Annotated in this window: 53 protein-coding genes (2 of these 53 only partly in view); 35 read left to right on the top strand and 18 right to left on the bottom strand. The window is 54.9% G+C overall.

Annotated elements, in window-relative coordinates; all coding sequences use genetic code 11:
* Window positions 1-1,005, top strand: partial view of an oxygen-sensing cyclic-di-GMP phosphodiesterase DosP gene (dosP, locus tag KE671_RS15240; protein ID WP_206163627.1) — the end only. The gene continues 1,401 nt to the left of window position 1, outside the view; the window shows 1,005 of its 2,406 coding nt (coding positions 1,402-2,406); the start codon falls outside the window, past its left edge; the stop codon is at window positions 1,003-1,005.
* A gap of 56 nt (window positions 1,006-1,061) precedes the next feature.
* Here dosP and KE671_RS15235 read toward each other — a convergent pair whose 3' ends face one another.
* Both KE671_RS15235 and hdeB read right to left on the bottom strand, forming a co-directional pair.
* Window positions 1,062-2,993: a methyl-accepting chemotaxis protein gene (locus KE671_RS15235; RefSeq protein ID WP_206163626.1), complete on the bottom strand. Its 1,932-nt coding sequence runs from the start codon at window positions 2,991-2,993 to the stop codon at window positions 1,062-1,064.
* 157 nt (window positions 2,994-3,150) lie between these two features.
* Entirely contained in the window at window positions 3,151-3,480 is a 330-nt protein-coding gene (gene hdeB / locus KE671_RS15230; RefSeq protein ID WP_206163625.1) for an acid-activated periplasmic chaperone HdeB, read from the bottom strand.
* 402 nt (window positions 3,481-3,882) lie between these two features.
* On the opposite strand from hdeB, the gene KE671_RS15225 reads away from it, so the two are divergent.
* The 7 genes from KE671_RS15225 to KE671_RS15195 are packed head-to-tail and all read left to right on the top strand — an operon-like array spanning window position 3,883 to window position 10,770.
* A complete protein-coding gene (locus KE671_RS15225; RefSeq protein ID WP_206163624.1) occupies window positions 3,883-4,749 on the top strand; it encodes a MurR/RpiR family transcriptional regulator in 867 nt (288 codons plus the stop codon).
* A gap of 14 nt (window positions 4,750-4,763) precedes the next feature.
* The gene (gene ddpX / locus KE671_RS15220; protein ID WP_206163623.1) at window positions 4,764-5,351 is read left to right on the top strand and encodes a D-alanyl-D-alanine dipeptidase; all 588 of its coding nucleotides are present in this window, start codon (window positions 4,764-4,766) and stop codon (window positions 5,349-5,351) included.
* A gap of 15 nt (window positions 5,352-5,366) precedes the next feature.
* Window positions 5,367-6,917: an ABC transporter substrate-binding protein gene (locus tag KE671_RS15215; protein WP_206163622.1), complete on the top strand. Its 1,551-nt coding sequence runs from the start codon at window positions 5,367-5,369 to the stop codon at window positions 6,915-6,917.
* 44 nt (window positions 6,918-6,961) lie between these two features.
* Entirely contained in the window at window positions 6,962-7,984 is a 1,023-nt protein-coding gene (locus KE671_RS15210) for an ABC transporter permease (protein WP_206163621.1), read from the top strand.
* The gene (gene ddpC / locus KE671_RS15205; RefSeq protein WP_206163620.1) at window positions 7,981-8,868 is read left to right on the top strand and encodes a D,D-dipeptide ABC transporter permease; all 888 of its coding nucleotides are present in this window, start codon (window positions 7,981-7,983) and stop codon (window positions 8,866-8,868) included. Before KE671_RS15210 ends, ddpC begins: the two co-directional genes overlap by 4 nt.
* Entirely contained in the window at window positions 8,868-9,854 is a 987-nt protein-coding gene (locus KE671_RS15200) for an ABC transporter ATP-binding protein (RefSeq protein ID WP_206163715.1), read from the top strand. The genes ddpC and KE671_RS15200 overlap by 1 nt, the downstream gene beginning before the upstream one ends.
* Window positions 9,847-10,770, top strand: coding sequence for an oligopeptide/dipeptide ABC transporter ATP-binding protein (locus KE671_RS15195; RefSeq protein ID WP_206163619.1), 924 nt, complete (start codon window positions 9,847-9,849; stop codon window positions 10,768-10,770). Before KE671_RS15200 ends, KE671_RS15195 begins: the two co-directional genes overlap by 8 nt.
* 55 nt (window positions 10,771-10,825) lie before the next feature.
* On the opposite strand, the gene KE671_RS15190 is transcribed toward KE671_RS15195, so the two are convergent.
* Window positions 10,826-11,716, bottom strand: a complete 891-nt coding sequence (locus KE671_RS15190; protein WP_206163618.1) for a LysR family transcriptional regulator — start codon at window positions 11,714-11,716, stop codon at window positions 10,826-10,828.
* A 141-nt stretch (window positions 11,717-11,857) separates the two neighbouring features.
* Between KE671_RS15190 and KE671_RS15185 the strand changes: the two genes are divergently transcribed.
* From KE671_RS15185 to KE671_RS15160, 6 genes are read left to right on the top strand one after another with little or no spacing between them, the layout of a single operon-like run.
* Complete coding sequence (locus KE671_RS15185; protein ID WP_206163617.1) at window positions 11,858-12,565, top strand: CoA transferase subunit A; 708 nt, start codon at window positions 11,858-11,860, stop codon at window positions 12,563-12,565.
* A 2-nt stretch (window positions 12,566-12,567) separates the two neighbouring features.
* Window positions 12,568-13,224 (top strand): CoA transferase subunit B, encoded by a 657-nt coding sequence (locus tag KE671_RS15180; RefSeq protein ID WP_206163616.1) that lies wholly within the window; start codon window positions 12,568-12,570, stop codon window positions 13,222-13,224.
* 10 nt (window positions 13,225-13,234) lie between these two features.
* Window positions 13,235-14,440: an acetyl-CoA C-acetyltransferase gene (locus tag KE671_RS15175; RefSeq protein ID WP_206163615.1), complete on the top strand. Its 1,206-nt coding sequence runs from the start codon at window positions 13,235-13,237 to the stop codon at window positions 14,438-14,440.
* Complete coding sequence (locus tag KE671_RS15170; RefSeq protein ID WP_206163614.1) at window positions 14,430-15,353, top strand: 3-hydroxyacyl-CoA dehydrogenase family protein; 924 nt, start codon at window positions 14,430-14,432, stop codon at window positions 15,351-15,353. Before KE671_RS15175 ends, KE671_RS15170 begins: the two co-directional genes overlap by 11 nt.
* Before the next feature lie 44 nt (window positions 15,354-15,397).
* Window positions 15,398-16,792: a GntP family permease gene (locus KE671_RS15165; RefSeq protein ID WP_206163613.1), complete on the top strand. Its 1,395-nt coding sequence runs from the start codon at window positions 15,398-15,400 to the stop codon at window positions 16,790-16,792.
* An 11-nt stretch (window positions 16,793-16,803) separates the two neighbouring features.
* Complete coding sequence (locus KE671_RS15160; protein ID WP_206163612.1) at window positions 16,804-17,574, top strand: 3-hydroxybutyrate dehydrogenase; 771 nt, start codon at window positions 16,804-16,806, stop codon at window positions 17,572-17,574.
* A gap of 45 nt (window positions 17,575-17,619) precedes the next feature.
* Here the strand turns inward: KE671_RS15160 and osmC are convergent, their stop codons facing one another.
* Window positions 17,620-18,051 carry an OsmC family protein gene (gene osmC / locus KE671_RS15155; protein WP_206163611.1) on the bottom strand — a complete coding sequence of 144 codons (432 nt, stop codon included), beginning with the start codon at window positions 18,049-18,051 and terminating at the stop codon, window positions 17,620-17,622.
* A gap of 331 nt (window positions 18,052-18,382) precedes the next feature.
* Between osmC and bdm the strand changes: the two genes are divergently transcribed.
* The 6 genes from bdm to KE671_RS15125 all read left to right on the top strand — a co-directional run bounded on the left by bdm (window position 18,383) and on the right by KE671_RS15125 (window position 23,468).
* The gene (bdm, locus tag KE671_RS15150) at window positions 18,383-18,598 is read left to right on the top strand and encodes a biofilm-dependent modulation protein (RefSeq protein WP_206163610.1); all 216 of its coding nucleotides are present in this window, start codon (window positions 18,383-18,385) and stop codon (window positions 18,596-18,598) included.
* Between the two features lie 90 nt (window positions 18,599-18,688).
* Window positions 18,689-18,832 carry a stationary-phase-induced ribosome-associated protein gene (gene sra, locus KE671_RS15145; protein WP_061077521.1) on the top strand — a complete coding sequence of 48 codons (144 nt, stop codon included), beginning with the start codon at window positions 18,689-18,691 and terminating at the stop codon, window positions 18,830-18,832.
* A 170-nt stretch (window positions 18,833-19,002) separates the two neighbouring features.
* Window positions 19,003-20,700, top strand: coding sequence for an NAD-dependent malic enzyme (maeA, locus tag KE671_RS15140; RefSeq protein ID WP_206163609.1), 1,698 nt, complete (start codon window positions 19,003-19,005; stop codon window positions 20,698-20,700).
* A gap of 310 nt (window positions 20,701-21,010) precedes the next feature.
* Window positions 21,011-22,726: an ABC-F family ATP-binding cassette domain-containing protein gene (locus tag KE671_RS15135; protein ID WP_206163608.1), complete on the top strand. Its 1,716-nt coding sequence runs from the start codon at window positions 21,011-21,013 to the stop codon at window positions 22,724-22,726.
* A gap of 179 nt (window positions 22,727-22,905) precedes the next feature.
* On the top strand, window positions 22,906-23,184 hold the full coding sequence (locus KE671_RS15130; protein WP_206163714.1) for a type II toxin-antitoxin system RelE/ParE family toxin: 279 nt from the start codon (window positions 22,906-22,908) through the stop codon (window positions 23,182-23,184).
* Entirely contained in the window at window positions 23,184-23,468 is a 285-nt protein-coding gene (locus KE671_RS15125; protein WP_206163607.1) for a HigA family addiction module antitoxin, read from the top strand. The genes KE671_RS15130 and KE671_RS15125 overlap by 1 nt, the downstream gene beginning before the upstream one ends.
* A 44-nt stretch (window positions 23,469-23,512) precedes the next feature.
* On the opposite strand, the gene KE671_RS15120 is transcribed toward KE671_RS15125, so the two are convergent.
* The 4 genes from KE671_RS15120 to fdnG all read right to left on the bottom strand — a co-directional run bounded on the left by KE671_RS15120 (window position 23,513) and on the right by fdnG (window position 28,834).
* Complete coding sequence (locus tag KE671_RS15120) at window positions 23,513-24,115, bottom strand: inorganic diphosphatase (RefSeq protein WP_206163606.1); 603 nt, start codon at window positions 24,113-24,115, stop codon at window positions 23,513-23,515.
* 125 nt (window positions 24,116-24,240) lie between these two features.
* Window positions 24,241-24,897 carry a formate dehydrogenase-N subunit gamma gene (gene fdnI, locus KE671_RS15115; RefSeq protein WP_206163605.1) on the bottom strand — a complete coding sequence of 219 codons (657 nt, stop codon included), beginning with the start codon at window positions 24,895-24,897 and terminating at the stop codon, window positions 24,241-24,243.
* Entirely contained in the window at window positions 24,890-25,774 is an 885-nt protein-coding gene (gene fdxH / locus KE671_RS15110) for a formate dehydrogenase subunit beta (protein ID WP_206163604.1), read from the bottom strand. The genes fdnI and fdxH overlap by 8 nt, the downstream gene beginning before the upstream one ends.
* 12 nt (window positions 25,775-25,786) lie before the next feature.
* Entirely contained in the window at window positions 25,787-28,834 is a 3,048-nt protein-coding gene (gene fdnG / locus KE671_RS15105; protein ID WP_206163603.1) for a formate dehydrogenase-N subunit alpha, read from the bottom strand.
* 235 nt (window positions 28,835-29,069) lie between these two features.
* On the opposite strand from fdnG, the gene yddG reads away from it, so the two are divergent.
* The 3 genes from yddG to KE671_RS15090 all read left to right on the top strand — a co-directional run bounded on the left by yddG (window position 29,070) and on the right by KE671_RS15090 (window position 32,099).
* Complete coding sequence (yddG, locus tag KE671_RS15100; protein WP_206163602.1) at window positions 29,070-29,951, top strand: aromatic amino acid DMT transporter YddG; 882 nt, start codon at window positions 29,070-29,072, stop codon at window positions 29,949-29,951.
* A 545-nt stretch (window positions 29,952-30,496) separates the two neighbouring features.
* Window positions 30,497-31,573, top strand: coding sequence for a porin OmpC (gene ompC, locus KE671_RS15095; RefSeq protein WP_044257932.1), 1,077 nt, complete (start codon window positions 30,497-30,499; stop codon window positions 31,571-31,573).
* Window positions 31,574-31,727: 154 nt separating this feature from the next.
* On the top strand, window positions 31,728-32,099 hold the full coding sequence (locus KE671_RS15090) for a GFA family protein (RefSeq protein WP_283093115.1): 372 nt from the start codon (window positions 31,728-31,730) through the stop codon (window positions 32,097-32,099).
* A 1-nt stretch (window position 32,100) separates the two neighbouring features.
* On the opposite strand, the gene KE671_RS15085 is transcribed toward KE671_RS15090, so the two are convergent.
* From KE671_RS15085 to KE671_RS15050, 8 genes are all read right to left on the bottom strand, one after another.
* A complete protein-coding gene (locus tag KE671_RS15085; RefSeq protein WP_206163600.1) occupies window positions 32,101-33,588 on the bottom strand; it encodes an MFS transporter in 1,488 nt (495 codons plus the stop codon).
* A 210-nt stretch (window positions 33,589-33,798) separates the two neighbouring features.
* A complete protein-coding gene (benD, locus tag KE671_RS15080; protein WP_206163599.1) occupies window positions 33,799-34,572 on the bottom strand; it encodes a benzoate diol dehydrogenase BenD in 774 nt (257 codons plus the stop codon).
* Between the two features lie 9 nt (window positions 34,573-34,581).
* The gene (gene benC / locus KE671_RS15075; RefSeq protein ID WP_206163598.1) at window positions 34,582-35,598 is read right to left on the bottom strand and encodes a benzoate 1,2-dioxygenase electron transfer component BenC; all 1,017 of its coding nucleotides are present in this window, start codon (window positions 35,596-35,598) and stop codon (window positions 34,582-34,584) included.
* A 9-nt stretch (window positions 35,599-35,607) separates the two neighbouring features.
* Window positions 35,608-36,093 carry a benzoate 1,2-dioxygenase small subunit gene (gene benB / locus KE671_RS15070; protein WP_206163597.1) on the bottom strand — a complete coding sequence of 162 codons (486 nt, stop codon included), beginning with the start codon at window positions 36,091-36,093 and terminating at the stop codon, window positions 35,608-35,610.
* A complete protein-coding gene (locus KE671_RS15065; protein ID WP_206163596.1) occupies window positions 36,087-37,475 on the bottom strand; it encodes a Rieske 2Fe-2S domain-containing protein in 1,389 nt (462 codons plus the stop codon). Before KE671_RS15065 ends, benB begins: the two co-directional genes overlap by 7 nt.
* A 51-nt stretch (window positions 37,476-37,526) precedes the next feature.
* On the bottom strand, window positions 37,527-38,453 hold the full coding sequence (gene catA, locus KE671_RS15060; RefSeq protein ID WP_206163595.1) for a catechol 1,2-dioxygenase: 927 nt from the start codon (window positions 38,451-38,453) through the stop codon (window positions 37,527-37,529).
* A 64-nt stretch (window positions 38,454-38,517) separates the two neighbouring features.
* Entirely contained in the window at window positions 38,518-38,808 is a 291-nt protein-coding gene (catC, locus tag KE671_RS15055; protein WP_206163594.1) for a muconolactone Delta-isomerase, read from the bottom strand.
* A gap of 12 nt (window positions 38,809-38,820) precedes the next feature.
* Entirely contained in the window at window positions 38,821-39,945 is a 1,125-nt protein-coding gene (locus KE671_RS15050) for a muconate cycloisomerase family protein (RefSeq protein ID WP_241029876.1), read from the bottom strand.
* A gap of 230 nt (window positions 39,946-40,175) precedes the next feature.
* Here KE671_RS15050 and KE671_RS15045 point away from each other — a divergent pair, with 230 nt between their 5' ends.
* The 9 genes from KE671_RS15045 to KE671_RS15005 all read left to right on the top strand — a co-directional run bounded on the left by KE671_RS15045 (window position 40,176) and on the right by KE671_RS15005 (window position 54,431).
* Window positions 40,176-41,003 (top strand): IclR family transcriptional regulator domain-containing protein, encoded by an 828-nt coding sequence (locus tag KE671_RS15045; protein WP_241029906.1) that lies wholly within the window; start codon window positions 40,176-40,178, stop codon window positions 41,001-41,003.
* A 66-nt stretch (window positions 41,004-41,069) separates the two neighbouring features.
* On the top strand, window positions 41,070-41,648 hold the full coding sequence (locus tag KE671_RS15040; RefSeq protein ID WP_206163592.1) for a TetR family transcriptional regulator: 579 nt from the start codon (window positions 41,070-41,072) through the stop codon (window positions 41,646-41,648).
* A 212-nt stretch (window positions 41,649-41,860) separates the two neighbouring features.
* Window positions 41,861-43,249, top strand: a complete 1,389-nt coding sequence (locus tag KE671_RS15035; protein WP_206163591.1) for a NarK family nitrate/nitrite MFS transporter — start codon at window positions 41,861-41,863, stop codon at window positions 43,247-43,249.
* Window positions 43,250-43,367: 118 nt separating this feature from the next.
* Window positions 43,368-47,108 carry a nitrate reductase subunit alpha gene (locus KE671_RS15030; protein ID WP_206163590.1) on the top strand — a complete coding sequence of 1,247 codons (3,741 nt, stop codon included), beginning with the start codon at window positions 43,368-43,370 and terminating at the stop codon, window positions 47,106-47,108.
* Window positions 47,105-48,649, top strand: a complete 1,545-nt coding sequence (narH, locus tag KE671_RS15025) for a nitrate reductase subunit beta (protein WP_206163589.1) — start codon at window positions 47,105-47,107, stop codon at window positions 48,647-48,649. The genes KE671_RS15030 and narH overlap by 4 nt, the downstream gene beginning before the upstream one ends.
* Window positions 48,649-49,344 carry a nitrate reductase molybdenum cofactor assembly chaperone gene (gene narW, locus KE671_RS15020; protein ID WP_206163588.1) on the top strand — a complete coding sequence of 232 codons (696 nt, stop codon included), beginning with the start codon at window positions 48,649-48,651 and terminating at the stop codon, window positions 49,342-49,344. The genes narH and narW overlap by 1 nt, the downstream gene beginning before the upstream one ends.
* The gene (gene narI / locus KE671_RS15015) at window positions 49,341-50,021 is read left to right on the top strand and encodes a respiratory nitrate reductase subunit gamma (RefSeq protein WP_206163587.1); all 681 of its coding nucleotides are present in this window, start codon (window positions 49,341-49,343) and stop codon (window positions 50,019-50,021) included. Before narW ends, narI begins: the two co-directional genes overlap by 4 nt.
* A gap of 127 nt (window positions 50,022-50,148) precedes the next feature.
* Window positions 50,149-51,042: a PhzF family isomerase gene (locus tag KE671_RS15010; protein WP_206163586.1), complete on the top strand. Its 894-nt coding sequence runs from the start codon at window positions 50,149-50,151 to the stop codon at window positions 51,040-51,042.
* A gap of 440 nt (window positions 51,043-51,482) precedes the next feature.
* Complete coding sequence (locus tag KE671_RS15005) at window positions 51,483-54,431, top strand: autotransporter outer membrane beta-barrel domain-containing protein (RefSeq protein ID WP_241029875.1); 2,949 nt, start codon at window positions 51,483-51,485, stop codon at window positions 54,429-54,431.
* 41 nt (window positions 54,432-54,472) lie between these two features.
* On the opposite strand, the gene nhoA is transcribed toward KE671_RS15005, so the two are convergent.
* A complete protein-coding gene (gene nhoA, locus KE671_RS15000) occupies window positions 54,473-55,318 on the bottom strand; it encodes an N-hydroxyarylamine O-acetyltransferase (RefSeq protein ID WP_206163585.1) in 846 nt (281 codons plus the stop codon).
* A gap of 137 nt (window positions 55,319-55,455) precedes the next feature.
* Between nhoA and KE671_RS14995 the strand changes: the two genes are divergently transcribed.
* Window positions 55,456-56,025 carry a flavin reductase family protein gene (locus KE671_RS14995; protein ID WP_206163584.1) on the top strand — a complete coding sequence of 190 codons (570 nt, stop codon included), beginning with the start codon at window positions 55,456-55,458 and terminating at the stop codon, window positions 56,023-56,025.
* Here the strand turns inward: KE671_RS14995 and KE671_RS14990 are convergent, their stop codons facing one another.
* On the bottom strand, window positions 56,026-56,781 hold the full coding sequence (locus tag KE671_RS14990) for a DeoR/GlpR family DNA-binding transcription regulator (protein ID WP_206163583.1): 756 nt from the start codon (window positions 56,779-56,781) through the stop codon (window positions 56,026-56,028).
* A 149-nt stretch (window positions 56,782-56,930) separates the two neighbouring features.
* Here KE671_RS14990 and KE671_RS14985 point away from each other — a divergent pair, with 149 nt between their 5' ends.
* Complete coding sequence (locus tag KE671_RS14985; protein ID WP_206163582.1) at window positions 56,931-57,293, top strand: DUF4406 domain-containing protein; 363 nt, start codon at window positions 56,931-56,933, stop codon at window positions 57,291-57,293.
* 168 nt (window positions 57,294-57,461) lie between these two features.
* Window positions 57,462-57,671, top strand: partial view of an alkyl/aryl-sulfatase gene (locus tag KE671_RS14980; RefSeq protein ID WP_206163581.1) — the 5' end (the start) only. Its footprint extends 1,767 nt past the window's final position; 210 of the gene's 1,977 nt are visible here — the first part of the coding sequence; the start codon lies at window positions 57,462-57,464; the stop codon falls past the right edge of the window.

Raw genomic sequence — 57,671 nt, 5'->3', positions numbered from 1 at the left:
AATATCACCCAGTTTGCCGATGAACTGATCAATATCGGCAGTGAAGCGACGCTGTATGACGACAAACCCTTCCCGCTGACCTTCAGTATCGGGATTAGCTATGAAGCGGGAAAAAATCGTGACTATCTGCTTTCCACCGCCCACAACGCGATGGATTTTATTCGTAAAGCAGGCGGCAATGGCTGGCAGTTCTTCAACCCGGAAATGAACCTCGCGGTAAAAGAGCGTCTGCAACTGGGCACAGCGTTGAAAAATGCTATTATTACCAACCAGTTGCGGCTGGTATATCAACCGCAGATCTTTGCCCAGACCGGCGAGCTTTATGGTTTCGAAGCGCTTGCGCGCTGGAGCGATCCGGTGCACGGTCACGTACCGCCTAACCGCTTTATTCCGCTCGCTGAAGAGACGGGCGAAATCGAGAACATTGGTCGTTGGGTGGTCAGAGAAGCGTGTCGCCAGTTAGCGGAATGGCGCACGATGCTCCTGACCATTCCGACGCTGTCGGTGAACCTCTCCGCCCTGCACTTTCGCAGCAATCAACTGCCGGACCAGGTGTCGGAAGCAATGGTGGAATTCGCCATTCCGGGCGATCAGTTGACGGTCGAAATCACCGAAAGCATGATGATGGAGCAAGATGAAGAGATCCTCAGGCGCATTGAGATCTTACGCAACATGGGAGTAGGACTGTCGATCGATGATTTTGGCACCGGTTTTTCCGGTCTTTCCCGCCTGGTCAGCCTGCCCGTGACGGAACTAAAAATCGATAAAACGTTTGTCGATCGCTGCCAGACCGAGAAGCGCATTCAGTCTTTACTGGAGGCGATTATCCGTATTGGACAGAGCCTGAACCTGGTAGTCATCGCCGAAGGGGTTGAAACAAAAGAACAGTTTGAGTTGTTGCGCTCGATGAATTGTCCGGTGATTCAGGGGTATTATTTTTCTCGCCCCATTCCGGCTGATGAGATCGCCGACTGGATGCAGACGGCGTTACCGTTGGCTATCTGATATGCAGAACATGCCCGATGGCGCCATCGCTTACCGGGCATATTGTCGCACAGGCATTACGGCAATTTAAACGACGACACCTGCAAGGCCAGCTCTTCGGCTTCAGCTTTTAAGATCTGCGTCCGTGCTGCCGCATCATCAATCAGCGAGGCGTTCTGCTGGACCGTACTGTCCATTTCCGTGACGGCGAGCGTGACTTCGGCAACACCTTTGCGCTGCTCTTCCCCCGCGACGCGAATTTCTCCCATTAACTGACGCACCTGACGAACATGCCCCACCAGTTCCTGCAAGCGATCGCCGGCATGATGAATTTGCTGGCTGCTGTTATCGACGTGAGACACCGACTCATCAATAAGCGCTTTGATTTCCTGGGCGGCGGTCGCGCTGCGCTGCGCCAGCGTTCTGACTTCAGACGCCACCACCGCAAATCCGCGTCCGGCATCACCGGCGCGAGCCGCTTCCACGGCAGCATTGAGCGCCAGAATGTTCGTCTGGAAGGCAATACTGTCAATCACCGAGACGATCTCCACCATTCGGCCTGATGAGGCGCTGACGTTATCCATGGTCGAGATCACCTCATGCATGACGTCTCCACAACGGTTGGCCGTTTGCGCCGTGCTTTCTGAAAGCTCATCCGCCAGTTGCGTATTGCCTGCATTCTGATGAACGGTCGCATTAAGTTGTTCCATCGCGGCGGCACTCTCTTCCAGCGCTGCCGCCTGCTGTGTAACCCGTGTTGACAGCTCAGTATTACTGTCGGCAAGGCTGACGGCGTTGTTCGCCACCACTTCACTGCTGCTGCGCACCGTAAGTAAAATAGCGGAAATTTTATCCACGAAGAGGTTAAATGCTTCCGCAATCGCGGAAATTTCGTCCTTACCCTTCACCTCTAAGCGCCGGGTCAGATCGCCGTCGCCCTGCGCGATATCGTCCAGCGCCTGCCGCGTGTCGTCCAGACGGGCAATCAGTCGGCGAACAGCCAGCCAGGAACCCGCCAGCAGTAGCGTCATGACGGGGATCAGCACTTCAAGAACATCGCGCATCATGACCTTCGCCAGACCGACGATGCGTTCTTGCGGAGTCACCAGTCCCACCACCCAGCCGGTATCGGCCATCGGGAACAACATCACGCGTGACGGCGCGTTCAGGATGCCGTCGTTTTCCAGCGCCACGGCGGTGACATCAGTGGTTTCGGTGCGCAGTTTCTGCAAACGCTGAGCGACAGGGCTTAACCACGCAGAAGCCTTCACCAGATCGCCAACCGTTTTGTGATGCTCCCCATCGTCTTGCGGGAAATAGAGAATCTGCCCCTGCTTGTCGACCACGAAGGCGTATCCGCCAGTGCGTCCGCCCTGTTGCTGCATAAAGCTGGCGACGTTATCGAGTCGAATATCCGTCGTTGCCACGCCAGCGAATTTTCCCGCCAGTTGGTACGGAATACTACAGGTCACCATGTTGATCCCGGAAATGGCATCCTGGTAAACATCTGACCAGACGCAGTTTTCCTGCGAATGCCCCTTCGCGCCCTGATACCAGCTTTCATTGTGGTAGCCGTTGCCACCTGCTGCGTTGTACTCGTCGGAAAACACCAGCTTATCGTCGTTACTGCGCGCCCAGAAAAAACTGCGCCGCGCAACACCAGGCGTAAACGCGTCCGGCTCAGGCCAGATCCCGCCTCCGGTGATGATCGAATTATTCTGTTCGCCGAGAAGATGCGGCACGACGGCGCGGTACAGCGCTTCATCATTTGGCAGGACTTCGGCCAGTCGCGATAAACTGACGGTTTCTCCCTCAATACGTGACAGGACGCTGCTGAGTTGACGTGTCAGGCCATGCCCGGTCTCCTCGATCAACGCCGTGTTGACTTCAACGACGCGGGGTTGCCCACGCCAAAGCATAATGACAACAATCACTAACGTCGTTACGGCAAGTAACGCGATCCCCCCGAGCGTCAAACGAGTCGAAATACGTGACGGATACCAGACCATATAAACATCCTTTTATTTTCAGGCTAATTTATATTCAGTATCGGCACGTATTTTTAGAGCTTTATACAGAATTCCGTATTGTCTTAAATTAATAATGTGACGTTGTCACATATAGCAAAACCCAGCACTCTGGCTGGGTTTAAATACACGCTTAATCTTATTTGCTTAATTCTTTTTTGATTTCGTCTTTAATTTTAGTCAGTTCACTCTGCGGATGTTTTTTACAGATTTCAACGGTTAAAGGAACCGCGGTTGTAACGGTTTCATCGAAGGTGACATAGTCCCCGCCTTTAAAGTCTTCATCTTCGTTTAATACCCAAAAGGCAACCGGCGCCATCGTCTGCGGGTTCAGATCGATGAACTCCTGGCAGCTCATGTTCCTGGGAGTGACGTCGGTTTTCGCGTCAGTGGTTGCGGCATTGACGCTGACACTGGTCAACAGCGCTGCCACTAAAATACCTGCTGTAGAAAGGGAGAATTTGTTCATTATGATGGCTCCGTTAATGATATAAATAACCTCTACATGAGCGCTTTAAACCGTTAATGTAGAACGAAGAGAATAATACCCCTCACGTCCCAGAAATAAATACACGCATACTTGTTATGGCTGTTAGTGATATTTCCCGGTACCGATCCTGATGTTTGTTGTTTATTTCGCCGCGAGAATGTGATCGCGCCTGCGTATCCGGCAGATAACCGCCCTTGCGCCTTACCGTTGCACCAAAACTGCACTACGCTGCACAAATGTTGATCATAAGTTAATTGTTTTTGGCGTAATTTAACAATTACCCCCCGCTACGGCGGCGTTTTTGAACATGGCACGCGTCCTGCATTGTTAATGAACTAACAGTGAACGGATGTTTGACAGCCAGGTAACAGCGAGACGGTGATGACAGCAAAACCTGAGTTACTGACCCGAATTGAACAGACCTTCAGCCTGCATACGCCAAGCGAAAAGCGTGTTGCCAGTTGGCTGTTGACCCATGTAGCGCAAATCCCGTTTGAAACCGCCGACAGCATTGGCAAAGCGACAGGCACCAGCGGGATTACCGTCGGACGTTACCTGCGAAAAATTGGCTATCGCAATCTGGAAGATGCTAAAGCCAGCCTGCGTGAACTGCCTTCTGTCCCCTATCAGCCCTGGGGCATGAACGAGCGTCTGGACTCCTGGCAGCAGCAACAGCAATTGCCGGACCGCGCACGTCAGTCGCTGTCGCTGGAGATTGATGCGATCGCCCATGTCTATCAACTGGCACAAGGGGAAACGTTCCAGCGAATTGCCCGACAGCTGGCGCAGGCGGAAGCGGTGTATGTGCTGGGGATCCAGTCGACGCGAGGGATCGCTAATGCTTTTTTCAGCCATCTCGAGTATCTGCGGCCCAGGGTGAACTATTCCGAAGGGCTATCCGGTAGTTGGGTGGAATCGCTTAATTCCGGGTTTGAGAAACCGTATATCGTGCTGACCGATACCCGCGCTTACTCCGCCATCGCCCGGCAGTACTGTCGCGTCGCCAGCGAGCGGCATATTCCGCTGGCGCTGATTACCGATGTCTGGTGTCCCTGGGCGCGTGATTACCCCATCGATTTATTGCAGGTGAAAACCGACACCGGGCACTTCTGGGATTCGCTGGCGCCGGTGAGCTGTCTGTTCAACCTGCTGCTTTCCGGCGTGGCGGAACAGTTAGGAGATTCACTAACCGGGCGGCTACAGACCAACCGCCAGTTACAACAAGAATTTGGTCAATTCGAACAATAAACAGGAAACGTGCTATGTCTGAAACTCCGCAACTGGTCGATCTGTCGGTGATTTTTCCGACGCTGGATATTGACCTCAAATATGCGACCGCCGATAACCTGACCGGCGCGCCGATTTATCGCGAAGCCCGCTGCCTGCTGCATCAGGATGCAGTCACGGCGCTGGCGAAAAGCATCAGCATTGCGCAACTGGCGGGCCTCTCTCTGGTGGTCTATGACGCCTATCGTCCGCAACAGGCACAGTCAATCCTGTGGGATGCCTGCCCCGATCCGCAATACGTCGTCGATGTCGCCATCGGTTCTAACCACAGCCGTGGAACGGCCATTGACGTCACTCTGAAAGATGCCAACGGCAAGATCCTCGATATGGGCGCGGGTTTTGATGAAATGCATGACCGTTCACATGCGTATCACCCTTCTGTTCCCGCCGTTGCGCAGCGTAACCGACTGCTACTCAACGCCATTATGTTTGGCGGCGGCTTCGTCGGCATCAGCAGCGAGTGGTGGCATTTTGAGTTACCTGCCGCGAGTCGCTATCCGTTGCTGGAAGACTGCATTGCCTGCTTTCCCGTTACAACCACCACAACACACACACCTTTTTGATTCCGGAGCGTCGTCATGAAATTAACATCGTTGTTTCGTCCCGCGTTGATTGCCGTTTCCCTGGCGATGGCCCTGCCTGCGGTCCAGGCTGCCGTCCCGAAGGACATGCTGGTGATCGGTAAAGCCGCCGACCCGCAAACCCTTGACCCGGCGGTCACTATTGATAATAACGACTGGACGGTGACCTACCCGTCCTATCAGCGTCTGGTGAAGTACAAAACCGAGGGCGATAAAGGTTCTACCGAGGTGGAAGGCGACCTGGCAAGCGGCTGGAAAGCTTCTGATGACCAGAAAGAGTGGACGTTTACGCTTAACGATCGGGCCAAATTTGCCGATGGTTCCCCCGTGACGGCCGATGCCGTGAAACAGTCCTTCGAACGCCTGCTGAAAATCAGCCAGGGGCCGGCGGAAGCGTTTCCTAAAGACCTCAAAGTGGAAGCCATTGACGCGCACACGGTGAAATTTACCCTTAGTCAACCGTTCGCCCCATTCCTTTACACGCTGGCGAACGACGGTGCGTCGATCATCAACCCGGCGGTGCTGAAAGCGCATGCCGCGGATGACGCCCGCGGATTTCTGGCGCAAAACACGGCAGGTTCCGGGCCGTTTATGCTGAAAAGCTGGCAGAAAGGCCAGCAACTGGTGCTGGTCCCAAACCCGCATTACGCCGGGCCAACACCGAACTTTACACGGGTGTCGGTAAAAATTATCGGCGAGAGCGCGTCGCGTCGTCTGCAGCTGTCGCGCGGCGATATTGACATTGCGGATGCCCTGCCGGTGGATCAGCTCAGCGCGTTAAAACAGGAAGGCAAAGTCGCGGTGGCTGACTATCCGTCGCTACGCGTGACCTATCTCTATCTGAACAACAGCAAAGCGCCGCTGAATCAGGCGGATCTGCGCCGGGCGATCTCCTGGTCCACCGACTATCAGGGCATGGTGAAAGGGATCCTCAGCGGCAACGGTAAGCAGATGCGCGGGCCGATCCCCGAAGGCATGTGGGGTTACGACGCCTCTGCGCTGCAATACCGCTTTGATGAAGCCAAAGCGAAAGCAGAATGGGAGAAAGTCGCCAGCAAACCCACCAGCCTGAGCTTCCTCTATTCCGACAACGATCCGAACTGGGAGCCGATCGCGCTGGCCACTCAGGCCAGCCTCAGCAAACTGGGCATTACCGTGAAGCTGGAGAAACTGGCGAACGCCACCATGCGTGACCGTGTGGGCAAAGGCGATTACGACATCGCCATCGGTAACTGGAGTCCGGACTTTGCCGACCCGTATATGTTCATGAACTACTGGTTCGAGTCTGACAAGAAAGGTCTGCCCGGTAACCGCTCGTTCTATGAAAACGCCGACGTTGACAAACTGTTGCGCAGCGCGCTGAGCACGACTGACCAGACGGCCAGAACTAAAGACTACCAGCAGGCGCAGAAAATCGTCATTGATGACGCGGCCTACGTCTATCTGTTTCAGAAGAACTACCAGTTAGCGATGAACAAAGAGGTCAAAGGCTTCGTGTTCAACCCAATGCTCGAACAGGTCTTTAATATCGGCACCATGAGCAAATAAGCCACGTTAATGCGGAGCCGTACAGGCTCCGCCAGGGGAAGCCAATGACTTTCTGGAGCATCTTGCGCCAGCGCTGCTGGGGCCTTGTCCTTGTGGTGGCCGGCGTTTGCGTTATCACCTTTATTATTTCGCACCTGATCCCCGGCGATCCGGCACGTCTGCTGGCAGGCGACCGGGCAAGCGAAGAGATTGTTGAAAACATTCGCCAACAGCTTGGGTTGAATCAACCGCTGTATGTGCAGTTTGCGCGCTATGTAAGCGATGTCTTCCAGGGGGACTTAGGTATTTCCATTCGTACCGGGCGTCCGGTGATGGAAGAACTGCGCGTCTTTTTCCCGGCAACGCTGGAACTGGCCTTTTGTTCACTGCTTCTGGCGCTGGTCATCGGTATTCCGTTGGGCATACTTTCCGCCGTCTGGCGCAATCGCTGGCTGGATCACCTGGTGCGCCTGATGGCGATCACCGGTATTTCGACGCCGGCTTTCTGGCTGGGGCTGGGGGTCATCGTGCTGTTTTACGGCCATCTGCAAATTTTACCCGGTGGTGGACGACTGGATGACTGGCTGGATCCGCCCACGCATGTGACCGGGTTTTATCTGATTGATGCCCTGCTGGAAGGCAACGGCGAGGTTTTTTTTAATGCCTTACAGCATCTGATTTTACCGTCGTTGACGCTGGCGTTCGTTCATCTGGGGATAGTGGCGCGGCAAATCCGCTCCGCGATGCTGGAACAGCTCAGTGAAGATTATATCCGCACGGCGAAAGCCAGCGGGCTTCCCGGCTGGTACATCGTGCTGTGTTACGCCCTGCCCAACGCGCTGATCCCGTCGATTACCGTGCTTGGACTGGCGCTGGGCGATCTGCTGTATGGCGCGGTACTGACAGAAACCGTTTTTGCCTGGCCAGGCATGGGCGCCTGGGTGGTGACGTCCATTCAGGCGCTCGACTTCCCGGCAGTAATGGGTTTTGCCGTGGTGGTCTCTTTTGCCTATGTGCTGGTCAATCTGGTGGTGGATCTGCTCTATCTGTGGGTGGACCCGCGCATTGGACGTGGAGGTGCTGAATGATGTTAACCGAAGAGACGCCGGTACGCGTGACGCGTCGGCGAATTGACTGGGCCCGACTGTTCTGGCTGATGAAAAGCAGTCCGCTGACAATGATTGGCGGCGTGATTATTGTCCTGATGCTGTTACTGATGGTGCTGTCGCCGTGGATCGCACCTTTTGATCCCAACGCGATCGATTTAAGTGCGCGGCTGTTGCCGCCAACGGCGACGCACTGGTTTGGGACCGATGAAGTCGGACGCGATCTGTTCAGCCGTGTGCTGGTGGGCAGCCAGCAGTCGATCGTTGCCGGGCTGGTGGTGGTCGGAATTGCGGGCGGCGTCGGCTCACTGCTGGGCTGTCTGTCCGGCGTGATGGGCGGTCGCGCCGACGCTATCATCATGCGGATGATGGATATCATGCTGTCGATCCCCTCGCTGGTGCTGACGATGGCGCTGGCCGCAGCGCTCGGACCGAGCCTGTTTAACGCGATGCTGGCGATAGCCATTGTACGTATTCCCTTTTACGTGCGTCTGGCGCGTGGGCAAACGCTGGTCGTGCGCCAGTTTACCTACGTTCAGGCGGCCCGCACCTACGGCGCTTCCCGCTGGCATTTGATTAGCTGGCACATCCTGCGTAACTCGCTGCCGCCGCTGATTGTGCAGGCATCGCTGGATATTGGCAGCGCCATCCTGATGGCGGCCACGCTGGGCTTTATCGGGCTTGGCGCTCAACAGCCGAGCGCCGAATGGGGGGCGATGGTGGCGATTGGTCGTAACTACGTACTCGACCAGTGGTGGTATTGCGCTTTTCCTGGCGCCGCCATCCTGATCACGGCCGTCGGTTTTAACCTGTTCGGTGACGGGATCCGTGATTTGCTGGATCCGAAAGCAGGAGGAAAACAGTGATGACTCAACCGGTGCTGGAAATAGACGATTTACACTTGAGTTTTCCGGGATACAACGCTGATGTACACGCGCTTAACCATGTGTCGCTGTGTATTCATCGTGGCGAAATCGTCGGCGTCGTGGGCGAATCAGGGTCCGGGAAGTCGGTCACCGCGATGCTCACTATGCGTCTGCTGCCGGAAGGCAGCTATCGTATTCATCAGGGGCGCGTCTCGCTTTTGGGCGAAGATGTGTTGAACGCCAGCGAAAAGCAAATGCGCCAATGGCGCGGCGCACGCGTGGCGATGATCTTTCAGGAGCCAATGACGGCGCTCAACCCGACGCGCCGTATCGGCCAGCAAATGGTGGAAGTGATTCGCCATCATCAGACGGTGAGCCGGTCGCAGGCCCGCGAAAAGGCGATTACCCTGCTGGAGGAGATGCAGATCCCCGACGCCGCCGGGGTGATGACCCGTTTTCCGTTTGAGCTTTCAGGCGGTATGCGCCAGCGGGTAATGATCGCCCTTGCCTTCTCCTGTGAGCCTGAGCTGATTATTGCTGATGAACCCACTACCGCGCTGGATGTCACCGTGCAGTTGCAGGTGCTGCGCCTGCTGAAACACAAAGCCCGCGCCAGCGGCACGGCCGTGCTGTTTATCAGTCATGACATGGCGGTGGTATCGCAGCTTTGTGACCGGCTGTACGTGATGTATGCCGGAAGCGTGATTGAAAGCGGCCCGACCGAGGCCGTGATTCACCATCCGACCCATCCCTATTCGATTGGCCTGCTGAAATGCGCGCCGGAACAGGGGGAACCGCGCCAGCCGCTGCCGGCGATCCCCGGCACCGTGCCGGATCTCACCCGTCTGCCGCGCGGCTGCGCGTTTCGCGATCGCTGCTTTGCCGCGGGCCCCCTTTGCGAAACCATACCCGCCATGAGCCCGCACGGCGCAGGCGAACAGCGCTCGGCCTGCTGGTATCCTCATCTGGAGAGTCCCCATGTCTGAAACGTTACTGGCTTTACAGGATGTACATGTCAATTTCCCGGCGAAGAAAAACTGGCTGGGACGCGTCACCGAACGCGTGCATGCGCTCAACGGGATGGATTTACAGATCCGCCGCGGCGAGACGCTGGGAATTGTCGGTGAATCCGGCTGTGGAAAAAGCACGCTGGCGCAGTTGCTGATGGGAATGCTGAAACCCAGTCGGGGACAGTATCAGCAGGATCCATCGTCGACCGAAATGCAGATGGTGTTTCAGGACCCGCTCTCTTCGCTGGATCCGCGTCTGCCGGTGTGGCGGATTATCACCGAACCGGTGTGGATCCAAAAACGCAGCAGTGAACAGGAGCGTCGGGCGCTGGCGGCGACCTTAGCCAGTCAGGTTGGGATCCGCCCGGAATATCTCGACCGCCTGCCGCACGCTTTCTCCGGTGGACAGCGTCAGCGAATCGCGATTGCCCGCGCGCTGTCGTCAGAACCGGATGTGATCGTGCTGGATGAGCCAACGTCAGCGCTGGATATTTCCGTTCAGGCGCAGATCCTGAACCTGCTGGTCGCGTTGCAGGTCAGCCGCAATCTGACCTACATTCTGATTTCGCATAACGTCTCAGTGGTACGCCATATGAGCGATCGGGTGGCGGTGATGTACCTCGGGCAAATCGTCGAGATCGGCGATACGGCGCAGGTGCTCTCGAGCCCGGCACACCCTTATACCCGTCTGCTGCTGGATTCCGTGCCGAAAACCGGCGCGCCACTGGCCGAGGATCTGGTGATCCGCAAAACGGAATTGCCCGGCAACCGGATCCTGCCGACGGGCTGTTTTTTTCGCGACCGGTGCCCATTGGCGACCCACGGCTGTGAAAAACGGCAGACGTTACGCAGGCTCGATGCGGGACCTGACGTACGATGTTGGCGTGCCTGATAGCGCTGCTTTCCTCAGGCCAGACGGCTTATCGTATGCCGCCATCCGGCATGGTTTACGCGCCGTAGGCCAATTTCAGCGTATCTAACAGCGCCTGCGCAGCGGTGGATAATTTATGGTGCGCAGAGCGTAACACCCCGACCCGCCGCTCAATCACCGGGCCGTCCAGTTCCAGACAGACGGCTCCGAGTTCCTGCATCTGTGTGCGACATAGCGCCGGTACCGCGCTGCCGCCCAATCCGTTGGCGACCAGACGACCGACGGTGACCAGTTGATGGCTTTCCAGCGCCACGTCCAGCGGTCGGCCGCTTTGCGCCAGCTGTTCTTCCAGCATCAGCCGCACCGCTGAGGGGCGTTGCAGGGCAATGAAATCCAGCGTCAACAGTTCGCGCCAGGCAATCCGCTCCCGCGTGTTAAAGCGAGAATCGGGCGGCACAATGGCAATAAAGCGATCCAACCCGAGCGGCGTAAAGTGCAGATGCCCGGAGTAGTCCGGCTCAAAGGCTATGCCCATCTCAACCCGCCCCTCACTGACCATTTCAATCACCTGCTCATTCACCACGTCGTGAACCGTGACGTTGATGCCTGCATAACGATCGCGAAAAGTTTTCAGCACCGGGGGCAGAACGTTGGCGGCAAATGACGGCATTGCTGCCACTGACACTTTTCCTCGCTGGAGGGTAAAGCGCTGCCGCATCGCCTCTTCGGTATTGTCCCAGTCGGCAAGCAGCTGACGTGCCATCGCTAACAGGGTTTCCCCCTCCTGGGTCAGCGTAACCCGGCGGGTGGTGCGTAACAGTAACGGCCCGCCAAGTGCCTCTTCCAGCCCCTTGATTGTCAGACTGAGCGCGGGCTGCGACATATTCAACCGTTCGCTGGCATGCGCGAAATTCAGAGTGTGAGCTACCGCTAAAAACGCGCGTAACTGTTTGATGCTCATTTTCATTTTGCGCCCCATTAACTAATTGAATACATTTAATTAACATTAAATTGATAAAAAAACCAAATGAATGGGTCACAAATTTAAAATTAACAAATCATTTTCCGCCCCCAATGATGTCGGCAAGGACAACTGGAGGGCAAGTATATGGCTGGACTGGATAAACGGGTCGCCACGTATCAAGAGGCGCTGGAAGGACTCGCCGATAATATGACGCTGTTGGCGGGAGGATTTGGCCTGTGCGGGATCCCGGAGAACCTGATTGCGGAAGTCCGTCGTCGCGAGGTTCAGGGGCTAACGGTCGTGTCGAACAACTGTGGCGTGGACGGTTTCGGCCTGGGCGTCCTGCTGGAAACGCGGCAGGTACGCAAAGTGGTCGCCTCGTATGTCGGCGAAAACGCGCTGTTCGAACAACAGGTATTAAGCGGTGAACTGGAGGCCATTCTGACACCACAAGGCACGCTTGCCGAACAACTCCGGGCGGGCGGCGCGGGCATCCCCGCCTTCTTTACCGCCACCGGCTACGGCACACCGGTGGCTGAAGGCAAAGAAGTGCGTCAATTTGAGGGGCGTCCCTACATCATGGAACGCGCCATCACCGGCGACTTCGCGCTGGTCAAAGGCTGGAAGGCCGACTGGTACGGCAATGTCATCTATCGCTACACCGCGCAAAACTTTAACCCGCTGATGGCCGCCGCCGGGCGGGTCACCGTCGTCGAAGTCGAAGAGATCGTCCCTCCTGGCGAGCTCGACCCCGCTGCCATTCATACCCCCGGTATATTCGTCAACCGCGTGATTCAGGGGCAGTTTGAAAAACGCATTGAGCAACGCACGCTGCGCAGCAAAGGAGCCTGACCATGTTAACGCGTGAACAAATGGCCATGCGCGTCGCCCGTGAACTGCGCGACGGTTACTACGTCAATCTGGGGATCGGCATTCCGACGCTGGTCGCCAACTACATTCCTGACGGCATGGACGTCATGTTGCAGTCAGAAAACGGTCTTCTCGGTATGGGGGCCTTCCCCAGCGAAGAGGAGATCGATGCCGACATGATCAATGCCGGTAAGCAGACCGTCACTGCGCGTAAAGGCGCGGCGATTTTCGACTCGGCACAGTCTTTCGCCATGATTCGCGGCGGTCACGTGGACCTCACGGTACTGGGTGCCTTTGAGGTGGACGTCAGCGGCAATATCGCCTCCTGGATGATCCCTGGAAAAATGGTGAAAGGCATGGGAGGTGCGATGGACCTGGTGGCTGGCGCGGAAAACATCATTGTGGTGATGACTCATGCGTCAAAAAGCGGTGAGTCCAAACTCCTCCCGGCCTGCACACTGCCGCTGACCGGCGTCGCCTGCATTAAGCGGGTGCTTACCGATCTGGCGCTGCTGGAAATTCTCGACGGCAGTTTCATTCTGCGTGAACGCGCGCCAGGAGTCAGCGTGGATGAGATTGTCCGTAAAACCGCCGGGGCGCTGATCGTCCCTGAATACGTCCCCGAAATGCAATTCAACTGAGGATCTGACCATGCAGGATGTTGTGATTGTCGCGGCGACGCGTACGCCCATCGGCAGTTTTCATGGCGCCCTGGCGCCCCTCTCCGCCGTCGAACTCGGCGCGGTGACAATTCGCGCGCTGTTGGCGAAGACAGCCATTACCCCCGATGCGATCGATGAAGTGATCTTCGGCCAGGTGCTGACCACCGGTAGCGGCCAGAACCCGGCGCGGCAGACGGCGCTGAAAGCCGGACTGCCGGTCACCACGCCGGCAGTCACCGTCAATCTGGTCTGCGGATCGGGTTTGAAAGCGGTGCAACAGGCCGTACAGGCCATTCGCTGTGGCGACGCGGAAATCGTGATTGCCGGAGGCCAGGAGAGCATGAGTAATGCCCCCTATTTTCTCGACGGCGCACGCGCGGGTTTACGCCTCGGTCACGCCAGTCTGAAAGACAGCGTGGTTCATGACGGTTTATGGGATGCGTTTAACGATTATCACATGGGGATCACGGCGGAAAATCTGGCGGACCGCTTTGCAATCAGTCGTGAGCAGCAGGACGCGTTTGCCCTGCTCTCGCAGCAGAAAGCCGTTGCCGCACGTGAAGCAGGACGTTTCGCCGCAGAAATCACCCCGGTCAGCGTCCCGCAGGGGAAAAAACCACCGTTGCTGGTGTCGTTGGATGAACAACCGCGCCCGGATACCCGGGCAGAAAAACTGGCGCAACTGAAACCGGCCTTTCGACCGGGCAACGGCTCGGTCACCGCTGGTAACGCATCATCCCTGAACGACGGCGCTGCGGCCGTCATGCTGATGAGTGCCCGTCGCGCCGCGGCGCTGAATATTCCGGTGCTGGCGCGTATTGCCGGCTATGCCGTGTCCGGTGTGGACCCGGCGTTCATGGGTATCGGTCCGGTGGCGGCGTCACGTCAATGCCTGCAACGCGCAGGATGGACGCTGGATGCCCTCGATCTTATTGAAGCCAACGAAGCGTTTGCCGCACAGGCGCTGGCGGTGGGACAGGAACTAGGTTGGGACAGCAGCAAAGTCAATGTTAACGGCGGCGCGATTGCGCTTGGCCATCCGATTGGCGCGTCCGGCTGTCGCATTCTGGTCACGCTGCTGCACGAAATGGCGCGGCGCAATGTCCACAAAGGACTGGCGACTCTCTGTGTCGGCGGCGGTCAGGGTGTGGCGCTCGCCGTAGAACGTACAACAGGAGTTTTCCATGCTGAATAACCGTTTCACCGTTTTAGGTGCCGGATTAATGGGGGTCGGTATCGCCACCCATTTTGCCCGCTCTGGACATGATGTCTGGCTGTATGACACCGACAGTGCCCGCATTGCCGATATCCCGGTGGTCGCAGGCGGCATTCTGGATGAGCTGATCGCCACCGATCGGTTCTCCGTACTGGATAAAGAGGCCGTGCTCGCCCGTTTATACGGGACGACAACGCTGGAGGATGTTGCCGCGTCGCCGCTGCTGATCGAAGCCATTCCCGAACGTCTGGAACTCAAGCATGCGCTGTATGCCCGCCTTGAGGCACTGATCACGCCGGAGGCGATTATTGCCAGCAACACCAGCGGCCTGCCGCCGGATGCGCTGGCGGAAGAACTCGTCCACCCTGAGCGACTGCTGATCGCCCATTTCTGGCATCCGCCGCACTTTATTCCGCTGGTTGAAATCGTCCCTGGCAGCCAGACAAGGCCGGAATACCTCCAGTCCGTACAGCAGCTTCTCAGCATGATGCAACTGGAAGCGGTGATCCTCGATCGCGCAGCGCCGGGTTTTGTCGGTAACCGCCTGCAGTTCGCCCTGCTGCGTGAAGCGCTGCATATCGTTAAAAGTGGGATTGCCAGTGCGGAAGTGGTGGATCAGGTGATGCGCGCCTCCCTCGGACGGCGCTATGCAATGGTCGGACCGCTGGAAGCGGCGGACATGACCGGCCTGTCGACGGTACAGGACATCTGTAAGCATCTGCTGCCCGAACTGGCGACCGGCAGCGACATGATGTCGTTGGTCGCAGAAAAGGTAGCCCGTGGAGACACCGGCTGGCGCAGCGGCAAGGGATTTTATCGCTGGGATGACGCGCGCAAGGAATACATCCGGCAACGCAGAGAGCACCAACTGCGCTTTGCCCTGAAACCGTAACTTCTCTTTCTGTACCCCCACTATAACAACGATATCGAGGAGTCATGATGAGTGTGTTAATCGCTCTGGCCGCGCTGGGGTTGCTGATGCTGGCAGCCTACCGTGGATACAGTGTCATTCTGTTTGCCCCCATCGCTGCCTTAGGCGCCGTGTTACTGACCGAACCCAGCGCCGTCGGCCCCGCCTTCACCGGCTTGTTTATGGAAAAGATGGTCGGTTTTGTGAAGCTCTACTTCCCGGTATTTTTACTGGGCGCGGTGTTTGGCAAATTAATCGAGTTATCCGGTTTTTCCCGTTCGATCGTTGCGGCGGCCATTAATATTCTGGGACGTCGCCATGCGATTCCGGTCATTGTGCTGGTCTGTGCGCTGCTGACCTACGGCGGCGTGTCGCTGTTCGTCGTGGCGTTTGCGGTCTACCCGTTCGCAGCCGAACTGTTTCGCCAGAGCAATATCCCCAAGCGTTTGATCCCGGCTACGGTGGCACTGGGCGCCTTCTCTTTTACCATGGATGCGCTGCCCGGCACGCCGCAAATCCAGAACATTATCCCGACCAGTTTCTTTGGCACTAACGCCTGGGCCGCGCCCTGGCTGGGACTGATTGGCTCACTGTTCATTATCGTTGTCGGTCTTCTCTATCTCGAACGTCAGCGGCGTAAAGCGTTTGCCAAAAATGAAGGCTACGGAACGGACTTGCAAAACGAGCCGGAAACACCGGATAACATCAACCTGCCCAACCCGATCATTGCGATCTCGCCGCTGATCCTGGTGGGGGTTTTCAACCTGCTGTTTACCCGCTGGATCCCGGTGTGGTACGGCAGCAGCCATCAGCTCGAACTGCCGGGACTGGCCGCGCCTATCACTACTGAAATCAGCAAAATCACCGCCATCTGGGCGGTGGAAGCGGCGCTGGTTTCCGGGATCCTGCTGGTGGTGATTTTTGGCTACCGCAATATTCGCGGCCGCCTGGCGGAAGGCAGCAGAACCGCCGTTGGCGGCGCTATTCTGGCGGCGATGAATACTGCATCGGAATACGGTTTTGGCGCGGTGATCGCCGCCCTTCCCGGTTTTCTGGTGCTGTCGAAAGCGCTATCGGCTATCCCGGACCCATTACTTAATGAAGCGATCAGTATTACTACGCTGGCAGGTATTACCGGTTCTGCGTCCGGCGGGATGAGTATTGCGCTGGCAGCCATGTCGGATACTTTTATTGCCGCCGCTCACGCCGCCAATATTCCACTGGACGTGTTCCACCGCGTGGCGTCAATGGCCAGCGGTGGGATGGACACCCTGCCGCACAACGGCGCGGTGATCACCCTGCTTGCGATCACAGGCCTTAGCCACCGTCAGGCCTATGGCGGAATTTTCGCGATTACAGTGATTAAAAGTCTGGCAGTGCTGTTTGTTATCGGGGTGTTCTACACCACCGGTATTGTCTGAGGAGTAATAAAATGAATTTACACGGTAAAATTGCGCTGGTCACCGGCTCCACCAGCGGTATTGGTTTAGGCATTGCGCAGGTGCTGGCGAAGGCAGGTGCGACGATTATCCTTAACGGCTTCGGCGATGTGGCAGCGGCGAAAGAGGCCATTGCCCAATGCGGAACACCCCCCGGCTATCACGGTGCCGATCTGAGCGATGCCGCGCAAATCACCGAGATGATGCACTACGCGCAACGCGAGTTTGGCGGCGTGGATATCCTGGTCAACAACGCCGGGATCCAGTATGTCTCGCCGGTCGAAACCTTTCCGGTGGACAAATGGAACGCGATCATCGCTATTAATCTGTCCTCGGTGTTTCACACCACCCGTCTGGCGCTGCCGGGCATGCGCGAGCGTAACTGGGGACGGATCGTTAACATTGCTTCCGTGCATGGGCTGGTGGCGTCGAAAGATAAATCGGCCTATGTCGCCGCCAAGCACGGCGTGGTGGGATTCACCAAGACGACGGCGCTGGAGACCGCGCAAACGGGCGTGACCTGCAATGCGCTCTGCCCCGGTTGGGTGCTGACGCCGCTGGTTCAGCAGCAAATTGATCAGCGCATAGCCGAAGGCGCGGCACCGGACGCGGCGCGTGATGCGCTGCTGGCGGAAAAGCAGCCTTCGAGAGCGTTTGTCACCCCGGAACAACTGGGCGAATTGACGCTGTTCTTGTGTTCGGGTGGCGCAGCACAGGTGCGCGGCGTGGCGTGGAATATGGATGGCGGTTGGGTGGCACAGTAGGATTTTTATGCCCGGCCAGCATCACGCGACCGGGCAATGCTGCCGTTACGACTTCAGTTGATAATCGAGGGTGATTTCCGCTTTCAGCACCTGCGACACCGGGCAGCCAGCTTTCGCTTTCTGGATGATACCGTCGAAGGTCGCGGCATCGATTCCTGGCACGTTCACTTCGCTGCGCAGCGCGATTTTGGTAATCGCGAAGCCAGCATCCACTTTATCCAGCGATACGTCGGCCGTGGTGTCGATGGCGTCTGGCGTAAAGCCCGCCTCGCCAAGCATCAACGACAGCGCCATTGAGAAACAGGCGGCATGTGCTGCGCCAATCAACTCTTCCGGGTTGGTGCCTTTTGCCCCTTCAAAACGAGTGTTAAAGCCATAAGGCTGCTGGTTCAGCACGCCGCTTTCCGTCGAAACGGTGCCTTTCCCACGTTTAATGTCGCCTTCCCAGTGTGCCTGACCTTTCTTATGGATTGTCATCGTTGCTCTCCTGTTGGCTAAAGAGAAAAAGTATAGACCATGATTTGCTACTCTGAATAAATTAAAAGAAAAACGTTCCGGAATAATCTTTGCAATAATAAAACCTGACCAAAGGTAAATTATGGGCAATTTACAGGGCTAGAGAAATATATGCCCAACGTCTTGAGATAGATTTATTTTTAGAGTAACCCCTTTGAAATCATAAAATTAAATACCTTTTCCTGCTTCCAGGACTTTTCTGAACCACAGGCGTTAAAATATTTGCCATTCTGAATGTGAATTAAATTTCTGCGAGCCGTACTTAATAAATACATCGACACGGAGGCACATTATGTTTACTTATCACCCAGCAACGACTTCAGCAGCACAGCCGGCATTAGTTCACGCCATTGAGCAGGGTCTTCGCGCAGAACTGGGCGCTGTCACTGAAGATGACATTTTAATGGAGCTGACCAAATGGGTCGAAGCGACGGATAATGACATCCTCAGTGACATTTACCAGCAAACCATCAATTATGTGGTCAGCGGGCAGCACGCCTCACTTTAAGATGCTATGCTGTATCACGCACCTCAGGGTACATTTCTTTCGCAATTGCGAATTTGTCCTTAAAACCATTAACAGGATTGAGGAGTTAGAATGAAATCGAACCGTCAGGCCCGTCATATTCTTGGACTGGACCATAAAATCTCCAATCAGCGCAAAGTAGTGACTGAAGGTGAAAAATCCAGCGTGGTGAACAACCCTACCGGCAGAAAACGCCACGCAGACAGCAAAAAGTAAGCGCACAGCCCGAATATGACGATAAACACCATCGCAAACGCGATGGTGTTTTTGCTTACAAAAGCCTTAATCCATGCGCGATGCTTTATACTCTTTGCCCGATGCCCTGGTGGAATGGCAACACATTATAAAAATGCCAGGGACGGATATTCAAAAAAAGAGTGAGTGACATGGAAACCAAAAGCAAAAAACTGCGTTCCCTTTATATCCCTTACGCTGGCCCGGTATTACTGGAATTCCCCTTACTGAATAAAGGCAGTGCTTTCAGTATGGAAGAGCGCCGTAACTTCAACCTGCTGGGGTTACTGCCGGAAGTGGTCGAGTCGATTGAAGAACAGGCAGAACGTGCCTGGATCCAGTATCAGGGATTCAAAACGGAAATCGACAAACATATCTACCTGCGCAATATCCAGGATACCAACGAAACCCTGTTCTACCGCCTGGTTCACAACCATCTTGATGAGATGATGCCGGTGATCTATACCCCAACGGTAGGCGCAGCCTGTGAACGTTTCTCTGAGATTTATCGTCGCGCGCGCGGCGTCTTCATCTCTTACCAGAACCGCCACAACATGGATGACATCCTGCAAAACGTCCCCAACCACAACATCAAAGTGATCGTGGTGACTGACGGCGAGCGTATCCTGGGTCTTGGCGATCAGGGGATCGGCGGGATGGGCATTCCGATTGGTAAGCTCTCGCTGTATACGGCCTGCGGCGGCATCAGCCCGGCCTACACCCTGCCGGTCGTGCTGGATGTGGGAACGAATAACCCGCAACTGCTCAACGATCCGTTATACATGGGCTGGCGCAATCCGCGCATCACCGACGACGAATATTATGCGTTTGTCGATGAATTCATTCAGGCCGTTAAGCACCGCTGGCCGGACGTTCTTCTGCAGTTCGAAGACTTCGCGCAGAAAAACGCCATGCCGCTGCTTAATCGCTATCGCGACGAAATCTGTTCGTTCAACGACGATATTCAGGGCACTGCCGCGGTAACCGTCGGCACGCTAATTGCTGCCAGCCGGGCGGCAGGCAGCCAGCTCAGCGAACAGAAAATTGTCTTCCTCGGCGCGGGTTCAGCCGGTTGCGGTATCGCCGAACAGATTATTGCTCAGATCCAGCGAGAAGGATTGAGTGAAGAGGCCGCGCGCCAGAGAGTCTTCATGGTGGATCGCTTTGGCCTGCTGACCGACCAGATGCCAAATCTGCTCTCTTTCCAGACCAAACTGGTGCAGAAACGTGAAAATCTGCAAGGGTGGGATACCGACAACGACGTGCTGTCGCTGCTTGATGTGGTCCGTAACGTTAAGCCCGATATTCTGATCGGCGTTTCCGGACAAACCGGTCTGTTCACCGAAGAGATCATCCGCGAAATGCACAAGCATTGCTCGCGGCCGATCGTGATGCCGCTGTCTAACCCCACCTCGCGTGTGGAAGCGACGCCGCAGGACATCATCGCCTGGACCGAAGGTAACGCGCTGGTCGCTACCGGTAGCCCGTTTATGCCGGTGGTCTGGAAGGACAATATCTATCCCATCGCCCAGTGTAATAACGCCTATATTTTCCCGGGGATTGGGCTGGGCGTGATTGCCTCCGGCGCCTCGCGCATTACCGATGAGATGCTGATGTCCGCCAGTGAAACGCTGGCCCAGTACTCGCCGCTGGTGCTTAACGGTGAAGGTCTGGTGTTGCCGGAACTGAAAGACATTCAGACCGTTTCGCGCGCCATTGCGTTTGCCGTCGGGAAAATGGCGCAGCAACAGGGCGTGGCGGTGAAAACCTCCGCTGAAGCGTTGTTACAAGCTATCGAAGATAACTTCTGGCAGGCGGAATATCGCGACTATCGTCGTACCTCTATCTGACGAACTTGCCCGGTGGCGCACGCTGCCGGGCCTTCAGGCTTGCGCTGTCCCATCACTTGCGCTTACACTTTCACCATCAATTAACATTCGAATAAATAAAAGGAGGATACTTATGCTGTACTGTGAACGATTGATCGTTTCACATGCTTTTGGCGATCGCCAGTGCTCAAGCGTTATCGGTATCGTGCTGCGATAACTTCTGCTTGAGCGAAGCTAACTTCTGAATTCCCCCTTCTCTCGGGCTTACCGGGTTATCGTCAGCGATGTTTGACGAGGCGTTATGACGCCTGTAACTCTTGAGTAAGCAACAATGAGCACATTACTAACCGCACAATCCCTGCACGTTGATACCGCGTTCGGCACGCTTTTCGACGATCTGACGTTTACCCTGAAAAAAGGCGATCGCATTGGGCTTATCGGCTACAACGGCTGCGGTAAAAGCACGCTGTTGAAAGTTCTCGATGGTTCGATTGCCCCGACCAGCGGCACCCTGGCACTAGCGAACCACTGCCATCTCGCCCGTGTCGAGCAGCACTTGCCCGACGCGATCCTGCCGCTGACGTTACAGGACGCCGTTCTGGTACAACTTCCAGAACACGAACGGGCCAGCCAGCTTTGGCAGGTCGAGGCGTTACTTGCGCAAATGGGCTTCAGTTTTCAGGATCGGCAATTAACTGCGCAAACCCTGAGTGGCGGCCAGCATACGCGTTTACTGCTGGCCCGTGCGCTGATGCGCCAGCCCGATCTCCTGCTGCTTGACGAACCTGGCAACCACCTGGATTTGCCGACCTTACTGTGGCTGGAACAGTTTCTACAGAACTGGTCAGGGAGTTTTGTGGTCGTTTCCCACGATCCGCAGTTGCTGGATGCGATCACGAACGGCACGTGGATCTTACGCGATCGCACCCTGCATACCTTTGCGTTACCCTGCAACAAGGCCCGTCAGGCGCTGGTTGAACGCGATGCCAGTGATGCGTTGCGCCATAAGGCGGAGCAAAAAGAGATCGATCGCGTCACCGCCAGTGCTAAACGGCTGGCAACCTGGGGCCGGGTGTATGATAACGAAGATCTGTCGCGCAAAGCGAAGCAAATGGAAAAACAGGTGTTACGTCTGAAGGAGAGTCAAACGGATCTGAGCGCAGGAAGTCAGTGGTCACTAACATTACAAGGAGACGCACTACGAGCAGACCGTCTGCTGGAATTATCGCACCTGTCGGTCATGCCTACCCCAGACGCGCCGACGCTGTTTACCATTGCGGGCTGCCGTCTGAAAAGCGGCGATCGGGTGGCGATCGTCGGTCGCAACGGTTGCGGAAAATCGTCGCTGTTAAAACTGATCTGGCAGCATTATCAGACGGAACAGGCGTCAGATTCGCTGCGTCTCCACCCTCGCGTAACGCTGGGCTACTACGATCAGACGCTGCATCAACTACCGGATGACGCGTCGTTGTTTGACGCCCTTGAGCCGTTCGCCCCGCAACCGGATATTCGCAAAATGGCGCTGATTAGCGCGGGCTTCCCGTGGATACGCCATGCGCAATCGGTCAGTACGTTAAGCGGCGGCGAGCGCTCTCGTTTACTGTTCGTCGGCCTGTCGCTGGCGCGCTATAGCCTGCTGATGCTGGATGAACCGACCAACCATCTGGATATGGAAGGGAAAGAGGCGCTGGCGCAGACCCTGCAAACCTTTGAAGGCGGCGTGCTGCTGGTCAGTCACGATCGTCAACTCATCAGCCAGAGCTGCAATCGGTTCTGGTTTATTGACGAGGGTGAACTGAGCGAATGGCACGATCTGGAAACGGTCTATGCCCGTATACGCCAAACCACGGAGGAACGCTCTGCGGTGGATGTGAATGATGGCGCTCCGCCTGTCGCAGAACATGTCGACGAGGAGCACCTGCTGGAAAAACTGCTGGTACTAGAACAACGTCTGGCGGAGGATCTGGCCCGTAAACCCAGGCACCAGAAGCCGCAGTTGCAGGCTCAGTGGCGTAAAGAGATAGACGACATCCTCACGCGTCTTTAACCCTCAATGCCCGGCAACGCGAGGTTTGCCGGGCAATTTGCGTAGCGCTTTCCAGTATTCATCCCCTCTCCTTTTCTCTTTCTTCATTTCGCCAGACAATCGCACACGCGATGGCGAAAATTGTTGCGCCGAACGGAACATAATGCTACTGTTCCTCAAGAAGGAACGAGGTGGAAAGGATGATCATGAACTTCCGGCACAAGGGATTACGCGACCTGTTTCTTCACGGTAAAACGTCAAGCGTGCTGGCAAAGCACGTCAAACGTTTGCGACACCGCCTCGCCGTGATTGACGCCGCAGGCTGCGTGAACGATATCAACATGCCCGGTTACCGACTGCATCCTCTGAGCGGCGATCGCGATGGCGTCTGGTCAATATCGGTTTCAGGCAACTGGCGTATGACGTTTGAATTCGTCAATGGCGATGCGTACATTCTGGATTACGAGGATTATCACTGATGAAAATGGCGAATCATCCCCGCCCCGGGGATATCATTCAGGAAGCGCTGGACGAACTGAACGTCAGTTTGCGTGAATTTGCCAGAGCAATGGAGATTGCGCCCTCAACGGCAAGTCGGTTACTCACGGGCAAAGCCGCCCTCACCCCGGAAATGGCGATCAAACTTTCGGTGGTGATCGGCAGCTCTCCGGAGATGTGGCTAAATCTGCAAAATACCTGGAGTCTGGCGCAAGCGCAAAAAAGCGTGGATATCTCTCACCTGCGGCGTCTGGCGGTGCAGTAATCGCGTTGACAGCCGGACTGGCAAACGCCGTCCGGCAAAATCACTTATTGCTGAGTTTTTTTCGCTTTCCAGGCGTCCCATGCCTGTTTGATTTCCTGCTTTGCGGTCGCTGCATCATTAAAGCCGTTCAGCTCCACTTTCTTACGTCCTTCCGGTAATTCTTTGTAGACGCGAAAGAACGATTCCAGGCGCTGAACCTCAATTTCAGGCAGGTCGGCCAGTTCCTTGATGTCGTCATACGTAGGATCAATTTTACTGGCTGGAACCGCCACAATTTTGTCATCCTTCTCGCCACCATCAATCATCTTCAGTACACCAATCGCACGCAGTTTAATCAGCGTTCCTGGTGCCATCGGGGCACGGGTGTAGAAAATCACATCCAGCGGATCGCCATCACCTGCCAGCGACTGGGTCAGCGAGCCGTAGTTTGCCGGATAGGCAACCGGCATTGACTGAAAGCGGTCCGCGAAGATAAACCCGGTTTTAGCGTCGGTTTCATATTTAATGATCCCGCCAGCCGGGATTTCCGTCACGGCATAAAATTCTTCAGGATTGTTCTCCGGTTGTGGAAACTCGAGGACGTTCTGCGCCTGAACTGACGCGGAAAGAAGTACGCTCACAGCGAGCAATTTTTTGACCAGATGCATTGTCGGTTAACTCTTCGGTTATTTGTGAAGACAACACGTTACGTTTGGACGATGACAGTCTCATGACGTTTTTATGGCAAAAAAAAAGGCGCTACCGTTGTAGCGCCTTGTCGGTAAAGAAAGTATTAATTTAATCCTTCTTCACTCTCTTTTTTCGCTTCTGCCTTCTCGATGTCACGGTACCAGCGCGGGTGGTGTTTCTTCGCCCAGCGGCGACTCACCTTCCCTTCAACCATCCCTTTAATCGATCCTTTCACCCAAAATGCCATATACATATGAATGAGGATGGCGTGGATCAGAATGATCCCTGCCGCCGCGTGGATCAGCAGACTGTAACGCACCACCTGCATCGGGAAGTACTGCGCAAAATAGGGACGCCAGATAATCACGCCGGTCACCAGCAGCACGAAAATCATGCTCATGATCGACCAGAACATCATCTTCTGTCCGGCGTTATATTTGCCGACATCCGCCACTTTGTGTTCGTTGCCTTTCAGCACTTCGACAATGTTTTTCAGCCACGGAAGGTCTTTCTTATCCGGGATGTTGTGGTGAACGAAGCGGACAAACATGAACATCAGCGCGATGAAGATCGCAACGCCAAAGAACGGATGCAAAATGCGTCCCATCTGCGGCGTACCGAAAGTTTGCGTCAGCCATTGCAGCGTCGGGAAGAAAAATGAAATCCCCGACAGCGCCACCAGGAAGAAGCAAATCACCACCGTCCAGTGACAGGCGCGATCGATGAACTTCGTGCGCACAATCATTTTCGACTTACTCATGATGGTCCTCCTCGTCATCGTCCACTTCTTTATTCGGGCCTATACCGATGTAGTGATAGATCAGCCCGGCAAAGGTAGCGATAAATCCGGCGGCCGCCAGTGGCTTGAGCGCCCCTTTCCACAGATTGATAGAGGTGTCGACTTTCGGCTCGTTCGGTAAACCGTGGTAGAGCTCCGGCTGATTCGCGTGATGCAGGACATACATCACATGCGTACCGCCGACGCCCTGTGGGTTATAGACGCCGGCATGTTCGTAGCCGCGCGCTTTCAGCTTCGCGACGCGCTGCTCGCCCATTTCCAGCATCTCTTGTTTGGTGCCGAAATGAATCGCCCCGGTCGGACAGGTTTTGACACAGGCCGGTTCCTGGCCCACGCTGACGCGATCGACACAGAGTGTACATTTATAAACACGGTTGTCCTCTTTATTGAGGCGCGGAATATTAAACGGACACCCGGCAATGCAGTAGCCGCAGCCAATGCAGTGTTCGGACTGAAAATCGACAATCCCGTTGGCATACTGGATGATCGCCCCCGCGGACGGGCATGCCTTCAGGCAGCCCGGATCTTCACAGTGCATACAGCCGTCTTTACGAATCAGCCACTCCAGTTTGCCGTTCTGCTCAGTTTCGCTAAAACGCATCACCGTCCAGGACTTGGCGCTGAGATCAGCGGGGTTATCGTACACCCCGACGCAGTGCCCTACGTCGTCACGGATGTCGTTCCACTCAGAGCAGGCCACCTGGCAGGCTTTGCAGCCCACGCAGGAGGAGACGTCAATGAGCTTGGCGACCTCGGCTTTGTAATCACGCGCCTGCGGCGGCGGCGTGATCGCGTTTGTTGCGGACTTTTTGATGATGTCCTGCGTTTCCAAAGACATATGCTCGCCCCCTTACGCCTTCTCGATGTTAACTAAAAACGCTTTGTACTCCGGCGTTTGCGAGTTTGAATCACCGACGTTTGGCGTCAGGGTGTTGGCGATATAGCCTTTTCGCGCCACCCCCTCAAAGCCCCAGTGCAGCGGGATCCCGACGGTTTCAACCTGCTGACCGTTGACGTGCAGCGTACGCAGACGACGTGTCACCACCGCAACCGCACGAATGAATCCACGCTTGCTGCTTACCTTCACGTAGTCGCCGTTGCCAATGCCTTTGGCGGCAGCCAACGTTTCGCTGATTTCCACAAACTGTTCCGGCTGCGCAATGGCGTTCAACAGCGCGTGCTTGGTCCAGGTGTGGAAGTGTTCGGTCAGACGATAGGTCGTTCCGACATACGGGAACGCGTCCTTCTTCCCTAAGCGCAGCACGTCATCTTCATAGATGCGCACGACCGGGCTGGAGACCACGTTCGGATGCAGCGGGTTAGTGCCCAGCGGCGTTTCCATCGGCTCGTAGTGTTCCGGGAACGGACCTTCCGCCAGTTTATCAAGGGCAAACAGGCGTCCCATCCCTTCCGGCTGCATGATAAACGGCCCGGTTGCGCTGCCTGGAGGCGCGGTGTTGAAGTCCGGGATATCGTTACCCGTCCATTTCGCCCCGTCCCACTGGATCAGCATGCGTTTTGCATCCCACGGCTTACCGTTGATATCCGCTGAGGCGCGGTTATACAGCACGCGACGGTTGAGCGGCCATGCCCATGCCCAACCCAGCGTATTGCCCAACCCTGACGGGTCGGCATTGTCGCGGTTGGCCATCTGGTTGCCTTTCTCCGTCCAGCTACCGGTGTAGATCCAGCAGGAAGACGAGGTCGTACCGTCATCACGCAGTTGTGCGAAGCTGGTGAGCAGTTGCCCTTTCTTCGCAATCAGCACACCGTTGGCGTCATAGAGATCGGCCAACGCATAACCATTGTTCTCTTTCGCCACCTCTTCTGACTCTGGGTGATCCGGCTGTTTGTAGTCCCAGCGCATTTTCAGTAGCGGCTCTACGCCTTTCCCGCCCTCTGTGCGGTACAGCTCGCGCAGACGATGGAAAAGCCCGGCCAGAATTTCGCCGTCGTTACGCGCTTCACCCGGCGCATCCTGCCCTTTCCAGTGCCACTGTAGCCAGCGTCCGGAGTTGGCGATAGAACCATCTTCTTCAGCAAAACAGGTGGACGGCAGACGAAACACTTCGGTCTGAATCGACGCCGGATCGACATCGTTCGACTCGCCGTGGTTCTGCCAGAAGGTTGAGGTTTCGGTCACCAGCGGATCGATCACCACCATATACTTCAGCTTGCTCAGGCTGCGAACCACTTTGTTTTTGTCCGGGAAGGACGCCACCGGGTTAAAGCCCTGACAGATGTAGCCGGTGACTTTCCCGCTATCCATCATGTTGAAGTATTTAATGACGTCGTAGGCCTGATCCCATTTCGGCAACCAGTCAAAGCCCCAGTCATTCTCTTTCTGCGCATCATCGCCGTAGAACGATTTCATCAGGCTGACGGCAAACTTCGGATAGTTGCTCCAGTAGTTCACCTGGTCCGCCAGCGTGGCTTTTGGCGTGTTGGCGTTCAGCCAGGTCTGCCAGTCGCCCTGCTTTTCCGACGGCAGCGTCAGATAGCCAGGCAGGCTGGTTGAAAGCAGTCCGAGGTCGGTTAACCCCTGAATATTGGAGTGACCGCGCAGGGCGTTCACGCCGCCGCCGGCCATCCCCATATTGCCGAGCAGCAACTGAATCATCGCCATCGTACGGATGTTCTGCGCCCCGACGGTATGTTGCGTCCAGCCCAGCGCATACAGGAACGTGGTGGTACGATCCGCCGCGCTGGTGGAGGCCAGCACGTCACACACTTTCAGGAAGTCAGCCTTCGGCGTCCCGCAGATGTTCTCGACGACGTCCGGCGTGTAGCGGGAAACGTGCTGTTTCAGCAGATTCCATACGCAACGAGGATGCGTCAGAGTTTCATCGCGTTTGGCATAGCCGTTTTCATCGAACTGGTAGTTCCAGGACGACTTATCGTACTGCCGTTTTTTCGCGTCATAACCGCTGAATAAACCGTCATCAAAGGTAAAATCATCCCGCACCAGCAGGCTGGCGTTGGTGTAATGGCGGACGTATTCGGCGTTAATCTGGTTATTTTCAATCAGATACCGCAGCACACCGGACAGGAACGTAATGTCCGTGCCGGAGCGAATCGGCGCATAAATGTCCGCAACCGACGCGGTACGGGTAAAACGGGGATCGACAACAATCAGCGTGGCGTCATTGTTGTTCTTCGCTTCCATCGCCCAGCGGAAACCCACTGGATGGGCCTCAGCGGCGTTACCGCCCATCACCATCACGACGTTCGCGTTTTTGATATCAACCCAGTGGTTGGTCATCGCACCGCGACCAAATGTTGGAGCAAGACTTGCTACCGTTGGTCCGTGTCAGACGCGCGCCTGGTTGTCTACGGCCAGCATGCCCAGTGAGCGCACAAATTTTTGCGTCAGCATGCCGGTTTCATTACTGGCAGCGGAGGCGCAGAGCATCCCCGTGGAAAGCCAGCGGTTTACCGTTACGCCCTGTTCATTTTTCTCGATAAAGTTGGCGTCGCGGTCGGCTTTCATCAGTTTTGCAATGCGGGTCAGCGCATCATCCCAGCTAATGCGTTGCCATTTGTCTGAACCTGGTGCGCGGTATTCCGGGTAACGAAGGCGGTTTTCGCTATGAATGTAATCCAACAGACCGGCACCCTTCGGACACAATGCGCCCCGGCTCACCGGATGATCCGGATCCCCTTCGATATGATAAAGCGCTTCTTTGGCGTTTTTTGCTCCATCTCCCAGGCTATACATTAATAGCCCGCAACCTACGGAACAGTATGTGCAGGTGTTTCGGATCTCTTTCGCGCGCAGCAGTTTATAATTTCGCGATTGAGCCAGTGCCATTTTGGGGGTAAATCCCAGCGCAGCAACTGTTGTTCCAGCCATACCGCCCGCGCAGATTTTAAAAAACTTTCTGCGGCTGACGTTCATTGCTTTCCCTCTTTTTCCAGAGTTGTCGTGTCGCCGAGGAAACTATCAGCAATACCCATATTTTTTTTGAGTCAAATCAATAACGAAACGGTTCCGCTACTAAATAGTCCCAATTGTCGGTTTTATATACCACCAAGGGAGTAATTCCGTTCAATTTTCGTCTGGGTAATTTCGCTAAAAAAGTGCTATATATTCCAGCTTCTTTTTAGATAAGGCATGGGAAGCGGCAAACAGAATGACGAAACAAAAGGCAACGCTGATAGGACTTATTGCCATTGTGTTGTGGAGTACAATGGTGGGCCTGATTCGTGGCGTTAGTGAAGGTCTTGGGCCCGTCGGCGGTGCGGCAGCAATCTATTCATTAAGTGGACTGCTGCTGATATTTACCGTGGGATTTCCCAATATCCGTCGTTTCCCTGTTGGTTATTTGATCGCCGGTAGCGTGCTGTTTGTCAGTTATGAAATATGTCTGGCGTTGTCGTTGGGTTATGCCGCTACGCGTCATCAGGCGATTGAAGTCGGTATGGTCAATTATTTATGGCCAAGTCTGACTATTTTATTCGCAATTCTGTTTAATGGTCAAAAAACCACCTGGATAATCGTCCCCGGATTACTGCTCGCGATAACCGGTATTTGCTGGGTATTGGGTGGTGAAAACGGTCTGAATGCCGGTGAAATTATCAGCAATATCACCAGCAGTCCACTGAGCTATTTTCTCGCTTTCCTCGGCGCCTTTATCTGGGCAACATACTGTACCGTGACCAATAAATATGCGCGAGGGTTTAACGGCATTACGGTTTTCGTTTTACTCACAGCACTCAGTTTATGGGTTCACTATTTTTTGACGCCACAGCCTGAAATGATGTTCAGCACACCGGTCATAATAAAACTTGTCTCTGCCGCTCTGACGTTGGGTTTTGCCTATGCGGCCTGGAACGTGGGGATTTTACACGGGAATGTCACCATCATGGCGGTGGGATCGTATTTCACGCCGGTGCTGTCGTCAGCGCTGGCAGCCGTGCTGCTGAGCGCCCCGCTGTCGCTCTCTTTCTGGCAGGGTGCCATCATGGTCTGCGTCGGCTCGCTGCTCTGCTGGTGGGCCACTCGTCGCGCGTAACGCTCTCCCGGGTTGGTACGCTTTTCTGGCCCGGGCTTCGCCTTCATGTGATAAATCGTCACTTGCCCATTCTTAAGATATTTATCTTTTGTTGGAAAATTCTTATTTGATTTTTTTGACGACTCAACCATACCTTTATTAAACGCTGGAATCGGGTTTATTTATTTCATGAAAATTTAAAAATCATTCTTTAAACTTATGTTAAATATATGATAACAAGTCGCTAATAAATTAGAGATTTACATTACTTAACAATTATTAATCTGTATATAGTACACATTGACAACTAACTCATATAATAACCAATTGGCGGTATATAATCCCCTGCGAAAATATTGCGCACAAGGTTATTTCTAAGAATTTCTCCGGCTCAGATTTAACTTAAGGCGATCTGGATCACACAAATAGAAATAATCTGCAATTACATGAAACTTATTATTGAATTAGTACTGCTGCGTACTTTAAAAATAGTTTGCCATTGAGAAACACATTCGATCGACAATGGTTCAGGAATCACACCAAGAAAATTATAAGGATTGTTAACAATGAAACTTAAATTAGTTGCAGTGGCAGTGACTAGCCTGTTGGCAGCAGGCGTCGTGAATGCGGCAGAAGTGTACAACAAAGACGGCAACAAACTGGATCTGTACGGTAAAGTTACCGCTCTGCACTACTTCTCCGACAATGACGGCGATGATGGCGACAAAACTTATGCACGTCTGGGTTTCAAAGGCGAAACGCAGATCAACGATCAACTGACCGGTTTCGGCCAGTGGGAATATGAATTCAAAGGCAACAACGACGAAGCCAATGGCAACAAAGGCAACAAAACTCGTCTGGCATTTGCTGGTCTGAAATTTGCTGAGTTCGGTTCTTTCGACTACGGCCGTAACTACGGTGTGGCATATGACGTTGGCGCATGGACCGACGTTCTGCCTGAGTTCGGTGGTGACACCTGGACCCAGACTGATAACTTCATGACCGCACGTACCACTGGCGTTGCAACCTACCGTAACACTGACTTCTTCGGTCTGGTTGAAGGCTGGAACTTCGCGCTGCAGTATCAGGGTAAAAACGACCGTGGCGACGAAGTTAAAGCGAACGGTGACGGCTTCGGTCTGTCCACCAGCTATGAGTACGAAGGTTTTGCAGCAAGCGCCGCTTATGCGAAATCTGACCGTACTGATGACCAGGTTGCCTACGGTAACAACAGCCTGAACGCTTCCGGCGACAACGCTGAAGTGTGGGCTGCAGGCCTGAAATATGATGCGAACAACATCTACCTGGCAACTACCTACTCTGAAACTCGCAACATGACGCCGTTTGGCGATGATCATATCGCGAACAAAACTCAGAACTTTGAAGTTGTTGCTCAGTACCAGTTCGACTTCGGTCTGCGTCCGTCCCTGGCTTACCTGAAATCCAAAGGTAAAGACCTGGGTGCATGGGGCGATCAGGATCTGGTTGAATACGTTGATGTTGGCGCAACCTACTACTTCAACAAAAACATGTCTACCTATGTTGATTACAAAATCAACCTGATCGACGAAAGCAACTTTACTCGCGCTGCTGGTGTAGGCACTGACGACATCGTTGCCGTTGGTCTGACCTATCAGTTCTAATTTTTAGAATTGCGCTGTACAAAAGCCAGCCCACGATGGGCTGGTTTTTTTTCCCCGACGTTGAACCGGTCATAAGGAGCATGCCGTGCAAACCTACACAGGACGTTGCCTCTGCGGGCAGAGCCATTTTACTGTCGATGTCGAATCCCTTGATGTGTATGCCTGTCACTGTACGATTTGCCAGAAGTGGTCTGGTGGTATCGCCATGTATCTGGAAGCCTGCGGGCAACCGATGATGGATCCCGATGCACCCAACCCGGCTCATTTTGCATCATCGCCACGCGGCGAACGGGTTTTTTGTTCCGGCTGTGGTTGCCCACTGTGGATCAAGTTAACCGACACCGAGCGCTATTTCATTCCCTGGACACTGCTCGAATTTAACGAAGTCGATCGCCGTCGTCTGATCCTTGCTGCTGAGATTTATACCGAGACGCAACCCGCGTTCTGGCGACTCACAGGCCAATACGCCCGTCTGAGCGGCAAGGAAGTTGAAGAGCTGGATAACCGCTGCCAGTTCACCCACTGAGTTATTCACGCGCGGCCTTCGCCAGACTGAACCACATACCGACTGCCAGCAGGATCAACATGCTTCCGGCACTGCTTAATGCCACGCTATGCGACCAGGTAAAAGCCTGCTTCGCGGCCAGCAGAACGGGATCCGCCAATGCCGAAGGAAGCGTCTGCGCCAGTTGTACCGCTTCACCCATTGAGGACGAGGCGCGTTCTATTTCTCCGGCGTTCAGACCGTCAGGAAGCACAATTGATGCAGAGAAACTGCGGCTGAGCAACAGACCAAAGATAGCAATCCCCAGCCCCGCTCCCAGCTCATAGGCCATCGTTTCGATCGCCCCGGCCGCTGCCGCTTTCTCGGCGGGTGCCGCCGCCATGATCGCCGCCGTAGAGGCCAGCAGCGCGCTGGCGGCACTGAATCCCAGCAGCGCCATTAATACCCAGGCCTGGATTTGTTGGGTGCTGAAGTCTGTTGCTGCGAGTCCATAAAAACTCAGAGCGCTTAATGCCATTCCGCCGGTTGCCACTTTCCGCAGCCCCAGTCGGGATACCAGCATCCCGGCAATCGGGCCGCTGAAACCACTGGCCAACATCACCGGCAGCATAAACAATCCTGCCTGGTACGGCGTTAAGCCATGAACAAACTGCAATTCCTGCGCCATTAACAGCTCGAAACCGACCAACGTAATCATTGCCGTCATCGCCATCGCCACGCCACTTAAGATAATGCGATGGGTGAACAGGCGCATATCAATCATGGGACGACTCGCCGCCAGTTGAATGCGGACAAACTGCGCCAGCAGCAGTGCGCCACTCACCAGCGCCAGCGCGATAACGCCGGTGGCCATGTGCCCTTTCAGCGCCGTTTTCGCGCTGTAAACCAAAAGCAAAATCGCGACAATCAGCATAATGGCATGTCCCAGATTCAGCGACTGATCGCGACGTCCGGCCTGACGCGGAACATAGCGCGCAGTCAGCGCTACCACGACCAGAACAATCGGCACATTAATTAAAAACACGGAGCCCCAGTAGAAATGCTCAAGCAGTATCCCCCCTACCAGCGGGCCGAATGCCGCCCCGCCCGATCCCACTGCCGCCCAGACGCCAAGCGCCATGTTGCGGTGGCGTGCTTGCGAGAACGTGGCGCGGATCCCGGCCAGCGTCGCCGGCACGATCATCGCTGCGCCAATTGCCAGAATGGCCCGAGTGGCGATCAGCCAACTGGCGGTGTGGGCAAAGGCCGCAGCCAGTGACGCGAGACCGAACAGCGCCCCGCCGAGAATCAGCAGGCGTTTAAAACCGATGCGATCGCCAAGCGCCCCCATCGGCAGAACCATCCCTGCCATCACCAGCGAGTAAATATCAATGATCCACAACAGTTCGTTGCCACTGGCACCCAGCGTCATACTCAGCGTGGGTGCGGCAACGTGCAGCACCGTTGCATCAATCGCAACAGGAATGTAGACCAGCACAATAATCACTAACGTTAACCACTGACGAAACATAAAACTCCCGACAAAAACAAACTGGACACACGTCCAGCTTTGCTGATCCTACGGAAAATTGAACGCATGTCCAACTTTTTGTTCAGCGACGTGATTATCAGACAATGAGCGGTATTGAATTCGGGAATGATTTGACGTCAGTGAGAAGGATGGAACCCCAGGATAAAACAGTAAGCCGAACGCGGCGGTCGGCCTACTGAACGAACAACATCAGCCGAGATCGCCTCCGGCGACCGGTAAGGTGATACCGGTAATATAGCTGGCGTCATCGCTGGCGAGGAACAGGATCGCATTCGCCTGCTCTGCCAGCGTTCCATAGCGATGCATCAGACTGCTGTCGATCGTCTGATCAATCACCTGCTGATACCACGCCTGCTCCTGGGCGGAAGGGATTTCGTCATTACGTGGGACGAGACGCGCCGGGGCGTCGGTCCCGCCTGGCGCCACCGCATTGATGCGAATACCGCTGCCGCTGTATTCCATCGCAATCGACCGCGTTAACGCGTTTCCCCCCCCCTTCGCTGCTGAATATGGTACGCGGTTTACCCCGGCCGTGGCGACGGAAGAGATATTCACAATACTGCCGTGTCCCTGTTTCAGCATCCACGGGAGTGCCGCGCGGCAGCCCCACAGCGTTGGAAACAGCGAACGGCGGATCTCTTTCTCAATCTGACCAGGCTGGTATTCAGCAAACGGGCGGGCCCAGATAGTCCCACCGACGTTATTGACCAGCACGTCCAGCTGACCAAAATGCGCGACGCCTGTGGCAAAAACCTGTTCGGTGCTCTCCCACTGTTCCAGATCCGCTTCCAGCGCCAGCACCTGACACCCTTCTGACGCCAGTATGGCCGCCAGTTCATGGACGTGACGGGAACGATCGATGAGTAACAGTCGCGCCCCTTCATGCGCGGCCTGTATGGCGGTCTGGCGACCAATCCCCTGCGCCGCACCGGTAATGGCCACGACTTTATCGTTAAATCGCATTGAGACTCCTTATGCCGCCGCACTCTGGCTGGCGATAAATTTTTCGTACCAGAATCCGGCTGGCGTGATGCTCCGCTCGCGTAACGCCGTGGTGATGGCATTGACCATCGGCGGCGGACCACAAAGATAAATATCCACATCGCCCTGATTGAGCATCGCCTCACTGAGATGATCGGTGACAAACCCGCGCTGTGGGCAACCGCTTTGCGCGTCAGCGACTATCGGTAGCCAGCGGAAGTCAGCCAGTTTGTGTTCAAAAGCGTTCAGCGCGTCGGTTTTGACCAGGTCGACGTCGTAGGTCACGCCATACAGCAGTGTGACCTGCCGCGAGCTCTGCTGCGCGGTGAGCGTTTCCAGCATGGAAAGCATCGGAGCCAGCCCGGTACCGCCAGCTAGCATCAGCACCGGGCGTTCACCGTGGCGCAGATAAAAACTGCCCATCGGCCCGCTCAGCGTGACGGTGTCGCCGACTTGTCCGCGCTGGGTCAACCATTGACTCATCACCCCCCCGGGCACATTGCGGATCAGAAATCGCCCTTCGTCACTGCCCGGTAGCGAACTGAATGAGTAGGCGCGCTGCTGCATCGTCCCGGGTACCTGAATGTTGATGTACTGCCCGGACAGAAAATGGAGCGCGGTATCCTGGCGCACGACCAGTTCAATCGCCGTGTCGGAGAGCGCATTGATCGCCTGCACGGTGGCTTGGGTTGTTGTGATGCTGGTTTTACACTGCGCAGCGGCAACCGGTACGTCAATCACGCAGTCGCTGGAGGGGATCATCTGGCAGGTCAGCACCTGTCGTGCTTTGGCGTCATCATCGCTCAGCGCCTCTTCCAGAAAGTCCTCACCCAGCGCGTAATCACCGCTGGTACAGTGGCATTTACAGGTGCCGCAGACGCCGTCAGAGCAATCCATCGGCAGGTTTACCTTCTGCCGGTAAGCGGCATCCAGTACCTTCTCGCCTGCATTACACTGGATAAAGCGAGTGATGCCGTCCTCAAAATTGAGGGCAATCGTAAAACTCATAAGCACCTCTTAAATATGGTAAACGTCAATCACCTGACGGATATAGTCGTTATTGAGTCGCACCGTTTTCCGCGTGATGAGCGGCTGGCCGTCCTGTTCGACCAGCGTGCAGTGCGTGGTGCCGAAGTAGGTATCGGTGTGCTGATAACGATGGCTGTAAGTGACCCAGTTATAGCGCACCTCAATACCGCCTTCTTTCTCACCCAACAGTTCGATGTTACTGATCATATGCGTGGTGCGCGGTTCCGGCGTGCTAGCGCCGGAACGTTCGGTTTTGATGCGGTACACCCGATCTTCCAGCCCGTCCCGGTTTGGGTAATAGATCAGTGATATCTCCCGCTGCGGATCGCGGGTAGTTTTGTCATCATCGCCCCAGGCGGGCATCCAGAAGACCACCTTTGGGCTATAGCAGTTGAGCCACGCATCCCACTGGCGATCGTCCAGCAATCGCGCTTCGTAGTAGAGAAACTGACGAACCTGTTCAGGCGTTAACATCCGCTCACCTCCACGCGTTGTGTGATCGATTGTTCATATAGCTGCTTTTCCTTTTCCACCGCCGCGAGCATCACGTTCTGCCAGTGGTGGTGATGCGCGATGTAGAGCGCCTCATCTTCAGATTTCACGCCGCTCAGCAGTGGAATAAAGCCGGCATGCCGCGCATGCTCATCAGGACCATCCACCCAATGCAGTGCACCGCGACTGAGATCGCTCCATGCCAGATTTTCGCCCAGATAACCACGCTGGCAGGCGCTGAACTCTTCAAGATCGTCAGGGGTGCCCATCCCGCTGACGTTGAAGAAATCCTCATACTGGCGAATGCGTAGCGCACGAGCCTGGTCAGATTCGCCTTTAGGCGCGAAGCACCAGATCGTCACTTCGGTTTTGTCGACCGCAATGGGGCGAATCACACGGATCTGCGTTGAGAACTGATCCATCAGGTATACGTTGGGATAAAGGCACAAATTCCGCGTTTCATTGACCATCTGGTCGGCACGATTTTCACCAAATTCCGCCCGCAACCGCTCACGGTGATCGTAAACCGGGCGGACTTCAGGGTTCATCGCCCGCGTCCACAGCAGCATATGACCGTGCTCAAACCCATAGCCACCTCCAGCGCTCTTAGACCAGCCGTTAGCATCCACTGCCCGCGTCCCTTGCGCTTCATAGTTACGTCGCGACATCGTCGAGGCATAATTCCAGTGCACCACGCTGACGTGATAACCGTCAGCCCCGTTCTCCGCCCCCAGTTTCCAGTTGCCTTCATAGACATAGCTGGATGAACCTTTCAGGACTTCCAGCCCGTCGGGGGCCTGATCGACCATCAGATCGATAATTTTACAGGTCTCGCCGAGGTATGCTTCCAGCGGCAACACATCTTCGCTCAGACTACCGAACAGAAATCCGCGATAAGAGGCAAAGCGCGGCAGTGATTTCAGATCGTGCGACCCTTCATGCTTAAACGTCTGCGGATATCCGCCGGTGCTTTCATCTTTCGCTTTTAATAGCTTGCCGTTATTACTGAAGGTCCAGCCGTGAAACGGACAGGTAAAGGAGTTTTTATTTCCCGTTTTGCGTCGACATAACATCGCGCCGCGATGCGCACAGCTATTAATTAACGCATGCAGTTCGTGCTTTTTATCGCGGGTAATAATGACAGGTTGCCGTCCAAGCGTCAGGGTAAAATAATCACCTGGCTCCGGGATCTGGCTTTCATGCGCCAGAAATACCCAGTTCCCTTCAAATATATGCTTCAGTTCCAGATTAAATAACTGCTCGTCGGTAAATATCGAACGATGGCAACGATAAATATGGTTATCACGATCGACAATCAGCGCCTGCGTGATTTTATCTTTTAATGCCGAGAGCGTTTTTTGCATGAGTGTGTTCCTCCTGCATTATTCAGGATTAATAAACGGAGACGTTGCGAATTATTCCTGCGCGCGCAGTCGGGTAATACGCTGCTCTTCCTCAGCGCGTTGCGCCGCGCACAGCGTAAAATCGAAACACACTTCAGTATGCTCACCGGGGAGGTCACGTTGCTGAATCAACGCCGGGTCGCTGACCTTCACCGGGTCGGCAATCAGGCCATCACGGGTGGCAAAGGCGAAATCATCCCACAGATACTGGTCACCGTTCAGATTGATCTGGCTGGTCAGGTGTTTAAATCCTGGTGCAGAGACAAAGAAGTGGATGTGCGCCGGTCGATTGCCGTGACGGCCAAGCCGATCGAGCAGTTTCTGCGTCGGGCCGTCCGGCGGGCAACCGTAGCCCGAAGGCAGGATACTGCGTACGCTGTAGCGCCCCTGGGCGTCGGTACGAATGCGCCGGCGCAGATTATAGTCGCTCTGACTCTGATCGAAGAAAGAGTAGTTCCCCAGCGTGTTGGCATGCCAGATATCAACAATGGCCCCGGCCACCGGTTGCCCGTGTACGTCCTTGACCTGACCGTGCAGCCACATCACCTCGCCAGCATCTTTGCCGTCATCCATCCGGGCATAGCCATCCGCCAGCGGCGCGTTAGCGACATATAGCGGCCCTTCGATGGTGCGTGGGGTACCGGTTTCTGACGACGGGCGGGATTCAATCGCTTCCTGGCGCAGATCGAGGAAGTGCTCCAGCCCCAGACCGGCAGCGAGCAGCGCGGCTTCCTGACGTCCACCCAACTCGTGCAGATAATTCACCGCATGCCAGAACTCTTCCTGCGTGACATTATAATCGTCGATGAGGGTGCAAATATCGCCGAGCAGGCGGTGAATAATTGATTTAAAACGTTCATTACCTTCTGGTCCATTTAATCCGGCACCTTCACGTAATAATTTTTGGATGTCATCTTGTTGGATAAAAGAGTGGCTCATAATGCTTCTCGCTTATTATTGTCCGTAGGGGTATGCCGGATAATTCCGGCATGCGGTACTGATATTATCGGTCGTTACTCTGAATAGATGATGGATGGCGACACAGCGCTTCTATGCGAATATCCATAAATGGATATAACGGCAGCGCCATTAATATCTGGTGCAATTCTTCTGCGTCATCGACATCAAAGATACTGACATTGGCGTACAGGCCCGCAACGCGCCAGATATGTCGCCATTTACCGTCTCGCTGTAACTGTTGGGAATAGGCTTTTTCCCGTGATTTAATTTCTTCGATTTCATTCGCCGGCATTCCGTAAGGAATATTCACGGTCATATCCACTTTAAATAACATTCTGTTCTCCTGTTATTCCCGTTGCTTGCGCGCATAAAACTGCAGTTTTTCCTCATCCAGTTCGACCCCCAGCCCCGGCGCTTGCGGCAGCGCCACACAGCCGTCGGTGAAGGAGAGCGGAAGGCTGACGATGTCATCCTTTAACAGCAGCGGGCCGAACATCTCTGTGCCCCACTGCAACGGCAGTGTTGACCAGGCATGCAGTGACGCCACGGTACCGACAGTGCCTTCAAGCATTGTGCCGCCGTATAGTCCGATACCCGCCGCCTGCGCAACGTGCGCCAGTTTCAGCACGCTGGCCGGCCCACCGGCTTTGGCAATTTTCAGCGCATAGGCGCCGTTAAACCCCTGCTGTGCGAGACGATAGCCGTCGAAATGGCTGGCAACCGATTCATCCGCCAGGATCGCCGTTTCTATGCGCTGACTCAGACGAATCAGCGCCGCGTTGTCTTCAGCGCTCACCGGCTGTTCAATCAGGTCGACGCCCATAGCCGCGAGCTCCCGGCAACCTCTGGCGGCTGAAGTGGCATCCCATGCCTGGTTGACGTCAACACGGATACTGGCGCGGTCGCCCAGTGCTTCCACAATGGCGCGGGTGTGGCGCAGATCGGTTTCGAGCTCCCGGGCGCCGATTTTCAGCTTGAACGCCCGATGTCGCCCTTCGTCCAGCAGGCGCTGCCCTTCAGCGATGTCGTTATCCGTATTACCGCTGGCGAGCGTCCATAAGACCGGCAGGACGGTATTCAGCGCACCGCCAAGCAGCGTAGAAACCGGCAGTCCTAACGCCTTTCCCTGCGCATCCAGCAGCGCGGTTTCAATGGCCGATTTTGCGAAGGTATTGCCTTTGATTGCGCTATTAATACGCGCAGTCAGCGCGTTCAGATTGTCCGTTGGCTGCCCTCTCAACAGCGGCGTGAAATAGTGCGTTATTGCGGACTGAATCGCCTCCGGGCTTTCCACCCCATAGCTCAATCCCCCAATGGTGGTGGCTTCGCCAATGCCGCAGATCCCGTCTGAACGCGTGATCCGGACAATCACCAGCGTCTGGCACCCCATGGTGGTCATGGACAGCTTGTGAGGCCGAATCGTCGGGACATCTACCAGCCAGCTTTCAATACGTTCAACGGTCGCAGTCATTGTTTCTTCCTGATCATAAATATCATCACTTTTCGTACCACCGGCGATAACCCACGGTGACGGTGCTTTTGACAATAGGTGTGCGCCACACCGGTGGTCAACGGCGATAATCGAAATGTTGTGCGATTATCGGCGTGATTGTTACATCTTGGTTAATAATGTGATCCCGGTGGGAAATTACGGATATTCCCCGGTTCGCGTTCCTCGGCGCGGTATAGTTGATGCGGTTCATGATTGGCGTTGCACAGGAGAAGGACTCAATGAGCGATAAAAATCAGTTAGTTATCAGTAGTCCACAGGCTAAGTCTGACCCTAACTTTATGCTGTCCCTGGCGCGGGGCCTGGAAGTTCTCAATGCCTTTACCCCCCAGCGTCAGCGCCTGACGATTTCACAACTTAGCCAGAAAACGCAGATTTCCCGCGCGGCGGTGCGTCGCTGTCTCTATACCCTGGCGGCGCTGGGAATGGTGCACAGCCCAGACGGGCGCAGTTATGAACTGCTGCCGCGTGTACTGGCCGTGGGACACGCCTATCTCGCCGGTACGCCGCTGGCAAAAGTGGCGCAGGCGGCACTGGATAACCTGGGAAAATCTCTCGGAGAATCCTGCTCCGCCGCCACGCTTGATGGTGACAACGTGTTGTATATCGCCCGTGCGGCGGTGAATAACCTGCTCAGCGTCGACATCGGACGCGGTAGCAGGCTGCCCGCATGGGCCACGTCAATGGGGCGCGTACTGCTTAGCGCGCTGCCCGAAGAACAGTTAGAAGTGACGTTGTCACGCGCTCAGTTACTCCGCTATACCCCGCATACGATTTGCGACCTGACGGCACTGCGGGAAGAGATCGTCCGGGTACGCATTCAGGGCTATGCGCTGGCAGACAGGCAGATCGAAGTCGGACTCTGCTCCCTGGCCGTTCCGCTGCTTTCCCGTAATGGCACCGTGGTGGCCGCCCTCAACGTCGGGGTGCCGGCGTCATCAATGAGCGCCGCCGCGTTAAAAGAGAAGGCGCTGGCTCCCCTGCGTCGTTCCGCGATGGAACTCTCGCTTCAACTGTAGCGTGTAACAATTGAACGTCTGTCCAGCTTATTGATACACTGCCTCTCCGGGAAAAATGGAGGTGGTATGAGCTATCTGAATAAAGAGGAACGCCGCGAAGTGATTTTACAGGCGGCCATGCGCGTGGCGCTCGAAGACGGGTTTTCCGCCATGACCGTCCGGCGGATCGCCTCAGAAGCAAAAGTAGCGACCGGTCAGGTTCACCACCATTTCACCTCCGCCGGAGAACTCAAATCGCAGGCTTTTGTTCGTCTGATTCGCACCCTGCTGGATGCGGAACTCGTCGCCGAAGATGCCGCCTGGCGCGCGCGTCTGCACGCCACGCTGGGCAGTGATGATCGCGGATTCGAGCCCTATATTAAGCTCTGGCGTGAAGCACAGATCCTTGCGGATAAAGACCCGGAAATCAAAAGCGCTTATCTTCTCACCATGCGCATGTGGCATGAAGAGACGGTCACTATTATCGAAAACGGACTGGCCGCCGGAGAGTTCACCACCGTATCCGCCCCTACAGATATCGCCTGGCGCCTGATTGCACTGGTGTGTGGTCTTGATGGCATGTACGTTCTCGGCATACAGGAAATGGCCGATCCGGCGTTTGATCGCCATCTGGATCGCATGATTACGCTGGAGCTTTTTTCCTGACCGCGTGAATGTTAAGCGACCGAACTTTTTATTTACATTTGGTAACACTTAAGCAACCTGTTATTCCCCCTTCACTCCACGTGGTTGCGCATTCTTATCTATTCTTTCATCAATATTCCTAAAAGCATCAATAAATTCTAAAAAGGGCCTATAGCGTCCTTAGTGCAGACTATTTCTTTTTTTCATGAACGCATGTGGAAGTGAGGGGTAATATGGCGCGACAAAATGAAAAGAAAAATCGTTATCTGTTGAGTGACTGGAAACCGGAAAACCCGGCGTTTTGGGAGAACAAAGGCAAACACATTGCACGAAGAAATCTTTGCATATCAGTTGCTTGTTTGTTACTTGCCTTCTGTGTCTGGATGTTATTTAGTGCCGTCGCCGTTAATCTAAATAAAATTGGTTTTAATTTCACTACCGACCAACTCTTTTTATTAACCGCATTACCTTCACTGTCTGGCGCAATATTACGCGTTCCCTACTCCTTTATGGTACCCCTGGTTGGCGGACGCCGCTGGACGGTTTTTAGTACCGCAATCCTGATTATTCCTTGCGTCTGGCTCGGCTTTGCGGTGCAGAATACCACCACCCCTTTCGGGGTATTTATTATCATCGCGCTGCTGTGCGGTTTTGCTGGCGCAAACTTTGCTTCCAGCATGGGTAACATCAGCTTTTTTTTCCCAAAAGCGAAGCAAGGCAGCGCGCTGGGCGTGAACGGTGGACTCGGTAATCTCGGCGTCAGCGTGATGCAACTCGTCGCACCGTTGGTGATCTTTCTGCCGATCTTCGCCTTCCTCGGCGTTCAGGGCGTACCGCAACCCGATGGGTCACTGCTGTCGCTGGCAAACGCCGCCTGGATCTGGGTGCCGCTGCTGGCAATTGCCACGATTGCCGCCTGGACCGGCACTAATGACATCGCCAGCTCCAAAGCCTCTATCGCCTCTCAGTTACCGGTGCTCAAGCGCTTTCATCTCTGGCTGTTGAGCCTGCTCTATCTGGCGACATTCGGATCGTTCATTGGCTTTTCCGCGGGTTTTGCCATGCTGGCGAAGACGCAGTTCCCCGACGTGAACATCCTCAATCTGGCGTTTTTTGGCCCGTTTATCGGCGCGCTGGCGCGTTCTGTGGGTGGAGTCATCTCCGATAAGTTCGGCGGTGTTCGGGTGACGCTAATTAACTTTATTTTTATGGCCCTGTTCTCGGCGCTGCTGTTCCTGACGCTCCCCGGATCGGGGGCCGGCAGTTTTATCGCCTTCTATCTGGTCTTTATGGGGCTGTTCCTCACCGCGGGACTGGGCAGCGGCTCTACCTTCCAGATGATTGCCGTCATCTTCCGCCAGCTCACCATGTATAAGGTGAAACTGCGTGGTGGCAGTGACGAAGAGGCCCAGCGTGAGGCGGTGACCGACACTGCCGCCGCGCTGGGCTTTATTTCCGCTATTGGCGCCGTCGGCGGATTCTTCATTCCGAAAGCCTTCGGCAGTTCGCTGGCAATGACCGGTTCTCCCGTCGGTGCCATGAAAATCTTTCTGGTGTTTTACATCGTCTGCGTGCTGGTGACCTGGCTGGTCTATGGCCGCCGTAAACCACAACAAAAATAACAACAACTGACGTAGGCCTGATAAGACGCCATGCGTCGCCATCAGGCAATCACGCAATGCCGGATGACGGCTTGCGCCTTATCCGGCCTACAGACCCCTATGGAGCAGGAGAAATGTCATGAGTAAATTGTTGGATCGCTTCCGGTACTTTAAACAAAAGGGCGATACTTTTGCTGACGGTCACGGCCAGGTGATGCATACCAACCGGGACTGGGAAGACAGCTATCGTCAGCGCTGGCAGTTTGACAAGATTGTCCGTTCCACCCACGGGGTGAACTGTACTGGCTCCTGTAGCTGGAAAATCTACGTCAAAAATGGCCTGGTCACCTGGGAAACCCAGCAGACCGATTATCCGCGGACGCGTCCGGATTTGCCTAACCACGAACCGCGCGGTTGCCCACGCGGTGCCAGCTACTCCTGGTATCTGTACAGCGCCAACCGTCTGAAATACCCGCTGGTACGCAAGCGTCTGATCGAACTGTGGCGCGACGCGCTGGCCACCCATGCCGATCCGGTGCTGGCGTGGGAATCGATCATGAATGACCCGCTAAAGTGCCAGAGCTACAAACAGGTACGCGGACGCGGTGGATTCATTCGCTCCAACTGGAAAGAGCTTAATCAGCTCATTGCCGCCGCCAACGTCTGGACGGTGAAAACCTATGGGCCGGACCGCGTCGCCGGCTTCTCGCCGATCCCGGCAATGTCGATGGTCTCTTACGCCGCCGGGACTCGTTATCTTTCCCTGCTCGGCGGTACCTGTCTGAGTTTTTACGACTGGTACTGCGATTTACCGCCCGCGTCACCGATGACCTGGGGCGAACAGACGGATGTGCCGGAATCGGCCGACTGGTACAACTCCAGCTATATCATCGCCTGGGGCTCCAACGTGCCACAAACGCGTACGCCGGATGCGCATTTCTTTACCGAAGTGCGTTACAAAGGCACCAAAACGGTCGCCATTACTCCTGACTTCTCCGAAGTCGCTAAGCTGAGCGATCAATGGCTGGCGCCAAAACAAGGCACCGACAGCGCGCTGGCGATGGCGATGGGACATGTGATCTTAAAAGAGTTCCACCTCGATAATCCCAGCGACTACTTCCTTAACTACTGCCGTCGCTATACCGACATGCCGATGCTGGTATTACTCGACGCCCGTGAAGACGGCAGCTACGTGCCGGGACGGATGCTGCGTGCTTCCGATCTGGTCGATAGTCTGGGTGAGAGTAATAACCCGGAGTGGAAAACCGTCGCCTGTAACAGCGCCGGTGAACTGGTGGTGCCTAACGGTTCGATCGGTTTCCGCTGGGGCGAAAAAGGTAAATGGAATCTTGAATCGCTGGCAGCGGGTACGGAAACCGAGCTATCACTGTCGTTGCTCGGTCAGCATGATGAGGTGTTGGGCGTCGCGTTCCCCTATTTTGGCGGCAATGAAAACCCACATTTTCGCAGCGTGAAGCAGCAACCGGTGCTGGTGCGTCAACTGCCGGTGAAGCACCTGACGCTCGCCGATGGCAGCCGTTGCCCGGTAGTCAGCGTCTACGATCTGGTGCTGGCAAACTACGGCCTCGATCGCGGTCTCGATGACGCGTACGGTGCGAAGGATTATGCCGAGGTGAAGGCCTACACCCCGGCATGGGCGGAACAGATCACCGGCGTGCCGCGTTTCCAGATTGAAACCATTGCCCGTGAGTTCGCCGATACCGCACATAAAACTCACGGGCGTTCGATGATTATCCTCGGCGCGGGCGTCAACCACTGGTATCACATGGACATGAATTACCGGGGAATGATCAACATCCTCGTGTTCTGTGGCTGTGTCGGGCAGAGCGGCGGCGGCTGGGCACATTATGTCGGTCAGGAAAAGCTGCGTCCGCAAACCGGGTGGTTACCGCTGGCCTTCGCGCTGGACTGGAATCGCCCGCCGCGCCAGATGAACAGTACGTCGTTTTTCTACAATCACGCCAGTCAGTGGCGTTATGAAAAACTGACCGCCCAGGAACTGCTCTCACCGCTGGCCGATTCGGCAAAATTTACCGGTCATCTGATTGATTTCAACGTGCGTGCTGAGCGCATGGGCTGGTTGCCTTCGGCTCCGCAGCTCAATCTCAACCCGTTGACGATAAAAGCCCGCGCCGAAAAAGTCGGGTTAACGCCTGCGGAATACACCGTTGCGGCACTGAAATCCGGCGATATCCGCTTTGCCTGTGAACAACCGGACAGCGGTAAGAACCACCCGCGCAATCTGTTTGTCTGGCGCTCAAACCTGCTCGGATCCTCCGGTAAAGGCCATGAGTACATGCTCAAATATTTACTGGGAACAGAGAGCGGTATTCAGGGGGAAGCGCTGGGTTCCCGCGAAGGCATTAAACCTGAAGAGGTGGAATGGCAGTCAGCGGCGATCGAAGGCAAGCTGGACCTGCTGGTAACACTCGATTTTCGTATGTCGAGTACCTGTCTGTTCTCAGATATCGTTCTGCCCACCGCCACCTGGTATGAAAAAGACGACATGAATACCTCGGATATGCATCCGTTTATTCACCCGTTGTCTGCGGCGGTGGATCCGGCATGGGAATCAAAAAGCGACTGGGAAATCTACAAAGGCATCGCTAACGTTTTCTCCGAGGTCTGCGTTGGCCATCTGGGACAAGAAACCGACGTGGTGCTGCAACCACTTCAGCACGATTCGCCAGCAGAACTCTCACAACCGTTCGACATTCAGGACTGGCGTAAAGGGGAATGCGATTTAATCCCCGGTAAGACCGCGCCCAATATCGCGGTGGTCGAACGTGATTACCCCGCCACCTATGAGCGTTTTACCTCGCTCGGTCCGTTGATGGATAAGCTGGGTAACGGCGGCAAGGGGATCTCATGGAACACCCAGACGGAGGTCGATTTTCTCGGCAAGCTCAACTACACCAAGCGCGATGGCCCGGCAAAAGGCCGTCCGCTGATTGAAACCGCGCTGGATGCGTCGGAAGTGATCCTCGCCCTCGCCCCGGAAACCAACGGTCAGGTGGCGGTGAAAGCCTGGGAAGCGCTCGGCGCAATGACCGGTCGTGAACATACGCATCTGGCGCTCAACAAAGAAGACGAGAAGATTCGCTTTCGTGATATTCAGGCGCAGCCGCGCAAAATCATTTCCAGCCCGACCTGGTCCGGTCTGGAAAGTGAACATGTCTCCTATAACGCGGGCTATACCAACGTTCATGAGCTGATCCCGTGGCGCACGCTCTCTGGTCGGCAACAGCTGTATCAGGATCATCAGTGGATGCGCGCGTTTGGCGAAAGCCTCGTGGCCTATCGTCCGCCGATTGACACCCGTAGCGTCAGCGAAATGCGCGACATTCCGCCCAACGGTTTCCCGGAGAAAGCGCTGAACTTCCTGACGCCACACCAGAAATGGGGGATCCATTCCACCTACAGCGAGAACCTGCTGATGCTGACGCTGTCACGCGGCGGGCCGATTGTCTGGATCAGTGAAACGGATGCGAAAGAGCTGGGTATTGAAGATAACGACTGGATCGAAGCCTTTAACGCCAACGGCGCTCTCACCGCTCGCGCGGTGGTCAGCCAGCGCGTGCCGCCAGGCATGACGATGATGTATCACGCCCAGGAACGCATCATGAATATCCCCGGTTCGGAAGTCACCGGTATGCGCGGCGGGATCCACAACTCCGTCACTCGCGTGTGCCCGAAACCGACGCACATGATTGGCGGCTATGCGCAGCTCGCTTACGGTTTTAACTACTATGGCACCGTCGGCTCCAACCGCGACGAGTTCATCATGATTCGAAAAATGAAAAACATTGACTGGCTGGATGATGAAGGTCGGGATCAGGTACAGGAGGCGAAAAAATGAAGATCCGCTCACAGGTTGGCATGGTACTGAACCTCGATAAATGCATTGGCTGCCACACCTGCTCCGTCACCTGTAAAAACGTCTGGACCGGACGTGAAGGCATGGAGTACGCGTGGTTTAACAACGTCGAGACGAAACCCGGCATCGGTTATCCAAAAAACTGGGAAGACCAGCAAGAGTGGCAAGGCGGCTGGGTGCGTGACGTAAACGGCAAGATCAGGCCGCGTCTGGGCGGCAAAATGGGCGTCATCACCAAAATCTTCGCTAACCCGGTCATTCCGCAAATCGATGACTATTACGAGCCCTTCACCTACGACTATCAACACCTGCACAGCGCGCCGGAAGGAAAACAGGTGCCCACCGCCCGTCCCCGTTCGTTGATTGACGGCAAACGGATGGACAAAATTATCTGGGGACCGAACTGGGAGGAACTGCTCGGCGGCGAATTCGAAAAACGCGCCCGTGATCGTAACTTCGACAAGATCCAGAAGGAGATGTACGGCCAGTTCGAAAACACCTTCATGATGTATCTGCCGCGCCTGTGTGAGCACTGCCTGAACCCAAGCTGTGTCGCCACCTGTCCAAGCGGTGCCATCTATAAACGTGAAGAAGACGGCATTGTGCTGATCGATCAGGATAAATGCCGGGGCTGGCGCCTGTGCATCAGCGGCTGCCCGTACAAGAAAATCTACTTCAACTGGAAAAGCGGTAAGTCGGAAAAATGTATTTTCTGCTATCCGCGCATTGAATCCGGTCAGCCGACCGTCTGTTCCGAAACCTGTGTCGGGCGCATCCGCTATCTGGGCGTGCTGCTCTACGATGCCGACCGCATTGAAGAAGCGGCCAGCACCGAGCATGAAACCGATCTCTATGAGCGTCAGTGCGACGTATTTCTGGATCCGCACGACCCGGCGGTGATTGAAGAAGCGCTGAAACAGGGCATACCACAGAACGTGATCGACGCGGCACAGCGTTCACCGGTCTACAAAATGGCGATGGACTGGAAGCTGGCGCTACCGCTGCATCCGGAATATCGCACTCTGCCGATGGTCTGGTACGTACCGCCCTTGTCGCCGATTCAGTCTTACGCCGACGCCGGTGGCCTGCCGAAAAGCGACGGTGTGCTGCCGGCGATCGAAAGCCTGCGCATCCCGGTGCAGTACCTTGCCAATATGCTCAGTGCAGGCGATACCGGCCCGGTGCTGCGGGCGCTGAAGCGCATGATGGCAATGCGTCATTATATGCGCTCGCAGACCGTTGAAGGGGTTACCGACACCCGGGCTATTGACGAAGTGGGCTTAAGCGTTGAACAGATTGAAGAGATGTATCGCTACCTGGCGATTGCCAACTACGAAGACCGCTTTGTGATCCCAACCAGCCACCGCGAAATGGCTCGCGACGCCTTCCCTGAACGAAACGGCTGTGGCTTCTCTTTTGGCGACGGCTGCCACGGTTCCGATACTAAATTCAACCTGTTCAACAGTAGCCGCATTGACGCCATCAACATCACTGAAGTGCGTGATAAAGCGGAGGGAGAATAATGCACATCCTCAAGGTGATTGGCCTGCTGATGGAGTATCCGGATGAGCTGTTGTGGGAGTGTAAAGACGACGTGCTGGCGCTGGTGCGCCACGATGCGCCGATGCTCACCGACTTCACCGAAACCCTGCTTAGCGCACCGCTGCTCGATAAACAGGCCGAATGGTGCGAAGTGTTTGATCGTGGACGCGCCACCTCGCTGCTGTTGTTCGAACACGTGCATGCGGAATCCCGCGATCGTGGGCAGGCGATGGTCGATCTGCTGGCGCAGTATGAGAAGGTTGGACTACAGCTCAATTGTCGCGAACTGCCGGATCATCTGCCCCTGTATCTGGAATACCTGAGCGTGTTGCCGGAAGCGGAAGCGCGCGAGGGCCTGCAGAACGTCGCGCCGATTCTGGCCCTGCTTGGCGGACGTTTAAAGCAGCGTGGCACGCCGTGGTATCACCTGTTCGATGCCCTGCTTATCCTCGCGGGCAGCCCGCTTTCAAGTGACAGTGTCACTAATCAGGTTGGCACGGAAGCCCGTGATGATACCCGCCAGGCGCTTGATGCGGTCTGGGAAGAGGAACAGGTGAAATTTATCGAAGATAACGCCACGGCCTGTGACAGTTCGCCGTTACAGCAATATCAACGACGCTTTAGCCAGGACGTGGCGCCGCAGTACGTCGACGTCAGCGCGGGAGGCCCGAAATGATACAGTACCTGAACGTCTTTTTTTACGACATCTACCCTTACATCTGCGCGACGGTCTTTTTCCTCGGCAGTTGGTTGCGCTATGACTACGGTCAATACACCTGGCGCGCCTCCTCCAGTCAGATGCTGGACAAGCGCGGCATGGTAGTCTGGTCGAATTTGTTCCACATCGGCATTCTCGGCATCTTCTTCGGTCATCTGTTCGGCATGTTAACGCCGCACTGGATGTACGCCTGGTTCCTGCCCATTGCGGTTAAGCAGCAAATGGCGATGATCCTTGGCGGCGTCTGTGGCGTGCTGACGCTGATTGGCGGCGCGGGACTGCTCTGGCGGCGTCTGACCAATCAGCGTGTGCGGGCAACCTCCACGACACCGGATATCCTGATCATGAGCATTTTGCTGATTCAGTGCCTGTTGGGATTAAGCACTATTCCGTTTTCCGCCCAGTATCCGGACGGCAGCGAAATGATGAAACTGGTGGGCTGGGCGCAAAGTATTGTGACCTTCCGGGGCGGCTCGTCTGAGATGCTCACTGGCGTGGCGTTTATCTTCCGCGTCCACCTGGTGCTGGGAATGACTATTTTTCTGCTCTTCCCGTTTACCCGTCTGGTTCACGTCTGGAGCGCGCCGTTTGAGTACTTCAGTCGTCGCTACCAGATCGTTCGCTCACGCCGGTAATCCGTCGCCCGGTGGTGTAATCTGCCGGGCGATTGTTCGTTCCAGCCGAAAAGCATGTTCATGTTGGAGGCATCGCCAACCGACATGCTGCACGTTATGATGCTTCTCCATCTCAGGGAGAATGCTAATGAAACCACAGGTTTACCATGTTGATGCTTTCACCAGAACGCCTTTTCGCGGTAATTCCGCCGGTGTCGTTCTGCATGCTGACGGTCTCAGCGACGCGCAGATGCAACTGATTGCCCGCGAACTGCGTCACTCCGAAACCGCCTTTCTGCTGCAAAGCGACGACAGCGACGTCCGCATTCGCTACTTTACACCAACCGTCGAAGTGCCGATTTGCGGACACGCCACCGTCGCGGCGCATTATGTCAGTGCAACCGTGCTGGGACTGGGCAATGCCACGGTGTGGCAAACCTCGCAGGCAGGACGTCACCGGGTCGACATCCACCACGATAGCGACGATTACCGTATTTCGCTGGAACAAGGCACGCCCTCCTTCGAGCCGCCGCTTGTGGGCAACATTCGTGCCGCCATTCTTCATGCACTGCACCTGAATGAAGACGCGGTACTGCCGGGCTTACCGATTCAGGTGGCTTCGACCGGTCATTCCAAAGTGATGATTCCGTTGAAACCAGAGGTCAATATTGACACCCTCGCCCCCGACCTTTCTGCACTTTGTGCCATTAGCCAGCAGATTGGTTGCAATGGTTATTTCCCGTTCCAGATCCGTCCGGGCAAAAATGAAACCGACGGGCGTATGTTCTCCCCGGCAATTGGTATTGTTGAAGATCCGGTGACGGGGAATGCCAACGGGCCAATGGGTGCCTGGCTCGTTCATCATCATTTATTGCAACATGACGGAAAATTGCTGCAGGTGAAAGGACATCAGGGACGGGCAATAGGTCGCGATGGCGTTGTTGATATTGATGTGACGATTCAGAATGACCAGCCGGTAAAAGTCACTATATCCGGCAACGCGGTGATTCTGTTTCACGCGCCATGGGCGATAGATTTTTGAAGGTAGCCCGGTAAAGTACTTCCTTGCCGGGCTGTTTTATTTTCCTTTTTTAATTTGTTATTTTAAATCTAAGCTTAAACGTTCTTAATTAATCTTAAATTTGAGTTAAGAGATTTAACACTTTAAAAATCAAAAAGATAAGCAATCAATACTGCTTCTGTCATAACCCGATTTAATACAAAATCACAGTTATTTCATCTGTGAACGCTTATTCCACTCTATCATTAATTGATTTATTTAGTTACGTAAGATCAATTCATTTGTCATTTCACAGGCAGCATGAAAAATAACTCACCATCACTCGATGTGAACCACGGAAAAGGATTCATCAGGTATGGAAAAGTTCAAATAGAGCTCGTTCCTTTTTGAAACCATCAATACAGAGCTGTAAATATAATATTTACGTTATGTGTTTGTCTATTAAAAATGTGAATATGAGAATGAAAGAATTTAAATTAACGACAATGGCGTTGTTGATCGGCAGTTTGTTAATGACAAATAACGCTGATGCAAAAATCGATAATCAGGATGACGGGATTATCACCGGGAGTGGTGCTTTAATTGAAGATGGCACCTATAAAATTATTAGTACCTCAGGGGAAAATAATACCATCTCCGTGACAAACAATGGCGGAATTACGGTGACCAACCCGGGTGGTACGCCGATCGTTTACGCCTGGGGTGAGTTTGAAGAAGGTGATTTTTTGCTCGCCTCTGGCACCGTTTTTGTGGCCAACAGCGGAACAATCAATTTAGGGTCAGGCTCTACGGTGAATCAAATTATCGGGGATTATATTCCGGGAACAGTCGAAGGACGTCCCGACCTGGCGCTTGATGAAGATTATCAATCTATGTTCGCCGTCGGCATTATGGATATTGGGGGGACAAGTGATGCTTACCGTGCACAAAAAGGGACGCTTATTGCTGATGATTTAACCGTAAACATCAGTCACCAGCGTGATGGTAAGACTATTTCGGGTATCTATTCTGATAAACATAATGGCGTCATTACCTTAACCGGTGACACCACGGTGAATGCAACGAACACTGGGGCGAATGGACACATTTTTGGCGTATATGCGAAAGAAGGCACCCTCATCAACGCTGAAAATCTTATTGTTAATAACAAGAGTACAGAGTACTCCGTTGGGATTGTTTCAGAATCGAAAAACGCCGCTAACCGTTCGCTTATTCAGTATCAGAATGCCACCGTTAAATCTGTTGCCAATGTTTTTGCGGATGGTATTAATGCTAATGCCGGTTATATCGAAGCGTTTGGCGATACCTATGTCGATGTCACTGCCAATGCCGTTGGGGCCGTCGCGTCCGCCATCTGGCTTTCTGATGGCCTTTCGGGCTTCGATTTAGATTCGTCTGTCACCACCCATGGTACGACAACCCTGCTGTTGAAATCCGGTGCCGACAGGACGGTTCTTGATGGCGTTGATTCAATGGGATCCACGCAATATACCGGTAATGACCTGAACATCACGCTGGACACCCAGGGGCACCAACAGACAACCGGCACCGGTATTCTGGCCAGTAAAGACGATGCGCTGACGGCGGGTAAAATCGACATTAATGGTCATCTGAACATTGACGTGGTCGATACCACCCGCAGCGGTAGCTGGAATTATGTCCATGCGGACAAAGGCGGCGAAATCACGCTGAACGGCGAGGTGCAACTGGGTGTCAATTACAACGACCCGGACGCCACCGCTATTCTGGCTGAAAATGCAGACTCACGCGTGACAATTAACCCGCAGAAAGTCCAGGTTGTCGGTACGGTCGAAGCCAGAGACGCCGCTGTGGTTGACATCAGTGCGACCAACCAGTCACGTTTCGTCGGGGGGACGGTCACCAGCGGTAACGCAGTGAATAACCTGTCGCTGGCGGACGGCTCGGCCTGGAATATGACTAAAAGTTCTCAGCTCACCCACCTGACGCTGGACGACTCCACGCTGACCTTTATGCCGACCACGGCAAAAAGTCGCCAGTTGACCCGTGCTGCCACGAGCTTCAAAACTCTGACGGTGGACGGCGACTATACCGGTGCGAACGCTAACATCGTGATGAACACTCAACTGGGCGATGACGCGTCACCGACCGATCGGATGATCGTTACGGGCAACACCTCTGGTACCACGAACGTAAGAGTGCTGAACGCTGGTGGCGCGGGCGGCTTGACGACTGAGGGTATCGAATTGATTAGCGTCGCCGGCAATTCTGACGGTGTGTTTAAACAAGATGGCCGTATCGTGGCAGGCGCCTATGACTACACCCTGCAACGCGGTGAAGGCGGGAACAACAAAAACTGGTACCTGAGCAGCGCGCTTTCTCCGGTCACTCCGGTGGATCCTGCTTCGCCTGTTGATCCTACCGATCCGCAGTCGCCATCCCCGACGCCGCGTGAACACGCCGTGCGTCCGGAAGCCGGTCTGTACGGTCTGAACCTGCAGGCAGCGAATACGTTGTTCAACACCCGTCTGCAGGACCGTCTGGGTGAAACCCATTACGTTGACGCGCTGACCGGTGAAGAAGCGGTCACCAGCCTGTGGCTGCGTAATGTCGGCGGGCATACCCGTCAGAAAGACAGCAGCGACCAGTTGAACATGCAGGCCAACCGCTATGTCATGCAACTCGGCGGCGATATCGCGCAGTGGTCTTCGGACGACACCGATCGCTACCATCTGGGTGTGATGGCGGGCTATGCCAACCAGAAAGCCCGTGCGGAAAACCAGCGTAACGGCAACCGTGCGCGCAGCTCCATCGATGGCTACAGCGTCGGTCTGTATGGCACCTGGCTGCAGGACAACGCGACCCATGAAGGCGCGTATGTCGATACCTGGGCGCAGTACAGCTGGTTTGATAACACCATTTCCGGCGACGGTGTGATGTCAGAAGAGTTTGACTCTAAAGGTTTCACCGCCTCTGTGGAATCCGGCTACACCTGGAAACTGACGGACATCAGCGAGCGTAACGCGCTGTACATCCAGCCCAAAGCACAGGTCACCTGGATGGGTGTGAAGGCCGACGAGCATAAAGAAGTTAACGGCACCCGCGTGGAAGGTAACGGTGATGGCAACATCCAGACCCGCGTCGGCGTCCGTCTGTTCGGCAAGGGTCACAACCCGCTGGACGACGGTAAAGACCGCGCCTTCCAGCCGTTTGTGGAAGCCAACTGGATCCACAACAGCAAAGACTTCGGCGTCTCAATGAACGGTGAAAACGTGGATCTGCAAGGTGCGCGCAATATTGGTGAACTGAAAGCCGGTGTTGAAGGCCAGTTGACGAAGAACGTCGCCCTGTGGGGTAACGTTGCTCAGCAGGTTGGCGACAAAGGCTACAGCGATACTTCAGCGATGATCGGTATTAAAGCATCGTTCTGATGAAACATACCCGGTAAGCGCCTGCGCCTGCCGGGTTTTCATTATTTTCCCGCTTCGGGATGTGTATCAAACGCCGCCATCACCCTGGCCAGTTCGGTTTGCGAAAAACCATGCTTCACGTCCGTCACGCCCAGGTCAAACCGTTCCTGTAGCAATGCGTACAGTGAAGCAACATCCGGTAAATTGACCTGTTCTACCACCCTGTCACCTTCGTAATGCGTGAAATGGAAGTTGGTGAGGGTCAATTTCCCTCCGTCCGGCAAATGACGGCACATCAGCAGATGATGGCGAAAATGCGACTGCGGCCAGTGTGCAGACCAGAAGTTGCCCATCACATAGTCGCTTTGCTGTTGCACCACCCGATCAAAGCGGTACATCGATTGCCAGCGATCGTGATGACAGAACTGTAGGATCCAGTCGTCCCCTTCCCGCTGCAAACGGTATTCGCCGTGCGGCGTCTTCTGGACCATGTCCGCTTGCAGACGAATGGGCGCAGTAAGCGTCTGACCGCCAAACCCCACATCGGCGATCCACGACTCGCCTTCCAGTTCAACTAACAGAAGACGGTGCGTTCGCGGTGGTAAATTCGGCGGATTTGCCAGTACCACGCGTCCCAGCAGGCTGCGTACGCTAAAGCCCAGTTCGCGTAGTACGCGCTCAAACAGGCCATTTTGCTCAAAACAATAGCCGCCGCGGCGGGCGATAATGAGTTTTTCTTCCAGCGACCTGTCGTCAAGGTGCATTTCACGCGGTAACAACACATCGAGATTCTCAAACGGGATTGTACAGTTATGCTGCAAATGTAGCGCCCGAAGCGTCTCAATATTGACGTCGGTACGTCCTGACCAGTTCAGACGAGCAAAATATGCATTCAGGATAGGAGTCATCAGGTTTCCTGTCGTGGGCCTCAAATCGTTACCCGAGTATAAACGATGCGCTCAAAGCGTGAGACTGATGTTATTAGCGGGTTGGCACAACATCGATTTTCATTAATACTCAGAAAAAACCTTTGCGAGACAATCCCGTGAGTCGATTCCGTTCTGTTGAATTACGCCACGCCAGCCGCCTGCTCAATCATGGCCCTACGGTGCTGATCACCAGTCGCGATGAGGTCAGCAACAGACGCAACATCATGGCAGCCGCGTGGTCTATGCCCGTCGAGTTTGCACCGCCGCGTCTGGCTATTGTGGTCGATAAAACGGCCTGGTCGCGGGAGTTAATTGAGCGCAGCGGCCTGTTCGGTATTGTCATTCCCGGTGTCGCCGCAACTAACTGGACTTACGCCGTTGGCAGCGTTTCCGGGCGCGACGAAGATAAATTCAACTGTTACGGCATCCCGGTGGTGAAAGGCCCCGTGCTGGGACTACCCGTCGTCGAGGAAAAATGTCTGGCCTGGATGGAGTGTCGCCTCCTCCCCGCCACCGCGGCGCAGGAAAAATACGACACCTTATTCGGAGAAGTCGTTTCCGCCGCGGCGGATGAACGGGTGTTTGTCGAGGGCCGCTGGCAGTTCGATGACGACAAACTCAACACCCTGCATCATCTTGGCGCCGGAACGTTTGTCACCAGCGGCAAGCGGGTGATCGCGGGATGACTACGCTGTCACCACGGTGATCCCCTTTGCGTTCATGGCGCGGATCCAGTTCTCGTCGGTGTTCTCTTCGACGACGACCGTATTAATCAGCGACACGTCGCCAATGGCAAAGGGAGACGCGGTGCTGATCTTCTCCGGCGAGGCCAGGACAATGGTTTCCGCGGCTCTGCCGGAAAATGCACGTTTGATGCACGCTTCTTCGTAGTCTCCCGTGGTTAACCCCGCTTGCGGGTGAATGCCGGTCACGCCCATGAAAAAGAGATCGGCCTGAATGTTGCGCATTCCCTCAATGGTGGCCGCGCCAACCGTGACGATGGAATGTTTATACACCCGCCCACCGATAAGAATGATCTCGATAAGCGGATGATTGACCAGCCCTAATGCGATACCCGGACTGTGTGTGACGACGGTAATATTTAATTCATCCGGCAGACACGCAATCAGCTCTGTTGTCGTTGTGCCGCCGTCAACGATCACCACCTGACCGGGGGAAATCAGCGTAGCCCCTTTTTGCGCCACGCGCTTTTTGGCGTCGGTTTTCAATGACTTTCGTTCAAGAAACGGCGCCGTCGCACCAGACGATGGCAGCGCACCGCCGTGCACGCGTTGCAGAAATCCTTCGGCGGCAAGCTCGCGTAAATCGCGGCGGATCGTGTCTTCAGAAACCGCAAACCGGTTGCTGAGCGCTTTCGACAACACCTGACCCTCGGCAGCCAGTAGTTCAAGGATCAATTTTTTACGCTGTTCGGTAAGCATAAGGGGATTCCTGGAATTGCACGATTAATCTTGATCATGCACGAATTTGCTGTTTATGATAGTTACTCTACAAATACAATGCCGTTCAGGCAACAAAAACGTGCAGAAATGCGCATTTCTGTCGGGTACAAACACGCACTGAGGATCTCATGACAGCACAACTCATTTTAATCGCCGGCCCTTATCGCAGCGGCACTGACGGAAAACAGGCGCTCATCGACGCCAACCTTCAGCGTCTGGAAGCGGCAGCGCTTGCCGTATACCAGCGCGGGCATATTCCACTGATTGGCGAATGGCTCGCGTTACCACTGGCAAAGGCGGCTGGTTCCACGTCGTTAGATGATGAGATAAGCGAAGCGATGCTCTACCCGGTCGCCCATCGACTCATCACCCGCTGTGATGCGATTTACCGTATTGCGGGTGCGTCTAAAGGCGCCGATATGGATATCAGGATCGCCCGTCAGCATGGCCTGACCGTCTATACTTCTGTCGACGACATCCCACAAAGCTGATCAAAAATCGTGCAGATATCAATACCCTAACGCTATCTGCACGGTATTGCCGTCTGGCAGAAGATGGCTATAGTTAATGTTGCATTACCTCAAATTTTCGCGTCAAAAGCATGTGTAGCCGCATTTCCACAAAAAAATGTCCGCCATTCCGATAAGAGAGGTTTTACAATGCATCTTAATACCATCGCCAGGGGTCTACTCCTTGCCGGGCTGTTAACGTCTTTTTCTCTTCCGCTTGTTGCGGCTGAAGCGCCTAAAGAGGCCACTGCTGCCACGCAACAGGCGAACAGTGCGCTTTATAATCAGCTGCCCTTTTCCGATAACACCGACTTTACCGATGCCCATAAAGGCTTTATTGCCCCCATTCCCCAGGAAGTG

It is taken from the genome of Citrobacter amalonaticus (assembly GCF_018252635.1).
In the GTDB taxonomy this organism is placed as follows: Bacteria; Pseudomonadota; Gammaproteobacteria; order Enterobacterales; family Enterobacteriaceae; genus Citrobacter_A; species Citrobacter_A amalonaticus_E.
The sequence above is the reverse complement of the archived record's forward strand: the minus strand, read 5'-3'. Positions and strand labels throughout refer to the sequence as shown.

What these genes read in the sequence shown, in the direction of transcription:
- KE671_RS15235 (WP_206163626.1), bottom strand. Translation starts at nt 2,993, where the DNA reads ATGGTCTGGTATCCGTCACGTATTTCGACTCGTTTGACGCTCGGGGGG.
- hdeB (WP_206163625.1), bottom strand. Translation starts at nt 3,480, where the DNA reads ATGAACAAATTCTCCCTTTCTACAGCAGGTATTTTAGTGGCAGCGCTG.
- KE671_RS15225 (WP_206163624.1), top strand. Translation starts at nt 3,883, where the DNA reads ATGACAGCAAAACCTGAGTTACTGACCCGAATTGAACAGACCTTCAGC.
- ddpX (WP_206163623.1), top strand. Translation starts at nt 4,764, where the DNA reads ATGTCTGAAACTCCGCAACTGGTCGATCTGTCGGTGATTTTTCCGACG.
- KE671_RS15215 (WP_206163622.1), top strand. Translation starts at nt 5,367, where the DNA reads ATGAAATTAACATCGTTGTTTCGTCCCGCGTTGATTGCCGTTTCCCTG.
- KE671_RS15210 (WP_206163621.1), top strand. Translation starts at nt 6,962, where the DNA reads ATGACTTTCTGGAGCATCTTGCGCCAGCGCTGCTGGGGCCTTGTCCTT.
- ddpC (WP_206163620.1), top strand. Translation starts at nt 7,981, where the DNA reads ATGATGTTAACCGAAGAGACGCCGGTACGCGTGACGCGTCGGCGAATT.
- KE671_RS15200 (WP_206163715.1), top strand. Translation starts at nt 8,868, where the DNA reads ATGACTCAACCGGTGCTGGAAATAGACGATTTACACTTGAGTTTTCCG.
- KE671_RS15195 (WP_206163619.1), top strand. Translation starts at nt 9,847, where the DNA reads ATGTCTGAAACGTTACTGGCTTTACAGGATGTACATGTCAATTTCCCG.
- KE671_RS15190 (WP_206163618.1), bottom strand. Translation starts at nt 11,716, where the DNA reads ATGAAAATGAGCATCAAACAGTTACGCGCGTTTTTAGCGGTAGCTCAC.
- KE671_RS15185 (WP_206163617.1), top strand. Translation starts at nt 11,858, where the DNA reads ATGGCTGGACTGGATAAACGGGTCGCCACGTATCAAGAGGCGCTGGAA.
- KE671_RS15180 (WP_206163616.1), top strand. Translation starts at nt 12,568, where the DNA reads ATGTTAACGCGTGAACAAATGGCCATGCGCGTCGCCCGTGAACTGCGC.
- KE671_RS15175 (WP_206163615.1), top strand. Translation starts at nt 13,235, where the DNA reads ATGCAGGATGTTGTGATTGTCGCGGCGACGCGTACGCCCATCGGCAGT.
- KE671_RS15170 (WP_206163614.1), top strand. Translation starts at nt 14,430, where the DNA reads ATGCTGAATAACCGTTTCACCGTTTTAGGTGCCGGATTAATGGGGGTC.
- KE671_RS15165 (WP_206163613.1), top strand. Translation starts at nt 15,398, where the DNA reads ATGATGAGTGTGTTAATCGCTCTGGCCGCGCTGGGGTTGCTGATGCTG.
- KE671_RS15160 (WP_206163612.1), top strand. Translation starts at nt 16,804, where the DNA reads ATGAATTTACACGGTAAAATTGCGCTGGTCACCGGCTCCACCAGCGGT.
- osmC (WP_206163611.1), bottom strand. Translation starts at nt 18,051, where the DNA reads ATGACAATCCATAAGAAAGGTCAGGCACACTGGGAAGGCGACATTAAA.
- bdm (WP_206163610.1), top strand. Translation starts at nt 18,383, where the DNA reads ATGTTTACTTATCACCCAGCAACGACTTCAGCAGCACAGCCGGCATTA.
- sra (WP_061077521.1), top strand. Translation starts at nt 18,689, where the DNA reads ATGAAATCGAACCGTCAGGCCCGTCATATTCTTGGACTGGACCATAAA.
- maeA (WP_206163609.1), top strand. Translation starts at nt 19,003, where the DNA reads ATGGAAACCAAAAGCAAAAAACTGCGTTCCCTTTATATCCCTTACGCT.
- KE671_RS15135 (WP_206163608.1), top strand. Translation starts at nt 21,011, where the DNA reads ATGAGCACATTACTAACCGCACAATCCCTGCACGTTGATACCGCGTTC.
- KE671_RS15130 (WP_206163714.1), top strand. Translation starts at nt 22,906, where the DNA reads ATGATCATGAACTTCCGGCACAAGGGATTACGCGACCTGTTTCTTCAC.
- KE671_RS15125 (WP_206163607.1), top strand. Translation starts at nt 23,184, where the DNA reads ATGAAAATGGCGAATCATCCCCGCCCCGGGGATATCATTCAGGAAGCG.
- KE671_RS15120 (WP_206163606.1), bottom strand. Translation starts at nt 24,115, where the DNA reads ATGCATCTGGTCAAAAAATTGCTCGCTGTGAGCGTACTTCTTTCCGCG.
- fdnI (WP_206163605.1), bottom strand. Translation starts at nt 24,897, where the DNA reads ATGAGTAAGTCGAAAATGATTGTGCGCACGAAGTTCATCGATCGCGCC.
- fdxH (WP_206163604.1), bottom strand. Translation starts at nt 25,774, where the DNA reads ATGTCTTTGGAAACGCAGGACATCATCAAAAAGTCCGCAACAAACGCG.
- yddG (WP_206163602.1), top strand. Translation starts at nt 29,070, where the DNA reads ATGACGAAACAAAAGGCAACGCTGATAGGACTTATTGCCATTGTGTTG.
- ompC (WP_044257932.1), top strand. Translation starts at nt 30,497, where the DNA reads ATGAAACTTAAATTAGTTGCAGTGGCAGTGACTAGCCTGTTGGCAGCA.
- KE671_RS15085 (WP_206163600.1), bottom strand. Translation starts at nt 33,588, where the DNA reads ATGTTTCGTCAGTGGTTAACGTTAGTGATTATTGTGCTGGTCTACATT.
- benD (WP_206163599.1), bottom strand. Translation starts at nt 34,572, where the DNA reads ATGCGATTTAACGATAAAGTCGTGGCCATTACCGGTGCGGCGCAGGGG.
- benC (WP_206163598.1), bottom strand. Translation starts at nt 35,598, where the DNA reads ATGAGTTTTACGATTGCCCTCAATTTTGAGGACGGCATCACTCGCTTT.
- benB (WP_206163597.1), bottom strand. Translation starts at nt 36,093, where the DNA reads ATGTTAACGCCTGAACAGGTTCGTCAGTTTCTCTACTACGAAGCGCGA.
- KE671_RS15065 (WP_206163596.1), bottom strand. Translation starts at nt 37,475, where the DNA reads ATGCAAAAAACGCTCTCGGCATTAAAAGATAAAATCACGCAGGCGCTG.
- catA (WP_206163595.1), bottom strand. Translation starts at nt 38,453, where the DNA reads ATGAGCCACTCTTTTATCCAACAAGATGACATCCAAAAATTATTACGT.
- catC (WP_206163594.1), bottom strand. Translation starts at nt 38,808, where the DNA reads ATGTTATTTAAAGTGGATATGACCGTGAATATTCCTTACGGAATGCCG.
- KE671_RS15050 (WP_241029876.1), bottom strand. Translation starts at nt 39,945, where the DNA reads ATGACTGCGACCGTTGAACGTATTGAAAGCTGGCTGGTAGATGTCCCG.
- KE671_RS15045 (WP_241029906.1), top strand. Translation starts at nt 40,176, where the DNA reads ATGATTGGCGTTGCACAGGAGAAGGACTCAATGAGCGATAAAAATCAG.
- KE671_RS15040 (WP_206163592.1), top strand. Translation starts at nt 41,070, where the DNA reads ATGAGCTATCTGAATAAAGAGGAACGCCGCGAAGTGATTTTACAGGCG.
- KE671_RS15035 (WP_206163591.1), top strand. Translation starts at nt 41,861, where the DNA reads ATGGCGCGACAAAATGAAAAGAAAAATCGTTATCTGTTGAGTGACTGG.
- KE671_RS15030 (WP_206163590.1), top strand. Translation starts at nt 43,368, where the DNA reads ATGAGTAAATTGTTGGATCGCTTCCGGTACTTTAAACAAAAGGGCGAT.
- narH (WP_206163589.1), top strand. Translation starts at nt 47,105, where the DNA reads ATGAAGATCCGCTCACAGGTTGGCATGGTACTGAACCTCGATAAATGC.
- narW (WP_206163588.1), top strand. Translation starts at nt 48,649, where the DNA reads ATGCACATCCTCAAGGTGATTGGCCTGCTGATGGAGTATCCGGATGAG.
- narI (WP_206163587.1), top strand. Translation starts at nt 49,341, where the DNA reads ATGATACAGTACCTGAACGTCTTTTTTTACGACATCTACCCTTACATC.
- KE671_RS15010 (WP_206163586.1), top strand. Translation starts at nt 50,149, where the DNA reads ATGAAACCACAGGTTTACCATGTTGATGCTTTCACCAGAACGCCTTTT.
- KE671_RS15005 (WP_241029875.1), top strand. Translation starts at nt 51,483, where the DNA reads ATGAAAGAATTTAAATTAACGACAATGGCGTTGTTGATCGGCAGTTTG.
- nhoA (WP_206163585.1), bottom strand. Translation starts at nt 55,318, where the DNA reads ATGACTCCTATCCTGAATGCATATTTTGCTCGTCTGAACTGGTCAGGA.
- KE671_RS14990 (WP_206163583.1), bottom strand. Translation starts at nt 56,781, where the DNA reads ATGCTTACCGAACAGCGTAAAAAATTGATCCTTGAACTACTGGCTGCC.
- KE671_RS14985 (WP_206163582.1), top strand. Translation starts at nt 56,931, where the DNA reads ATGACAGCACAACTCATTTTAATCGCCGGCCCTTATCGCAGCGGCACT.